Origin of the sequence: Mesomycoplasma ovipneumoniae (assembly GCF_038095975.1) — a bacterium.
Lineage (GTDB): Bacteria > Bacillota_I > Bacilli_A > Mycoplasmatales > Metamycoplasmataceae > Mesomycoplasma > Mesomycoplasma ovipneumoniae_C.
This window is the reverse complement of the sequence record NZ_CP146003.1, coordinates 519,044-576,714: the sequence shown is the minus strand read 5'-3', so window position 1 is coordinate 576,714 and position 57,671 is coordinate 519,044. Positions and strand designations below refer to the sequence as shown.

At 28.9% G+C, this 57,671-nt stretch carries 42 protein-coding genes and 1 riboswitch (1 of these 43 cut by a window edge); of the genes, 24 read left to right on the top strand and 18 right to left on the bottom strand.

Translation table 4 applies throughout. From position 1 onward, the window contains the following. Positions 1-22 precede the first annotated feature (22 nt). Both proS and V3255_RS02080 read left to right on the top strand, forming a co-directional pair. Positions 23-1,462, top strand: a complete 1,440-nt coding sequence (proS, locus tag V3255_RS02085; RefSeq protein WP_333503854.1) for a proline--tRNA ligase — start codon at positions 23-25, stop codon at positions 1,460-1,462. A 67-nt stretch (positions 1,463-1,529) separates the two neighbouring features. Next, positions 1,530-1,859 carry a thioredoxin family protein gene (locus tag V3255_RS02080; RefSeq protein WP_044284236.1) on the top strand — a complete coding sequence of 110 codons (330 nt, stop codon included), beginning with the start codon at positions 1,530-1,532 and terminating at the stop codon, positions 1,857-1,859. Between the two features lie 96 nt (positions 1,860-1,955). Here V3255_RS02080 and V3255_RS02075 read toward each other — a convergent pair whose 3' ends face one another. The 6 genes from V3255_RS02075 to V3255_RS02050 form a co-directional block, all read right to left on the bottom strand. Then, on the bottom strand, positions 1,956-2,690 hold the full coding sequence (locus V3255_RS02075) for a hypothetical protein (RefSeq protein ID WP_337898923.1): 735 nt from the start codon (positions 2,688-2,690) through the stop codon (positions 1,956-1,958). A gap of 708 nt (positions 2,691-3,398) precedes the next feature. Then, positions 3,399-4,910 carry a 2,3-bisphosphoglycerate-independent phosphoglycerate mutase gene (gpmI, locus tag V3255_RS02070; RefSeq protein ID WP_333503834.1) on the bottom strand — a complete coding sequence of 504 codons (1,512 nt, stop codon included), beginning with the start codon at positions 4,908-4,910 and terminating at the stop codon, positions 3,399-3,401. Between the two features lie 6 nt (positions 4,911-4,916). Beyond that, complete coding sequence (locus V3255_RS02065; RefSeq protein ID WP_080684852.1) at positions 4,917-5,219, bottom strand: YneF family protein; 303 nt, start codon at positions 5,217-5,219, stop codon at positions 4,917-4,919. Next, on the bottom strand, positions 5,203-5,943 hold the full coding sequence (locus V3255_RS02060; RefSeq protein ID WP_333503833.1) for a ribonuclease HIII: 741 nt from the start codon (positions 5,941-5,943) through the stop codon (positions 5,203-5,205). Before V3255_RS02060 ends, V3255_RS02065 begins: the two co-directional genes overlap by 17 nt. Next, positions 5,930-9,124, bottom strand: coding sequence for an ATP-binding protein (locus V3255_RS02055; protein ID WP_333503832.1), 3,195 nt, complete (start codon positions 9,122-9,124; stop codon positions 5,930-5,932). Before V3255_RS02055 ends, V3255_RS02060 begins: the two co-directional genes overlap by 14 nt. A 44-nt stretch (positions 9,125-9,168) precedes the next feature. Next, positions 9,169-9,525: a PTS transporter subunit EIIB gene (locus V3255_RS02050; protein ID WP_044284230.1), complete on the bottom strand. Its 357-nt coding sequence runs from the start codon at positions 9,523-9,525 to the stop codon at positions 9,169-9,171. Positions 9,526-9,591: 66 nt separating this feature from the next. On the opposite strand from V3255_RS02050, the gene trpS reads away from it, so the two are divergent. The 6 genes from trpS (at position 9,592) to V3255_RS02020 (ending at position 15,287) form a co-directional block, all read left to right on the top strand. Next, positions 9,592-10,575: a tryptophan--tRNA ligase gene (trpS, locus tag V3255_RS02045; RefSeq protein ID WP_333503831.1), complete on the top strand. Its 984-nt coding sequence runs from the start codon at positions 9,592-9,594 to the stop codon at positions 10,573-10,575. A 3-nt stretch (positions 10,576-10,578) separates the two neighbouring features. Next, positions 10,579-12,318, top strand: coding sequence for a threonine--tRNA ligase (gene thrS, locus V3255_RS02040; protein WP_333503830.1), 1,740 nt, complete (start codon positions 10,579-10,581; stop codon positions 12,316-12,318). After that, complete coding sequence (locus V3255_RS02035; protein WP_252262641.1) at positions 12,311-12,724, top strand: MAG3450 family membrane protein; 414 nt, start codon at positions 12,311-12,313, stop codon at positions 12,722-12,724. Before thrS ends, V3255_RS02035 begins: the two co-directional genes overlap by 8 nt. A gap of 53 nt (positions 12,725-12,777) precedes the next feature. Next, a complete protein-coding gene (glpO, locus tag V3255_RS02030; RefSeq protein WP_333503829.1) occupies positions 12,778-13,911 on the top strand; it encodes a type 2 glycerol-3-phosphate oxidase in 1,134 nt (377 codons plus the stop codon). Between the two features lie 194 nt (positions 13,912-14,105). Continuing rightward, on the top strand, positions 14,106-14,723 hold the full coding sequence (locus V3255_RS02025) for a hypothetical protein (RefSeq protein ID WP_333503828.1): 618 nt from the start codon (positions 14,106-14,108) through the stop codon (positions 14,721-14,723). Between the two features lie 147 nt (positions 14,724-14,870). Continuing rightward, positions 14,871-15,287: an IS3 family transposase gene (locus tag V3255_RS02020; protein ID WP_337903076.1), complete on the top strand. Its 417-nt coding sequence runs from the start codon at positions 14,871-14,873 to the stop codon at positions 15,285-15,287. Positions 15,288-15,823: 536 nt separating this feature from the next. On the opposite strand, the gene V3255_RS02015 is transcribed toward V3255_RS02020, so the two are convergent. From V3255_RS02015 to glpK, 4 genes are all read right to left on the bottom strand, one after another. Further along, the gene (locus tag V3255_RS02015; RefSeq protein WP_333503503.1) at positions 15,824-17,071 is read right to left on the bottom strand and encodes an IS3 family transposase; all 1,248 of its coding nucleotides are present in this window, start codon (positions 17,069-17,071) and stop codon (positions 15,824-15,826) included. A gap of 287 nt (positions 17,072-17,358) precedes the next feature. Then, positions 17,359-19,395: a leucine-rich repeat protein gene (locus V3255_RS02010; protein ID WP_337898735.1), complete on the bottom strand. Its 2,037-nt coding sequence runs from the start codon at positions 19,393-19,395 to the stop codon at positions 17,359-17,361. 91 nt (positions 19,396-19,486) lie between these two features. Next, positions 19,487-20,224 carry an MIP/aquaporin family protein gene (locus V3255_RS02005; RefSeq protein WP_337904832.1) on the bottom strand — a complete coding sequence of 246 codons (738 nt, stop codon included), beginning with the start codon at positions 20,222-20,224 and terminating at the stop codon, positions 19,487-19,489. Between the two features lie 13 nt (positions 20,225-20,237). After that, complete coding sequence (glpK, locus tag V3255_RS02000) at positions 20,238-21,770, bottom strand: glycerol kinase GlpK (protein ID WP_333503856.1); 1,533 nt, start codon at positions 21,768-21,770, stop codon at positions 20,238-20,240. A gap of 313 nt (positions 21,771-22,083) precedes the next feature. Here glpK and V3255_RS01995 point away from each other — a divergent pair, with 313 nt between their 5' ends. The 16 genes from V3255_RS01995 (at position 22,084) to V3255_RS01920 (ending at position 44,260) form a co-directional block, all read left to right on the top strand. Beyond that, positions 22,084-22,914, top strand: coding sequence for a restriction endonuclease subunit S (locus V3255_RS01995; RefSeq protein WP_341515987.1), 831 nt, complete (start codon positions 22,084-22,086; stop codon positions 22,912-22,914). Then, a complete protein-coding gene (locus V3255_RS01990) occupies positions 22,833-23,258 on the top strand; it encodes a restriction endonuclease subunit S (RefSeq protein WP_337903120.1) in 426 nt (141 codons plus the stop codon). Before V3255_RS01995 ends, V3255_RS01990 begins: the two co-directional genes overlap by 82 nt. A 794-nt stretch (positions 23,259-24,052) precedes the next feature. Then, positions 24,053-24,144, top strand: a riboswitch (TPP riboswitch). Between the two features lie 67 nt (positions 24,145-24,211). Next, the gene (cypl, locus tag V3255_RS01985; protein WP_333503858.1) at positions 24,212-25,504 is read left to right on the top strand and encodes an ABC transporter thiamine pyrophosphate-binding lipoprotein p37/Cypl; all 1,293 of its coding nucleotides are present in this window, start codon (positions 24,212-24,214) and stop codon (positions 25,502-25,504) included. Continuing rightward, positions 25,482-26,267 (top strand): ATP-binding cassette domain-containing protein, encoded by a 786-nt coding sequence (locus tag V3255_RS01980; protein ID WP_277446959.1) that lies wholly within the window; start codon positions 25,482-25,484, stop codon positions 26,265-26,267. The genes cypl and V3255_RS01980 overlap by 23 nt, the downstream gene beginning before the upstream one ends. After that, positions 26,248-27,957: an ABC transporter permease subunit gene (locus V3255_RS01975; protein ID WP_333503859.1), complete on the top strand. Its 1,710-nt coding sequence runs from the start codon at positions 26,248-26,250 to the stop codon at positions 27,955-27,957. The genes V3255_RS01980 and V3255_RS01975 overlap by 20 nt, the downstream gene beginning before the upstream one ends. A gap of 733 nt (positions 27,958-28,690) precedes the next feature. Next, a complete protein-coding gene (locus V3255_RS01970) occupies positions 28,691-29,167 on the top strand; it encodes an MAG0490 family ComEA-like DNA-binding protein (RefSeq protein ID WP_333503860.1) in 477 nt (158 codons plus the stop codon). Positions 29,168-29,334: 167 nt separating this feature from the next. Then, positions 29,335-30,471, top strand: a complete 1,137-nt coding sequence (locus tag V3255_RS01965; RefSeq protein WP_337892310.1) for a ComEC/Rec2 family competence protein — start codon at positions 29,335-29,337, stop codon at positions 30,469-30,471. Then, on the top strand, positions 30,390-31,322 hold the full coding sequence (gene holA / locus V3255_RS01960; protein ID WP_341516205.1) for a DNA polymerase III subunit delta: 933 nt from the start codon (positions 30,390-30,392) through the stop codon (positions 31,320-31,322). The genes V3255_RS01965 and holA overlap by 82 nt, the downstream gene beginning before the upstream one ends. A gap of 853 nt (positions 31,323-32,175) precedes the next feature. After that, on the top strand, positions 32,176-34,329 hold the full coding sequence (locus V3255_RS01955) for a P68 family surface lipoprotein (protein ID WP_337898737.1): 2,154 nt from the start codon (positions 32,176-32,178) through the stop codon (positions 34,327-34,329). A 346-nt stretch (positions 34,330-34,675) separates the two neighbouring features. Further along, on the top strand, positions 34,676-36,859 hold the full coding sequence (locus V3255_RS01950) for a P68 family surface lipoprotein (protein WP_333503864.1): 2,184 nt from the start codon (positions 34,676-34,678) through the stop codon (positions 36,857-36,859). 18 nt (positions 36,860-36,877) lie between these two features. Continuing rightward, positions 36,878-39,007, top strand: coding sequence for a P68 family surface lipoprotein (locus V3255_RS01945; protein ID WP_341516204.1), 2,130 nt, complete (start codon positions 36,878-36,880; stop codon positions 39,005-39,007). Positions 39,008-39,024: 17 nt separating this feature from the next. Next, a complete protein-coding gene (locus V3255_RS01940) occupies positions 39,025-39,972 on the top strand; it encodes a hypothetical protein (RefSeq protein WP_333503866.1) in 948 nt (315 codons plus the stop codon). A 1-nt stretch (position 39,973) separates the two neighbouring features. Then, complete coding sequence (locus V3255_RS01935) at positions 39,974-42,160, top strand: ATP-binding cassette domain-containing protein (RefSeq protein WP_333503867.1); 2,187 nt, start codon at positions 39,974-39,976, stop codon at positions 42,158-42,160. Continuing rightward, entirely contained in the window at positions 42,151-43,161 is a 1,011-nt protein-coding gene (locus tag V3255_RS01930) for a sugar ABC transporter permease (protein ID WP_341516302.1), read from the top strand. Before V3255_RS01935 ends, V3255_RS01930 begins: the two co-directional genes overlap by 10 nt. Then, entirely contained in the window at positions 43,124-44,089 is a 966-nt protein-coding gene (locus V3255_RS01925; RefSeq protein ID WP_044285977.1) for a carbohydrate ABC transporter permease, read from the top strand. The genes V3255_RS01930 and V3255_RS01925 overlap by 38 nt, the downstream gene beginning before the upstream one ends. A gap of 3 nt (positions 44,090-44,092) precedes the next feature. Beyond that, positions 44,093-44,260 (top strand): hypothetical protein, encoded by a 168-nt coding sequence (locus tag V3255_RS01920; protein WP_196242502.1) that lies wholly within the window; start codon positions 44,093-44,095, stop codon positions 44,258-44,260. Positions 44,261-45,102: 842 nt separating this feature from the next. Here V3255_RS01920 and mip read toward each other — a convergent pair. From mip to V3255_RS01880, 8 genes are all read right to left on the bottom strand, one after another. Continuing rightward, positions 45,103-47,496, bottom strand: coding sequence for an Ig-specific serine endopeptidase MIP (gene mip / locus V3255_RS01915; RefSeq protein WP_252262662.1), 2,394 nt, complete (start codon positions 47,494-47,496; stop codon positions 45,103-45,105). A 1-nt stretch (position 47,497) separates the two neighbouring features. Next, positions 47,498-49,591: a putative immunoglobulin-blocking virulence protein gene (locus V3255_RS01910; RefSeq protein ID WP_333503868.1), complete on the bottom strand. Its 2,094-nt coding sequence runs from the start codon at positions 49,589-49,591 to the stop codon at positions 47,498-47,500. Between the two features lie 396 nt (positions 49,592-49,987). Next, on the bottom strand, positions 49,988-51,448 hold the full coding sequence (locus V3255_RS01905) for a hypothetical protein (RefSeq protein WP_341516301.1): 1,461 nt from the start codon (positions 51,446-51,448) through the stop codon (positions 49,988-49,990). A gap of 2 nt (positions 51,449-51,450) precedes the next feature. Then, on the bottom strand, positions 51,451-52,905 hold the full coding sequence (locus tag V3255_RS01900; RefSeq protein WP_341516300.1) for a hypothetical protein: 1,455 nt from the start codon (positions 52,903-52,905) through the stop codon (positions 51,451-51,453). 574 nt (positions 52,906-53,479) lie between these two features. Next, positions 53,480-54,139 carry a 5'-methylthioadenosine nucleosidase gene (locus tag V3255_RS01895; RefSeq protein WP_277446397.1) on the bottom strand — a complete coding sequence of 220 codons (660 nt, stop codon included), beginning with the start codon at positions 54,137-54,139 and terminating at the stop codon, positions 53,480-53,482. Beyond that, entirely contained in the window at positions 54,120-55,205 is a 1,086-nt protein-coding gene (locus V3255_RS01890; RefSeq protein ID WP_337903111.1) for a nicotinate-nucleotide adenylyltransferase, read from the bottom strand. Before V3255_RS01890 ends, V3255_RS01895 begins: the two co-directional genes overlap by 20 nt. Positions 55,206-55,208: 3 nt before the next feature. Then, positions 55,209-56,129 (bottom strand): Cof-type HAD-IIB family hydrolase, encoded by a 921-nt coding sequence (locus V3255_RS01885; RefSeq protein ID WP_129644092.1) that lies wholly within the window; start codon positions 56,127-56,129, stop codon positions 55,209-55,211. 321 nt (positions 56,130-56,450) lie between these two features. Beyond that, positions 56,451-57,671, bottom strand: partial view of an SGNH/GDSL hydrolase family protein gene (locus V3255_RS01880; RefSeq protein ID WP_341516299.1) — the final stretch only. It continues 4,722 nt past the right edge of the window; only the last 1,221 of its 5,943 coding nucleotides appear in the window; its start codon lies off the right edge, out of view; it ends in the stop codon at positions 56,451-56,453.

Below are 57,671 nucleotides of genomic sequence, written 5' to 3'. Positions count from 1 at the left end.
ACCATTTTTTTTTATTTATTTTATGAAACGACCTGAAAAGATAACGCCAAGTAGTGAAGATTTTGCAAAATGATATGTTGACGTTATAACTCAGGCGAATTTAATGAGTTACGGACCAATCAAAGGAACCCTTTACTTTAAACCTTTTGGATATTCAATTTGAACTAATATAACTAAAATAGTTGATGCATTTTTTGCTTCCCAAGGTGTAAAAAATGTTTATTTTCCGCTTCTTATACCTGAAAGTTTTATAGAAAAAGAAAAACAACATATTAAAGGTTTTGCGCCAGAATTATTAACAATAACTCATGTAGGCCAAAAAAAATTAGCCGAAAATATTTATATAAGACCAACTAGTGAGCTCCTTTTTGCTGATTATTTTAAAAATGAAATTGCTGCAAATAACATTTTACCGTTAAAATTAAATCAGTGAACTCAAGTTTTGAGATGAGAAAAAACTACTAATCCATTTTTAAGAAATACTGAATTTCTTTGGCAAGAAGGTCACACAATTCACTCAGATAAATTAGAGGCTCAAAATTTTACTAAAAAAATAGCTAAATATTATAAATTCTTTTTAGAAAATTATCTTGCTATACCAACAATATTTGGTAAAAAAACTAATCGAGAAAAGTTTGCCGGCGCTGTTACAACTTACACTATTGAATCAATGATGCAAAATTTCCGCGCGCTTCAAACAGCAACATCGCATTTTTTAGGCCAAAATTTTGCTAAAAATTTTGGAATTCAATTTAAAAATAACAAAAACGAATTTGAGACGCCATATCAAACATCTTGAGGGATTTCCACCCGTCTAATTGGCGCTCTTGTGATGGTTCACAGTGATGATAGTGGTTTAGTTTTGCCTCCAAAAATTGCCCCATATAAGGTAGACATTCTTGAGTTTTTTGCAAAAAAACATCCAGAAGTTAAAGATTTTTCAAAAAAAGTAGCTAGAATTCTTAAACAAAGAAAAATTAGCTATCAAATAGATGAATCAGATGAGCAAATTGGCTTTAAAATAAATAAGTCTGAAGTTTCTGGTTCACCAATTCGAATTGAAATTGGGCCAAATGATGTAAAGAAAAATCAAATTTGTCTTGTTCGCCGTGATAACCGCCAAAAAATTTATTTTAGCCTTGATGAATTAAAAGACAAATGCCCTAAAATTCTTGATGAAATTCAAAAAAACTTGTTTGAAAAAGCTAAAACTCGCATAATTGAAAACACAGTTTTTGTAACTTCGTATCAAGAACTTCAAACTGAAATACAAAAAGGCAAATTTGTTATTGCTCCTTTTGGTGAAAGCTCAGCAAAAGAGAAACAAATACAAGACGAAACTACCGCAACAGCTCGTTGTATTTTGCCAAAAAATTCAATATTTAATATACCACAAAGCGCTAATTCAATATTTAGCGGTAAAAAAACTACTAAATTTGTCTTATTTGCAAAATCTTATTAATTTTTTCTATTTATATATTGTAAAAAAGCAATAATGTGGTATCATTTATATAAAAAAAGGAGGTATTATGCCAATCTTTGATATTCACTCAACCGATGACATTAATCAAAAAATTTTAACAAGCAAAGCTGCAATTCTCGTATTTCACCAACCTGGATGCGGAGCCTGTGTTCTTTATGAACCTTCAATAGATCAAATGAACGATAAATATGGAGTAAATGGTCTAGTTATCATTAGAGTTAATGTGCGTGAAAATATTTTATTTGCGCGTGATAACCAAATCCATGGAACTCCAACAACATTATTTTATAAAGATCACAAACTTGTACATCGTCTTGAAGGTTATGTTCCTGCTGATGTATTAGAATCACAATTAAAACACTTTGAATTAATTTAATACTTAATTTAATACTTAATTTAATCTTCATAACTTAAAGATAAAAAAAGCAATTTCTCGAATGAAATTGCTTTTTTTATTATTTTAGAAATTATATTAAAAAGGTTTATAAGGTAAACTAATTGTTGCAAAGGAGTTATTTTTAGATTGAATTAGAATTCTATTAAATTTATAACCTTCTTGTAAGTCAGCTCGAAATTTATTTAATGAACTATTGAAATTGGTATCTACAACTTTTCTCTCGTTATTTTTGATAAATTCAGCTTTTAACTCAACATTTGCATTAGTGTTTATTCAATTTTTTAAAAGTTGGATTTGAGGATCAATTCAAAGCGCAGCATCTTGTTTAACTATCGCAATTTTTTTCTCAAACCAAAGGTCACCTTTTAAATCATCAGGGAATTGATCTTGCGAAATTTCTTCAGAGCTACCATTTTTAACAACTTTAATTTTTTTGAGCGATCACTTATAGTCGTATAGGAATTTTCCGGCTGTGTTAAAAATTGCAGTTGAATTATTTATACTTGCATTAACTTCGGCAGTCATTGGCAGAGTAATAGCTGGATCATCGCTTTTGCCTTCAAAATGGGCCACTACTTCTGTTGCACCTTTGAATTTGTCATTTTTAATAGTAAAAACATGATTACCATTTACGTCAAAGCTTAGACTTGACCCTAATTTGTCAGCGATTTTTGCGCTCATCTGTTGGAGTTTTTGACCTTCTTTTTCCCCCTCGTTTGTTTGGCTAACGCCACAACTTGTTGCTACTAAAAAAACAATAGGGGTCGAAAGGATAAATAAATTTCTTAATTTTGTTAGCTTGCGCGCCATTTACACCTCTTATTTTGTTTAATATTTTAATATTACAAATTATACCATTTTTCTTAATATTTTCTAGGAATCTGACAAAAATATTAAAAATTTACAAAAAATTATAAATTTTAATTTTTTAAAAAAAATCACCTGAGTTTGACAATTTGATGGCAAAAATTCACTTTTTAGTAAATACAAATATGCAAAATACCGCTAAATCCGGGTTTTTTGACCTAAAATTTTAATTTTTATAATTTCAAAATCAAGCTTTTGCAAAAAAAAAAAAAAAATGTTTGGTCAAGAATAAAGTTATGTTATAATAATTCTCACTTAAGAATAATTAATAAATTTGAATTTTAGAATTAAGGGGGAATTAGTTATGTTTTTGTCATAAAAAAATCACAAAATGCGAATTATCCATTATATTTTTAAATATGATGGAATGCCTTAAATTTAACCGTTTAGAAATCTATAAATTTAGGACTTTTGGTTATTGTTCTTTCAAAACTTCATATGTTTTTTTAGGCTCGCTACAAATAAAAACGAGTTTTCTATTTGCATTGAGTTTAAATAGTAGTTGTATTTTTTTATGGTTTTTGTTATTTTATCTATAAATTGATTTTTGCCAGTGTTTTAAAATAGGTAATTAACTTTTAAAAAAAACCAAAATCAAAAGGAAAATGATTTTGGTTTTAAAGAAGAAAAATTAGTCTGTAAAGTTTAGTTTTACTTAATTATTAAGGATTCATGATCCATGTCAGGATGTTTTTTGATATTTAAATAATCAAGAACTGTTGGGGCAATATTTGCCAATCTTCCGTTTTTTAATTTCAAACTTTTATCACTTGAAATTAACATAACGGGAAATACGGTATGTTTTGTTGAGGGTTTATTATTTTCATCCTCAGTAAGTTCGGCATTACCATGGTCGGCTGTAATGAAAAAATGAAAATTATTTTCTTTTGCTCAGCTGTGAATTCGACCAATTTGTGAATCTAAAATTTCAACCGCTTTTATAGTTGCTTTTAAGTTTCCTGTATGTCCGACCATATCTGGATTTGCAAAGTTGACGATAATAAGGTCATAATTTTGCCCAACTTGAATTAATTTATCAGTAATTTCGACAGCCGACATTTGCGGATAATCAGCATAAGACTCAACTTTTAATGAATCGACAAGAATTCGGTCAGAATTTTTTAATTCAAGTTCTACGCCACCGTCAACAAAGAAAGTTACATGGGCATATTTTTGCGTTTCAGCGAGTCGAAGTTGTTTTAATCCTGCCTCATCTGCTACTTTTCCAAGTGGATTTTTGACTTTCATTTCCTCAAAAGCAATATCGCAATTTATCCCTTCATATTTCATCATTGACACAAAAGTGTCGATTTTTACAGGATATTTTGGTTTAAAAGTATATAAATCTGTTTGCAAAATTAAATGTGAAAGTTGTCTTGCGCGATCAGGTCGAAAATTGAAAAAAATAACACCATGATTGTCGTTAAGAAAATCATTTTTATTAACCTGCAAATTTATTGCCGGTTGTAAAAATTCGTCGCTAATTCCTTTTTCATATTGAGAATCAACATAATCAATTGGATTTGTGAAGGTATTTTCGGCTTTTCCGCGAATAGAATTGTATCCTAATTCAACACGGTCAAACATTTTATCACGATCCATTGAATAAAAACGACCAGAAATTGAAGCAATTTTGTAATTTTCAAAATTTTTTAATTTCTTTATTAATAAATTAAGATTTGGCTTAATTGATTCAGGTGCAACATCTCTTCCATCACCAAAAAGGTGCAAATTAAGTTTTTTGACACCAAATTCGGCCGCAAAATCAATTAGGGCAAAAAGGTGATCTTGATGTGAGTGAACGCCTCCTGGAGAAAAAAGTCCCATAATTTGCACTGGCGTATCAGTTTTGATACTATGCTCAAAAACCTTAATAAATTTTTCATTTTTGAAAAACTCACCGGTTTTTAAAGCATTATTTATAATTGAAATTCCTGTATAGACAATAAATCCAGCCCCGATATTTAAATGGCCAACTTCTGAATTTCCCATTTGTCCTTCAGGTAGTCCAACTTCTTGACCCGATGCGGCGATCAAACTATTTGGATAATTGTCAAAAAGGTGGTCAAAAACCGGTGTTTTTGCAAGTGCAAAACCGTTTCCTTGACTTTCTGGACGCAATCCAAGGCCGTCAATAATAATTAAAATAACTCTTTTTTTCATTATTTCCTACTTTTTAGCGTTTTTTACTGATCGCATAACCGCTCTAATTTGTGCCTCAGATGGTTTTCGACCCATTTGCATGTACATTGCGCGAATCATGCCTTCTGTTATTGGTGGATTTTCACGAATTTGTTTTTCAAACATTTTTTTTGAGACTATTAAGGCAATCACGCCGCCAATAATAAATAAAATAATTCCAACACCAATAGTTATGCCAATTCAACCACCAAGACCTACTCCGCCAGCTGTGCCGACATTTGAGATAATTTGTTCTGAATTTTCTTGAAATAATTTAGCTATTTTTTCCATTTTTTTCCTTTAGTTTCGTATAGACTTTATCAGTAATGCTAAAATGTAATTTTACATTTTCTTCAAGGAAAATTGTCCCGTATTTCTGAATTTGCCCGAGACAAAAATTAACAATTTTTTCAATTTGATTTGAACCAGCCGGAAAAATTGCTTTTCATTTTTCTTGCCGTTTGTTGAATTTTTGACTTAAGGCATGTTTTGCAATTATTGAAGCAGCTCCAACTTGTTTAATTTTTGTGTCGGCTTTTTTTTCCAAAATTAAGGGATATTTTTCAAAATTTCATGGCTCAATGTTGAAAAATTTACTTATTTTAGCAAGATATTGACTAAATTTTTGTGCCGAGACAAAACCATCAATAAAAATTTTATCAATTGGAACATCTTTAAAAATTAAAGTCAGTTCTCTAAGCACTTTAAAATATAAAAAAGCTTTGATTTCATGCGAGTTTAGTCCTTTTTGGATTAGATCATTATAGTCTTTCATCTCTAAAGAGATAAATTTATAAGTAATTTTTTGGTCCAAAATTTCAAAAAGTTCACTAATTTTTTTTTCATTTAAAAGTTTTGAATCAACAATTTCTTCAATAAGTTGCCCTTCAATTTCTGACTGGCGAAAAACAGCGCAGCAAACAGTTAAATTTGTAAAATACTCGCCAACGCCAACCTCATCACAGCCAATTACTAAATCATCAACCTGATATAATTCCGGTTTAAACAAGATCATCTTCCTTCAAATTGATAATTTCTTTTTTGAGTTTTTCGGTTACTTTATTTCTATTGAGTTTTCATTCAACAAAATTAATAATGATAATTGGATATTTTTTTTGTTGAATGAATTTGATTGCATCAAAATATTCAATATACTCTTTAGGTTTGCGATATTCTAGTGAGTCTAAATAAATTCCAAGTAAAAATTTGCCTTGATCAAAAATAGCAACATCAATTTGCTCGGTTCCGACAACATAGTTGGTTTTTAGCTCTAAACTTGGAAAAAGTCCTAAAAATTCTTCGGCAAATTCTTGCTGAAAATCAGCAAAAAAGCTTGATTTTGCAACATTTTTTAACTCTGAAAGTGAAAGTTGTACTTTATTTTTACGTGAATAATTTATTTGTGACTGAACATCAAGATCCAAGAAATTAATTCAAGATTTAAAAATTTCTAGATCGTCAGAGTTAGAAGTATTTTGAATTTCATCAGCATTTATTGACTTGCAAATTATCATTTTTTGACGCGCACGAGAGGTAGCAACATTTAGGGCGTTTTTTCCACCTTTTCGCGCTATATAAGTTGAACCAAATTTTGCACTTTGATCGTAGGCGACTGAGACAATTACTAAATCAGCCTCATCTCCTTGAATATTTTCAAGACTATTTACAATAATTTTATCAGTATAAATTAATTTTTCAATTTCTGGATAGGATTCAAAAATTATTTTCTCAATTGCATTTTGCTGATTTTTATTAAAGGCCAAAATTATCATTGTCGAAAACTTGTTGATATTTTTTTGGGCAATATCAACAACTGCTTTTGCCTCAACAATATTTTGCTGACCGTCTCACTGACCATTAACATTATGAACTTCAATTACATCATTGCCTTCAAAATTATGATTATTGGCAATTTTAAGCTCTGAATCATAAAAATGACGGGAGTTAAAAGACATTAAGGAAGCATGATGTGAACGGTAATTTTTGTCTAACATAATGTTAAAAACACCTTTGGAATGGGCATATTCGAGAATTGATTCAATATTTGCAAAGGCATCATCTTCTGATTCATCATTCATTTTTGAAGCAAACCAACGAATTGGTTGCATTTGTTGGTGGTCACCAACAAGAACTTTAATTTTTCCGTAAAATAAAAGTGGGAGCGCTTCTTCTAAAAACATTTGTGAAGCTTCATCAATAATAATATAATCAAAATAACGTTTTTCAAACATTACAAGTTCAATGTCAGGAGTTGTAATAATAACTGGGAACAAAATCTTAATAATTTCAGCATGTTTTAGTAAGAATTTGTAAGGCGACATTTTCTTTTTTTGTTTAACGCTAAGTCTGAAGCGAGTATAGAGCTGTTGAAATTCAGGGTCATTATTTAATTTTGCTAAAACTTCAAAGACTTTTTTTGCATGGTAAATAAATAAAGCCTTATCATCAAGAACTTCAACTTTTGGTTTTTTTACAAATTTGAGAAAATTTTCGAGATTTTCAAAATTAGAAATTTCTAATTTTGAAATTTTGTTATAAATGTTTTCCAAATTATCATCATAATTAGTTAGGTTTTCAAGAATTAAGTCAATGTCTTGGCGAAGTTCATTAGAAGCCATATGCATTGCTTTTTCATAAATTTTTAATTTACGTTTGAGTTTGGACTCAATAATGTGTAATTTTAGACTAGTTTTTGAATGTGGTGATCTTTTTGGATTGATATTAATCGATTTATTTAGTTTAAAAAGAGTTTCAGCAATATTTAGTGCAAAGAAATTGTTAGCTTTTTCAATTGTTTTATAGGCATCAAGTGTATTTGTTAAAGTTTCAATTTTAGGGAAAATTTTTTCTAAAAGTTGTAAATATTGGCGATCATCATCGGAAAAAACTTTAATTTCTTTAAGCTTTGATTCCATATTGAAATTTTCAATATTTTCAATATACTCTTCAATTGGCTTGTAAAAATCTTTATAATTTTCCAATTTTTCATTAATAACAAAAAGACAGAAAAATGACATCATTTTTAGTCTTTTTCTTAAAACAACAAGGGCAATTTTTTTCTGCGAGCTAACAAGTGCGGTTCGATTTAGGGCAATAACATTTGAAATAATGTTTGCAATTGTCTGAGATTTTCCAGTTCCAGGAGGTCCTCAAATAATTGTGTTTTGTAAAATTGCCGAAATATGGGCGCAATCTTGGGTAAAGTTAGTTGGCTGAATTTTAAAAAATCCTGTAAATTTAGGTGAAAAAATTGATTTTTCAACATTGTTTCTGTATGTTGTTTTATTAATATCAACTTCAATTAAGTTGTGAATTTCACCAGTTTTGATCATTTTTTCCATGATTTGACGCTGATGTGATCCACCGATGTTGAAAAATCCTAGAACAACTCCAGGGTGAAAATGTATTGTATCTTCCGGAGTTGAGACATCTTTTGCAATTTTTCCTTCAATATTAGGAATTTCAAACTTATCATTATAAAATTTTTTAACATTTTCAATTACTTCTTCAATTGAAAATTCTGAAAAATCAAAGTCAAAATTAAAATCAATGTCAAGTTTCTTTAAAAATGCAAGAAGTTTATTATTTAGTTTTATATGTCCATCAGCATTAAGTCTTGGCACTGAATTTACAATTGTAACTTCACATTCTTTAACAAATAAAGGTCCAAAAAAACTTCGATCTTCAATTGACAAAGAAATATAACAAAATCCAATGTGCAAAGGTCAAACATTTCGATCTCTAAGAATATCATAAGCTTTTTTGATCAAACGTTTTCATTTTGCCAGACTTGTTTGTTTTTTATATGATATTTTATTTAATATGTCTTTTTTTGCTGACTGAAAATCAGAATTAAGCGCTCTTTGGGCAAGTGGGTTTAGTTTGTAGTCTGAATTTTTTAAGTATTCAATTAATTCATCTTTGTCATTAATTGATTCTATTTTTTCAATAAAATCATCAAATTCACTTGTTGTTAATGACACAGAAGAAATTGGCGAAGAGATTAATTTTCTAAGATCGCTAGTTTTTAGGGCAGAAAATAAATCAATATAATTTTCGTTGTCGATTCTTGTAAAAAGTGCTGAATCTGCACGTTCAATTGTGATTAAATTTGCTAGTAAACGCTCGTAGCTTAAATTTTGATTTGTACCAGTTGAATTTTGGGTTTCACGGGTATGGGTTCCAAATTTTTGCATTTTTTTATGTAATTTCCTTAGGATTTTTTAAACTGTTTTTAAACTTATTCAAAATTATTTATAGCTTTTCAAATAGCCTTAGATTTATTGCCAACTATTAAATTAATCTCGTTTAAACCAACAACAACGCCTGAAATCCCTTTTAATTTTCCAATTTCTTCAACATTGATGCCTTCAGTTGATTTTAATTTAATCTTTAATCTAGAAACTGTAAAATCACATGAGTCAATATTTTTAGTCCCGCCTAAAAACTTAACTAGATCATCAACTTTGAAACCGATTTTGTCATCAAAGGTGATTTCAGACTTTGTTTTATTATGTTTTTCTTTAATACGTTTAGCAAACAAACCAAAGCTAAAAATTTGCAAAAGAAAATAAATGATTTTGGAAATTAGCTTCATAATATCTTTTTAAATTATACTCATTTTCTAAAAAATTCATTATAATTATGCTAAAATTTTTTTGCTATGAAAAAAAGATTAGTAAGTGGAATAACTGCAACTGGAAACTTGACGATTGGTAATTTTCTCGGTTCGATAAAACCGAGTCTTTCGTTTCAAGATCAATATGAAAATTTTATTTTTGTCGCCGATCTTCATGCCCTTACTTTACCAATCGACCCAGAAAAATTAACCCAAAATCGGGCTAGTATTTTTGCATTTTATCTTGCATGTGGTTTTGATCCTGAAAAAACAGTATTATTTTTTCAATCTGATGTTAGTGCTCACAGTGAACTTTTTTGACTTTTACAATCCCAAACAACAATCGGCGAACTCTCAAGAATGACGCAATTTAAAGATAAATCTCGCCAAAAACAGGAAAATAATACCGAAAAAGTTCCAACAGGTTTACTAACTTATCCAATTTTAATGGCTGCAGATATTCTTTTATATAATCCTGATTTTGTAACCGTTGGCGCTGATCAATTACAGCATTTAGAACTTACACGAAAAATTGCTCATCGTTTTAACAAAATTTATAAGACAGATTTTGTCATTCCTAAGGCAATAATTTCCCAAAATGCCCAAAAAATAATGTCACTTACTGATCCAACCAAAAAAATGTCTAAATCAACAAGTCAAAAAAACTCGGCAATTTTTTTAAGTGATTCGCCTCAAGAAGCCTATAATAAAATTCAAAAAGCAAAAACTGATTCTGAAAATAAAATTTATTTTAGTCAAGAAAAGCCTGGGATCAATAATCTTTTGAATATTTATATGGGCTTTACTGATAAAACTCAAGAAGAAACTCTTAATTTTTTTCAAGATCAATCCTATAAGTTTTTGAAGGAAACAGTCGGAACAATCGTTGCTAATTTTCTCGAAGGTTTACAAAAAAAACACCAAAAAATGTTACAATTTGTTGATAATTTTGCAAAAAATGGGGCGAAAAAAGCAAATCAAATAGCAAATTCAAATTTAAAAACAATAAAACAAAAAATGGGGCTTTAACTCATGGAATTAAAAATTGATTATGAACTCAATCATTCTACCTCTCATCTTTTAGCGCTTGCAATAAAAACGCTTTTCCCAAATGTAAAATTAGGAATTGGTCCTGTTTATGATGATGGTTTTTATTATGATTTTGATCTAGAAACTCCACTTTCTGAGTCAGATTTTGGAAAAATTGAAAAATTAATGAAAAAATTAGTTTCAAAAAATTTAAGAATTGTTCAAACAGAAGGTAACAATCTTGATTTTCAAAGTCAAATTTACAAACAAGAGCTAAAATCTGATCTTGAAAACAAATCGGAAAAAGTGACCTATTTTTCAATTGTTGACCAACAAAACAATATACTTTTTGAGGATCTTTGTGCTGGAAGACATCTTGAGAGTCTGAATCAAATAAAAAATTTTAAACTCCTAAAAATTGCAGGTGCCTATTGACGTGGAAATTCAAAAAATAAGCAGCTCACAAGAATTTATGGTACAAGTTGAGATTCAAAGGAAAATCTTGAAAAATTTGTTCAAATTTTACAAGAAAGACAAGAAAGAGATCACCGCCGGATTGGTTCAAAGCTAAAACTTTTTAGTTTTAGCCATTATTTTGGACTTGGTTTCCCAGTTTGACTTGAAAACGGGATGAAAATTCATAACAAAATTAGGCAAAAAATACTAGAATTTGACCGAAATTACGGTTTTAGAGAAGTTTTAACCCCTCATTTTGGTCACCAAAGCCTTTATGAAATTTCAGGGCACTTACAACATTATAAAGATGACATGTTTTCGCCAATTAAAGTTGAAGATGAAGCACTTATTCCGCGACCAATGACTTGTCCACACCATATAATTTTATTTTCTGAGCAACATTTTAGTTATCGGAATTTGCCTTTTAGAGTTTCAGAGCAATCTAGATTATATCGTTATGAAAAATCAGGCGCACTTTCAGGTTTAGAGCGAGTTCGAGCAATGGATTTAACTGAAGGGCATATTTTTGTCACAAAAAAGCAAATTTTTAGCGAAATTAGCCACCTTTTTAAGATGATTCAAGAAGTGCTTGATTTTTTCAAAATAAAAGTTTTTTATATTTCTTTTTCAAAAAGAGACCCACAAAACAAAGAAAAATTTTTCCAAGATGATTTAATGTGGAATCAAGCCGAGAATGATTTAAAGCAATTTCTTGATCAAAACAACGTAGAATATGTTGAAAAAATCGGTGAAGCTGCTTTTTATGGCCCAAAAATCGACTTTCAAATTAAGACAGCATTAAATAAAGAGGTCACAATTTCGACTTTACAGCTAGATTTTCTCTTGCCACAAAAATTTGGAATTAGTTTTACTAACGAATTTAATCAAAAAGAAACTCCAATATTGATTCACCGTGGCCTGATTGGAACTTATGAGCGATTTATTGCAATTTTATTAGAACAAACTAAGGGAAAATTGCCATTTTGACTCTCACCAAAGCAAATTATCGTGATTCCCGTTGGTGAAAAACATTATGAATATAGTAAAAAAATCCATGAAATACTTTTTAATTTAGGGTATAATTCTGAAATTGATTTAAGATCTGAACGAATTACACGTAAAATTCGTGAAGCAAATTTACAAAAAACTGCTTTTCAGATAATTATAGGTGATGAAGAAATAGCAAAAAACGAAATTACTTATCGCGAATTTGGTTCACAAGAATCTTTTAAAATTTCATTAGTTGACTTTATTGAATTGCTAAAAAACCGCGAAAAAAATGTATAAAAAAATAACAAAAATTCCGGATTTTGTTTTTGCATTAATTGTAATTTTTATTCCAATTAGCTTAATTTATATATTTTTTTCGCCTGATTTTTGGCAAAAAGAGATAATTTCATATTGAATTTTAGCCATTATTGGGATTTTAAATTTTTTTGTCTGTTTTTTTGCGTCATTAATTTTAACTAGGCTAAAAGTGGTTGATTTTTCTTTTATTTTTTATTATACTGTTATTTTATTTTCATTAACTTTTTTACTGCTTACCTATCCACTTAATTCAACAAGAGCTTTGCTAATTTTACGTGTTATTTTAGTTTTAATTTCAATTTTTTTAATTATTCCGTCTTTGATTATCAAAAAGAAAATTGCTAACCGTTTATATAAAAACAAACTAAAATCAACCAATAAATAGCGATTATTTTGATATAATTAAGTTATAAAATTATCAAAAGGAATTAGTGACATATGGAAACTAAAAAATTGCAAAAATACGATGTAATTATTATTGGTGCTGGGATAATCGGCACAAATATTGCTTATGAATTGAGTAAATTTAAACTAAAAATTGCAATACTTGAGGCAAAAAAATACGTTGCATCAGAAACAACAACAGGAAATTCAGGAATAATTCACTGTGGTTTTGACCCAAAACCGCATAAATTAAAAGCAAAATTAAATGTTTTAGGACATAAATTGTGAATTGAAAACATATTTCCAAAAGTAAATTTTCCTCGTCAACAAGCAAAAAGCATTGTTCTTGCCTTTGATTCAGAAGAAGAAAAAATTATTCATGATCTTTATGAGCGCGGAATTATCAACGGACTTAGTCAATCACATTTAAGAGTTTTATCAAAAAAAGAGCTGGAAACTCAACATCCTTTAGTTTCAAAACAAGCATCTTTAGCCCTTGAGTGTGATAATTCTTGAGTTATTGATCCGGTCAAATCTAGTCTTGCTTTTTTAGAAATTGCCCTTAAAAATGGTGTTGATTCTTATACTAATACAAAAGTTGTTTCAATTTCAAAAAATGACCAACAGTTATTTGAAATTGAAACAAATAATGATGAAAATAAAATTTTTCAAACTAAAATTATTATTAACGCCGCCGGTCATTATGCTGATGAAATTGGAAAATTAGCCGGATTTTCCGAATTTAGTCAAAAACAAAGAAGAGGTCAATATTTAATTCTTAAAAATCACCCTGATGTAAAAGATGTTTATTTTCTAGTGCCTCAAAAATATGGAAAAGGTGTGATTGTCGCGCCTCGTCCTGATGGTAATATTTTAGTTGGACCAACAGCCGAAGAAAACATCGATAAATCAAAGGTAAATTGTCTTGACTTTAGTCTTGTTGAGCAAATTCAAAAAATTGGTCATAAAATTATTCCAACCTTAGATTATCAGGAAACAATTTTTGCACTTGCAGGCTCAAGACCGATTGAAATTCAGGATAGTGATTTTGTTATTCGACCTTCTTATAAAGATCCTAATTTTATTTTTGCCGCCGGAATGCAGTCGCCAGGTTTATCAGCAGCCCCTGCAATTGCTTTAGAAATTGTAAAATTAGTTGAAAATCAAATAAACTTAATAAAAAAGTAATTTTAGATCAATCTAGCGAATATTTATCACGAGTTTCCCAATTTGATAGATAATCTTAAAAAAGTGTCCGGTTTAAACTAGGCAAAAAAATTAACACTAAGGTGTTGGCTTTTTTGTCCGAGTTTAAGGAGAAAGCTAGCAATCAAAGTGTTAGCTTTTTTAAATTTTCAAATGCAACAAAAAGGAGAATACTAATGTCAAGACACTTTAAAAAAGACGAGTTTGATATGATTTATAAAATTTACAATGAATTTGGATTAAAACAAACAATAAATTATATTAATGATATTTCGCCAGATACAAATTTTATAACCAGAAGTCAACTACTTCGAAGAATCAAAAAAATTATTAGATATTATAATAATGGTATGCAAGATCAATTATTAGATAAAAAAGGTGCAAACAGAAAGCCAGGGAGTGGCAGACCTAAAAAATCAATTGAACCTGATTCAAACGAATTTACAAAAGAAGAATTAATAGAAATAGCTAAGAAATATTACGAAATCAATAAAGATAAAGCAAAATCAGCAAAACTTAGTGAAGCCAAAACACTAAATATTCCCTACAGCAAATCTGCAAAAATTTTTAATGTATGCAGACAAGCAGTGGCAAAATCTAAAACTAGAGTTATAAAAGTAAAGGAGCACAAAAATGACGCAATAATTAAAAAATCCTTTCTTGATAACGAAGGTAGATATGGTCGCTTAAGGTTGAGTGCTTATATTTCTATGAAATATAATATTTACATTCACCCTCGAACTCTTGGAAGACATTTAAAAAGATTGAATTTAGTATGTAAAATTAGAAAATAATGAAGAAAGAGCGAAATTAAGAACACAAAATTCGCACTGCCGGATATTATTAAGCGCGACTACAATGATAAATTAAATAGAAATATTTTTGCTACTGATGTTACATATATAAAAGCTCCCAGAGATGTTAAGGATAGCCATGTATTTTTGCCTGTAATAATTGAGCATAAAACTAAAAACATCAGAGATTTTAAATTATCTGTAAACAATGATCTTCATTTAGTTATGGATAATATAAAGACATTTAGGTCTATTGATAAAGATTTTGTTATTCATTCAGACCATGGATTTCAATACACTTCAAAAATCTATATTGACAAAATAAATAAAATGGGAGGAACTGTTTCGTTGTCTCGTGCAGGAAATTCATTAGATAATAGGGAGCCTGAATACTGATTTTCAATTATAAAAAGCGAATGCTTAAACGAGTTAGACTACAGTAAAATAACTTTAGAAGATCTGAAAAAAATAATTGCAGATTATATATTTTGATACAAGAACTATAGAATTCAATCAATTTTAAATTGAAAAATACCACAGCAATATGCTATGATGTTAAAATAATATTAGACTGTTTTTTTTTTTTTTTGTCCTAGTTTAGTTTTGGGCAGTTTTTTAACTTTTTTAGCAAAAGTTAATTACCTATTTTAAAACACTGGCAAAAATCAATTTATGGATAAAACAACAAAAATCATAAAAAAATACAACTACTATTTAAACTCAATGTAAATAGAGAACTCATTTTTACTTACATTGAGCCTAAAAAAATATATGAAGTTTTGAAAGAACAATAAACAAAAGCCATAAATTTATAGATTTCTAAACGGTTAAATTTAAGGCATTCCATCATATTTAAAAATATAATGGAAAATTCGCGCTATCAGAGCACATTAGACAAAAAACATAATTAACTCCTCCTTAATTCAATATCAAAATTTATCAATTCTTCTTAGTGACTATATTATAACTTATTTTTATTTTTGACCAAGCATAAATTGGTAGAAAAATCTCAGACAATTAGTTTTTTACCTATGATTTTGATTACACCACTTTTGTTAATTTTTTCTAGCATGTTCATTTTAAAAATTTGGGCAAATAATTTACCTCATATAATAGCTTGGAGTTTTATATGATAAACAACTTTGAGGCCTTTGATCGTTATACCAATCAATAAATTCACTTATTTTTTGATAAGCAATAGCCACATTTTCAAAATTTTGGCCCTCAATATTAATCAATTCGCGTTGAAAAACGGCATAAAAATATTCAATAGGTCGGTTTGCAAGAGCATTTCCTTTTGGTGACATTGATTGTTGGATATTGTTTTGTCTTAAAAAATTAGCAAATTTGTAGTTCGCATATTCCACGCCATGATCTGAATGGAAAAATTTTGGTTTAATATTATACTTTTTGATTGTTTCTTTTACTAAGTTTATAGTTTCTTCTGAAAATCTTGTTTTAGAAATCGAAAAATTGAGCAAGTAATTGGATTTTGTTTCAATAATTGAGTGTAGGTAAAATCATTCGTTGTTAATTTTGATAAATTTAATATCAGCAAACCATTTTTCACCAAAATTTTCTGAGCTAAATTCACCTTTGATATGATCTTCAGTCCAAATTCGCGTAAACTTTTTCTCTTTTGGCGCTGGTTTTCCTTGCCTTTTATAAGCAATTGATTTTAATCCTAAAAATTCGTAGTGTTTTTGAAACATGTACGTGCTTACATAATTTCCCTGATTTATGTAAATATTATATAGGATGTCTCGGCCTTTTACCTTTCGATTCAAATTGAAATTTTCACGAATTCACTCAAGTAACTTTTCATCATAAATCATTTTCTTTGGTGGTTTTTTCACCCTTATTTTCTCATAAATCGAACTGCGATTAACGTTAAAAACACTACAAATTCTAGTGGAATTTTCGATTTTGTTTTTATCTTTTTCTTGCTCTTGTTTTCGTTTTTTGACTTCCTCAAGAACAATTGCGGGGTCAATCCCGTATCTTCTAAGAACATTCTCCATTATTTCTTGATAAATTTCACGATCATTTTCAGAAAGATCATTAATTGTATATTTCTTTTTTGGTTTACGCGGAGATTTGATTTTTCCACGAGTGCTTATTAGACTTTTCATATCATTATTATAAAACTTTTTTTGCCAATTTCTTATCAAATTATTAGCATATATATGCAACATTCATTCTTTATGTGCTTTTTTACTTTTTGATTTGCTTTTGTAAATTTCTCTAAATTCTTCAGCAAAATGCAAAATTGCATTTTTTAACCCTTTAGATTCGGCAATTTTGATATATTTAAATTTGTCTTCAATTGTGAATTTGTATTGTTTCATTTTGACACACCTTTTTTTGAATGTGCCTGAAATTAATATACTAATTTAATTTTTGACCAAGCATTTTTTTTTTTTTTTTGCAAAAGCTTATTCAAAATAATAAAAATTAAGATTTCTGCCTCAAAAACACGGATTTACCGGTATTTTTGCACATTTATATTAACGGTGAATCTTTGCCATCAAACTGGCAAACTCAAGAAAATCAAATAAACTTGATAAAAAAGTAATTTTAAAGCAACCCACCTAATATTTATAATACTTTTCTAAATTAAAAAAGATGCAATAAATTACTGCATCTTTTTTAATTTTTTCAGAACATTGGCAACATTTTTGTCAATGTTTGGCGGGTAAATTATTTTCACTTTTCTTAGATCAATTCCTACAAAAGCATTTTCAGAAAATTTTTCAAGACTCTGTGGTATTTGAATAATTGAAAGCGAACTTAGAGAATTAAATGTAAAATCAGGAATTTCTTTTGTGCCTTGGCTAATTTCAATTTCAGTGATTTTTGGATTATTTGCAAATGTATGTGGATCTAATTTAACGTTTTTAGCAGTAATAATTTTGCCTTTATAATTTTTAGGTATAAAAATAATTTTGCTTAAATCGTTGTTGTATAAAATTCCGCCATAGTCTCTAAAATAGTAATTTCCTGGTTCAACAGTGATTTTTTCTAAATTTTTTGCATTTAAAGAAAATTTGTAATCCTCGATTTCTTGGACTGTTTTTGGCAAAACAAATGAAGAAAAGTCGTATTTTTCAGGCATTATAATTAATTTTGTCAAGTTTTTATTATATAAAACGCCGTTTTTTGATGCAAAATAAGGGTTTTGGGGATCAACTTCAATACTTTTAACACTAAAAGTTCCACTTTGATAATCGATCCGCGAAACATTTGGACCAATGTATAATTTACTTGCTTTTTTTAGAAAATCATTAGAAATTCCGACTACTTTAGACTTATTTTTAATTTGAAAGGCAGGCTTAGCATCGCTAGTATTAGCAGAAACAAGCGAAACACCTAAATTATACTCATAAGTCTGACCATTTTCTGAATAAAATGAGTCAAGAATTTTGAAGGTTTTATGATCTTTTGCAAATTCAGCATCATTTCTTCTGAATTGTCCTCAAGTTGGGTCTGAGTGAAAAAATTCTTTGGCTTTTGTATCAAAAACTAAATTTCACTGGTGTGGACCAAATTTTGATCAACCAATGACAATTGAATTTTTAATGCCAATTGAATCAAGCATCGCCTTATATAAATTAGAATAACCACCACAAACAGCGTATAATTCTTCTAAAACAGCAGAAGGTTCAACTGCGGGAATCCGACTTAGATTTCAAGCATATTTTACATTTTTAACTATTCAGTCAAAAATAATTTTTATTTTTTCTTCATCAGTTTTTGCCTTAGATTCATCGATTAATTTTTTAGTAAAATCAGCAACTTTTTTGCGATTTTGTTCGTTATAGCCTTGATATTCAAAATTTCTTACATCTTTTGGATCAATTAAATTCATAAAACTTTTGGCAGAATTATTGGAATTTAAATTACCTTGATAATCTTGGTATTTTTCAATCCCTAAAGGATAAGAATTTTCGTCTTTTTCTTTTGGTTTTTCATCTTGAATTTTTGGCTCAATTATTTCTGAAAAATCAGTTGAATTTTTATAATTAGTTTTAACTTCATCAAAAATTTTTGTTAGTTTTTCGATGCTATTTTTGAAAAAGGATTGATTTTGATTTTTTTGGTCACGGATTTTTTCATATTCAACCTCGTCAATTACTTGATTTAATTTATCCCTGAAAAATTCGTGTTTTAGCTCTTTTAATTCAATGTTAATAAAATTCTTGACATCATTTTCTAATTGCAAATATTTTTGCGAATAATTTACAAAAACAGCCACTTCTGGCTGCTTTTTAGTGATAATTTCAGTTTTATTATTATTTTTTAGACTTAAAAGTTGCTGTTGTTGCTGGTTTTGGTTTTTGTTTAGGTTAAAATTTTTTAAAATTTGTTTTTTGACTGTTTTTGTTTTTATATTAGGTTTTGGAATTGAAACTAGATTTGACTTTTGATCAATTTTTTGTTCAAAATTGTTTTCTTGGCTAATTTGGGTTTCTGAATTATTTACCAAATCGTCGGTTTTTTCAGTTGTTAGAGTTTCTTTTTGAATAAACTTATTCTCTTGATGTTGAGTTTTGGCACTTTCATCTTTTTTGTTTTGCAACTCAATTCGTGATGTTGCAAGCCCACAAGAAGTTAAAAACAAACTCCCTGAACTTATTAACAGTAAAAACAACGATTTTCTAAGTTTTTTCATAATGACCCTAACTAAAATATTAACTATAAATTATAGCAAATTGGCTAAAAATTTCCAAGAAAGAAATCAAAAACTTAGTAAAACAGGCAAATTAAATCGCAAAACCTAGTAAAACTGCGGCTAAACTAGGAGCAATAATTGGATTTCATGAATAATCAAATCCGTAAATTTCTTTTCAATTATTAACATTTAAGAAATTATTATGTTTTTTTAAGACAAATGAAGTAAGGAAAAAGATAAATCTTGGACCAAAATCACGCGCGGGATTTATAGCATAACCAGTTGAAGAACCAAGTGATAGTCCAATTGAAAGCACGATTAGCGCAACAATTACTGGTCCCATTGTTTGAAATGACTTATCCAAAAAGGCAATTGTGGCAAGTAAGACAATAGTTCCGATAAATTCGTATAAAAAGTTGCTTACATAAGATTTTTTAAATGCCGGTCCGGTGTGGTGACAAGAGGCAATAACTTCTGCTTTTGTTTCTTTAATATGACTTCAGTTAATCGTATTTAGAATTATCTGGCCAAAAATTGCCCCTAATATTTGCAAAGGAATAAGTGCTAAAAGTTTGGCATTTTTTGTGCTGATAGCAGAAAAAATTGAGACTGCAGGATTTAAATGGGCAACAGAAATATTACCGGCTATTCCGTTAGCAACCATAATTCCTAAAAGCACACCAAGAGCTCAACCAAGGGCAATAACAATCCATTTTCCTGATTGATTTGCAAACATTTTTGTTGCACTTACAGAATAATTAACGCCATTTCCTAGCAAAATTAGCGTTGCCGTTCCCAGAAATTCAGATAAATAAATGATATTTTCCATGTAAAATTTCCTTTTATTTTATGTCTTTTACTCAGTTTAGAGTTTTTTTAACAGCAAGATCTCAGTTTGCAACTAGTTTTTGAACCTGATTTTGGTCAAGTTGTGGCTTAAATGTTTTGTCAATTTGTGAAATTTGTTTTAATTCGTCAATTGATTTTCAGAATTTTGCATGTAATCCCGCAAGAAAAGCCGCTCCCATTGCTGTTGTTTCGGTGTTTTTTGGCCTTGAGATCTCAAGCTCAGAAATTGAAGATTGGAATTGCATTAAAAAGTCACTTTTAGAAACACCACCATCAACTTTCATTAGTGTAATTTCTTGACCTAAGTCAGATTTCATCGCTTTAATTAAATCATTTGACTGAAAAGCAATTGACTCAAGGGCAGCTTTAATAATATGTTCTTTTCTTGTTCCTCTTTCAAGACCAAAAATTGCGCCCCGAGAATAAGAATCTCAATAAGGAGCTCCAAGTCCGGTAAAAGATGGAACTAAAATTGTCCGGTGGTCATCTTTATCAGTTTTAGAAATAAAATAATCAGTATCAGCGGCATTTTCGATTATTCCAAGTCCATCACGAAGTCACTGAATTGTTGCACCAGCAATAAAAACTGAACCCTCAAGGGCATATTCAACAGGACTATCGCCAATTTGTCAGGCAATTGTTGTTAAAAGATTGTTTTTTGATTTTACAATTTTTTGGCCTGTATTTGCTAAGGTAAAACATCCTGTTCCATAGGTATTTTTTACCATTCCAACTTCAGTGCAAAGCTGACCAAATAAAGCAGATTGTTGGTCACCAATAACTCCATAAATTGGCACTTTTCCTTTCGCATTAATTGATCAAAAACTTGGTTCAACGATTCCATAATCGGCCGCAGAAGGTAAAACTTTTGGCAAAATTTCGACTGGTATTTCTAATAAATCAAGTATTTTTTGGTCTCATTTTTTCTCTTTGATATCAAACATCATTGTTCTTGATGCATTTGAGACATCGGTAGCATGAGTTTTTCCTTGAGTTAATTTCCAAACAAGTCAAGTGTCAATTGTTCCGGCAAGAAGATTTCCTTGTGCCAAAACATCTTTGGCTTTTTGGACATTTTTTAAAATTCAACGTATTTTAGTTGCACTAAAATACGGATTAATTAAAAGTCCAGTTTTTTCTTTAATATAATCTTGGTGTCCTTGTGAAATTAGTTCATCACAAAAGTCACTTGTGCGGCGATCTTGCCAAACGATTGCATTATAAACCGGCTCACCGGTTGTTTTGTCTCACAAAACCACAGTTTCACGTTGATTTGTGACTCCAAGGGCGATAAAATCATTTGATTTTAAATTTGCACGCGTTTTAGCGGTTTGCATTGTGTAAAGTTGAGTGTTCCAAATTTCATTTGCATCATGTTCAACTCAACCTGATTGTGGATAATATTGCTGAAATTCCTTTTGAGAAAGCGAAATTACATCGCCATTTTTATCAAAAACCAAGCTTCGACATGAAGTTGTTCCTGAATCAAGTGTCATTATATATTTTTGATTGATGGTGTTGTCCATTTTTTAGCCCCCTTTTTGGTATTTTTTTAATTTAATTATACCATTTAGATAAGATTTTTTTATTTATAAAAATGTAAAATCTTATAATAAATTTTAATTTTGTCTAAGTTTTGGAAAAAATTAAAAATTAGATAACAAAATTACATTTTTTGCAAAAATTTTTTCTTGACAGTGTTTTTAAATTCAAGGTAATTTTTTAATTAAGACATTAACTTTTATTTAAAAATAGTTAAATTTATATTGTTTAAACTAGATTTGATGAATTTGTAGTAAAATATTTAAATTATTTTTTCTTTTAATTTAAGGATATACAATGTTAAAAAAAATATGTTCCCCACAAATTAGATTTAAACAATTTGACTCAGCATGACTAACAAAAAAAGTAGGGGACTTATTTTTAATAAATCGAAGCGGTAATTTAACCAAAAAATATTTTCGCCCGTTTGTTTCAACAAAATATATCTATCCAGTTTATTCTTCACAAATAGAAAATAACGGAATTTTGGGCTACTATAAAGATTTTTTGACTGAAAATGCAATAACATGGACAGCAAGTGGTAATGCTGGAATTGTCAATTTTCGAAAAGAAAAATTTTTTGCAACCGCTGACTGCGGAATTTTAATTTCAAAAAAGTACAAAGCAAATGAATTTTTTGCAATTGCAATCGGCAACAACACTCGCGATCATATTACCCAAGGGCCAATTCCACATTTAATTAGTTCAGAAATGGCCAAAGTTGAGCTAAAATTTACCCCTGATATCAGCGAGCAGAGAAAAATTTCACAACTTTTTGAAACTTTTGAAAATTTAGCTAATAAACTTGAAGAAAAAATCCACTTCCTGAAAAATCTTAAAAATGATTTCAGTAATAAAATGTTTGCTAATTTAAATTCAGATTTTCCTTCAATTAGATTCAAAGGTTTCAAATCAGCCTGAATTACTGATCAAGTTAAAAATTTATTCGAGATTTCCCGAGGGCAAACACTAAGCAAAAACCAAATAAAAACTAGACCTGTAGAGAGAGAGAGAGAGAGAGAGAGAGAGAGAGAGAGAGAGGCTACATCTACCCGGTTTATTCATCACAAACAAAAAATCAAGGAATATTTGGGTATTACAACGAATATTTGGCGCAAAAAAGAATAATTTTTTCAACTCACGGAAATCCTGGATCGGCTAAATTTATTGAAGAAAAATTTTTTGCAACCTCTAATTGTGGAATCTTGACTTCAAAAAAATATCCTGAAAGTACACTTTTTGCAATTCAGTTCGAAAAAAATTCCAAAAAATTTATTTCTCAAAGCACAATCCCGCATTTAATTAGCTCAAATGTACTCAAAATTGAGCTAAAATTCACCCCAGATGTTGCTGAACAACAAAAAATTTCGCAACTTTTTGAGACTTTTGACTCACTAATTCTCGCTTATGAGCAAAAAGTTAAATATTTAAAAAATTTAAAAAATAGTTTTATAACTAAAATGTTTATATAAAAAAAATGCTTTCTGTTAAAAATGCTTAAATTTCCCGAGTTTCCCGGTTTAATAAGATAATCTTAAAAAAGTATCCTGGTTTAGTTTTGGTCACTTTTTAAGATTTTTGACAAAAGTTAATTACCTATTTTAAAACACACTGGAAAAAATCAATTTAGGACAAAACAACAAAAATCATAAAAAAATACAACTACTATTTAAACTCAATGCAAATAGAAAACTCGTTTTTATTTAAATTGAGCCTAAAAAAACATATGAAGTTTTGAAAGAACAATAACTAAAAGCCCTAAATTTATAGATTTCTAAACGGTTAAATTTAAGGCATTCCATCATATTTAAAAATACAATGGATAATTCGCACTAACTGATTTTTTTATACAAAAAACATCCTTGATTCCTCCCTAATTCAATATCAAAATTTATTAATTTATTCTTAGTACAGTTAATTATAGCATAATTTTATTTTAGACCAAACATTTTTTTTTTTTTTTTGTAAAAGGTTAAATTTACAATAATAAAAATTAAGATTTTATCGTCAAAAACACGGATTTACCGGCATTTTTGCGTATTTATATTCGCTAAAAATTGAATTTTACCATCAAGCTGGGAAACTGGGGAGTTGAATATTTAAAAAATTTAAAAACAAGTTTTATCACTAAAATGTTTATATAAAAAAATTTTGCTTTTTGTTAAAAATCCTTAAATTTAATTAGAAAATGAATTTTTTGAAAAAAATTTTGTTTTTTCATGCTATTTTTTGTTAAATTTTTTAAATGATTATGCTATAATTTAGATTAGGTAAACAGAGGTGTCCGTTTTGGGCTGAGAAAAACTCTTAAAAGTTGATCTAGGTAATACTAGCGTAACGAGTTTGTCCTTTTTCTTTAAAAGCAAATGCTAAAATCGTCATAAAACACCTTGTTTACTAAAACACAAAAGGAAAATTGTTTATAATGACGAAAAAAAATAAATTTCACTCTAAAAAAAGAAATTTTTTAAAAAAATTATCTTTTCTTTCTTCTTTTTTAACAGTACCATTAGTGATTTCTGCATGTACCCATGGTGCAGATCAAAATCCTGAGCAACTAGCTCAAACAAATCCAGAGCAAATAGCTCAAACATGAGATACAAAAGTCAACCTTGGTTTAAGTCAAAGTTGATTTCAACTTAAAACTAAAGAAGAACCTGATCGTGTTAATAATTTTCTTACCAATTTAACAGAAGAATTTAAGAAACTAAAAGAGGCAAATCCACTAACTAAAGACTTGCCTGATGTAACTTTTCATTTTGTTGGAAATGATGATGCAAAAGCAAAACTTTCGCTATTAAAATCATCAAATAACTCAGAAAATGCGCTTGATTTTGCAATTGCAGATGCAACTACAACTATCGAGGATGACCAAGACAAACAACTTTATAATGGTCTACAAACTTTAACATGAGCATTTAAAAATAGCCCTGAATCGGCGGTTTTTTACACCAATGGAACAGAAAATGACCCATTATATAAAGGTGCAAAAGAATTAAATGAACTATTTAATAAAACCCCTTATAATGAATGGTCAAGTGACCCAAATGATGCGCAAAAATGAGACAAAATTGCCTATCGATTTTTATATGATGATTCAAACCCACGAAAAATAATTTCATATTACCGTGGTATGATTATGATTTATGGCGATGAAAAAACAAGAGCTGAAATTAAAAAAAGTTGACATGATAAAGACTGACCTAAATTCAGAAATTATGGAATAATTCATGGAAAACTAACTTCTGCTGGAAAATTTAAAATGCAGAATTTTATTCTAAAAAAACATTTTGGTTCAAGTTTTAGTTCAGCTAGTTTAAATGAAGATCGGCTAGGACATTCAGATAGATATATTCAAGGACGCGGCTATACAATTGGGCAAGATCCAAAGTTTAGAATCGCTTTTGATGATGAGGCTTCTTTTGCTTGAACTGAAAATAAAAAAGATTCAAAACAATATACTTCAAGCGAAACAGACTCTAAACCAGACTCTAAAGTTGAAATTTTTATGCTAACAAACCCTGCTTCATACGACATTGGTTCATACCGCCCAACTTTTAATAAACTTCAAGCTGATTTAATTTCTCAAGCTTTTGTTAACATGGCAAAAAACGGAAAAGATGAATATGGTCCAAACGTTGGGTACAATGGTTATCGAAAAATAAATCAACAGGACCCTGAATTCCGTAAGATTTATGACCAATCAAAATCAAACTAAAAATTGTCTAATTTTTGAAAATTTTTCATTTAGACATGACAAAAACGGAAAAAATTTAATAAATCCCCTTAATTTTAAGTTATGTAATACAGAACTTTTATTTGTAATTGGTCCAAGTGGGCAAGGTAAGTCTTCATTTTTTTTGTCAATTTTACAAAATATTTTTGTTTCAGGCAAGCTAATTTGGCAAGAACAAAATTTATTAGAACAAAACAAAAAAAATAAAAAAAATTTTTTAAAAACAGTTGGATATCTTACCCAAACACCAACTTCAATAAATTTTCAAAGTGTTTATTTAAATTTAGCAAAAAATTTACCTAAGTATAAAAATATTTTTTATAGTTTATTTGCGATTCCAACCAAAAGCCAACGAGAACAAATAATTAAAATTATGAGTCAACTTGGTTTGGAAGAAAAAATTTACTCTATTTTTCAGGACTTATCTGGAGGTCAGCAACAGCGAGTTGAAATTGCAAAGCTCATGTTACACCACCCAAAAATAATTCTTGCTGATGAGCCAACTTCGGCTCTTGATCCAAAAACAGCTGCAAAAATTATTGATTTAATTATTAATTTTGGAAAATTAAATAATTCAATCACAATTATTATTTCTCATAATATTAATTTAGTGAAAAAATATGATGGCAGAATTTTACTAATAAACAATGGAAACGCTAACTTTTATAATTCATTTTCAGATATTGACCAAGAACAAATAGATTCAATATTTGGTAAGGATGACAATGAAGATGACAATCATTAGCGCATTTAAAAACAAGCCTTACCAAAGATTTAAAAAAACAAAAGTTTTTTTCACATTTGTTTTTTTAGTTTTGTTTATTGTATCTTTTTACTCAATTTTTTCCGAAATTAATTTTAATGGTTGGAACCTTTTTAAAAAAAATTTAACTGACTTGTTTGCTTTTTCAAACAAACACCCTTATTATAGTGATTCAGTTTTTTCTTTAAGTATGAGATTTTTATGAATCACAATTAAATACACATTTCTTGGCACTTTTATTGGTGCAACTCTTGCTTTTTTTTCAGCGCTTTTTAGCTCGCAATTTATTAAAAATAAATATTTAAAAAGCATAATTTGATGAATTATTATAATTCTTAAATCCTTTCCAATTCCGTTTATAATTGATCCTTTACAACTTATTTTTGCTCCAAAATTAGCGGCAATTTTAATTGTGACTTGATTTTCTTGAATTTGGTTACATCGGTATTTTTATTCTTTTTTAAATTCGCTTGATTTAAGTGGGTATCAAAAAGCGATAATTAAAGGGAAAAATCGCTTTTTTGCATTTAAAAATGAAATTTTACCTTTTGTAATTAATAAATTTTTTGGCCTATTTTTATTCAGTTTTGAAGCAAATATTCGCTGAACAACGATTATTTCAGCAACTGGTGTTATTGGGATTGGAATTTTAATTAATGATGGAGTTCAAAATCCTGCATTAGGTTGAAAAATTGTTGGAATTCCTCTTGCAGTTTTATTAGTTTTTGCTACTTTTTTGGAATTTTTAATAATTTTCTTTAATAAATTTATATTACACAAAAAATCTGTTAATGTAAACCAAAAAAATAAATATATTTTATGGTTAAAAGTAAATTACAATTGAATTTTACGGATTTTTTTTGGATTTATTATATTGGCCTTATTCATTATTAGCATTTTAGATATCGAATCATGAAATGTTAATCGCCATCAAATTAATCGTTTTTTTGGATCACTTTTTGTTATTGACTGAAGTGTTTTTCTGCAAGGAAAATTAGACAATCCAATTTACATGGTTTGAAATCTTTTAGCTCAAGTTATTGTCTGTCTTGCAATTATTGCCGTAGTTTCAATTTTATGACTACTGGCTGCAAATGAAAAATTAAACCATTGAATTAAATGATCATTCTTTAAATTCTTGCTTAATTTTTTTAGAATAATCCCGTCAATTGTTATTTTTTATCTTTTCCTTAGCTTCGCTGTTCAACCAATTTTATGAGTGACATTTCTTGTTGGAATTAAAAACGGACTTGGAATGGCAAAAAAACTAAACGAAACTCTTAATTCAATCGACTGGCAAAAATACAAATTGCTAAGACTTCGGCAATGAAGTAAATTTAAGACAATAACTCACTATATTTTCCCGTTAATTTATAAGGAATATTTTAAATATTTATCGGTTCAAATTTCAGATTCAATTCATGATTTGCTTCTTTATGGAATTTTTGGCGGATCCTTATTGGGGCAAAAGCTCTCAACCCTTTCCCAGACAGGTATTGCCGGTGATAGAACTGCATTTTTTACTTTTTCATGAGTAGCATGGTTTTTAATTTTATCTATCGAAATTGTTATTATATCTATTCAAAACAATTATTTTAAAAAAATACTCGCGATTATGGTCAAATTGAAAAATATGATTTTTAATGTTACCGCAAAAAAATATTTATTATAACTTTTATCCTTGAAGTTAAATTTCTCCCGAGTTTCCCAGTTTGATGAGCTAATCTTAAAAAGTGTCCGTTTTGGGCGCTTTTAACTTTTTTGGCAAAAGTTAATTACCTATTTTAAGACACTGGCAAAAATCAATTTATGATTAAAATTAGAAACCATAAAAAAAATACAACTACTATTTAAACTCAATGCAAAAAGAAAACTCGTTTTTATTTGCACCGAGCCTAAAAAAAACATATGAAGTTTTGAAAGAACAATAACCAAAAGCCCTAAATTTATATAGATTTCTAAACGGTTAAATTTAAGGCATTCCATCATATTTACAAATATAATGGAAAATTCGCATTTTCTGATTTTTTATGACAAAAGCATAACTCATTCCCCTTAATTCAATATCAAAATTTATTAATCATTCTTAAGTGAAATTTATTATAACATATTTTTTTTCTTAGACCAAGCATTTTTTTTTTTTTTTTTTGCAAAAGGTTAATTTCAAAATAATAAAGATTAAGATTTTAGGTCAAAAAACACGGATTTACCGGTATTTTCAGTATTTATATTCACTAAAAAGTGAATTTTTGCCATCAAACTGGAAAATCAGGATATTTATTATAACCTTTATCCTTAAAATTAAATTTCTTTTAGCAATATAAATGCAAACATGAAAAACAAATATTTTTTCATGTTTTTTTTCTTTTTTAGGCAAAAACTAGATAAAAAATTAAACTAAGTACATGAAAAAAATACAGGTTATCAGTTTAATTGTTTTGGCTGGATCTCTTGCTGGATTCTCATTTTTGGCATACAAACTTCAATCTCATGCCATGCCAAAGAAACAGATTTCTGTAACAATTTTACATGGAGTTCGCAATCCTGGTACAAAATTTTTCAATTATGGAACAAAATGAGGACAAATTTTTGCCGATTTTGATGTAATTCGCGGATATGACACTAGCCAATATGAGTCCGAACTAGAAGTTACAAGTGACCAAAAAATTTCCTTAAAACCTGCAGAAAAAAAATCAACATTAAACAAAATCACCCTAAAAGCATTAGAAAAAATTATCACTAACAAAAAAATAGCAACAAAATTACATGCTTTTTTAAAAGAATCAAAAAATAAACAAACAACTTGAAAAGAAATTGAATGAGCTTTGCATCTTGATTCGGCAACTTTAAAAATTCTTCAAGAAAATTTTATTCTTGACTAGCCATTTTTTTAAGTTGTATTTTTACAATTTTATTAGTGGATAATTTTAGAATTGCCTGAGTTGTGTTATTATTTTTATCAGTTTCATTTTTAATTTTTGTTGGTGAATTTAAAAAAATTATTTTTTTGCTGTTATTATTGTTATTTTTTTTAGTATCTTATTGACTAATGTTTCCAAAAATCGCAAATTCAAGCGTTAGTTTTGAAAGTAAAGTTGTTGATAAAGTTAGTTTTGGAAATTTTGTAAAATTTGAGAGTGACAAAATTTTTATCCGGGGCAATCAATACGAAATTGGAACACTATTAAAACTGAGCGGAAAACTTGTCAGACCTAAAAACACATCAGATTTTGACTTTGTTTCGTACTTGAAGTCTAAAGGTTCGTTTTTAGTTTTAGAAGATGCAAAAATTACTTTTTTAGAAGAAAGCAATACTATTTTTGCAAAAGTTAGAAAATTTTTCTCAATTCAAGAAAATTATTCCAAAAAGTTAATTCCGATGATTTTTATTGCTGAAGCTCCGGCAGATGCTAGTGAATTTCGAAAAATATTAGTAAATCTTGGAGTCTACCAAATTTTTGTCATTTCAGGATTTCATATTAACCTTTTTAAACAATTATTTTTTTGATTTTCCAAAACGTTGAAAATACGGCAATTTATATACAAACCTTTGTTTTTCTGTTTTTTGATTTTTCAACTATTTTTGTTCAATTTTTCAATTTCATTCTTAAGAGGACTTTTATTCTGAGGTCTGATTGAAATTAATAAGTTATTTTTGAATAAAAAATTTAATAAAATAGAACTTCTATCAATAAGCGGAATTTTAATTTTATCTATAAATCCTTTAATTTTTTACTCATTAGGATTTGTTTTGACATTTGCAATCAGTTTTATAATAACAATAATAAATCAAATAAATTTTCCAAAAAATTGGCACAAAGTTGTTATTAATTTCTTATTTATAAATTTTTTTAGCAGTATTTTTTCAACTTTTTTAAATTCGTATTACAACTTTATGGCTCCACTAAATACGATTGTTTTTACCGGTTTTTTTACTTTTTTATACGCAATTTTGCTTATATTCATTTTTAATCCGCAAATTATTGAGTGAATTAGCAAGTTTTTTATCCAAACTGTTGGCTATATCCAGGAATTTCAAATTTTAACTTTAAATATTCAATCCAGTTTAGCTTTTTTAATTATTTCATGTATAATTTCATTAGTATGTTTTTCATCATTGGAAGCGACAATTTCCTTGTCCAAGAAAAAATTTCTAGACTCCCAGAAATTAAAAACTCATTATTAATAAATTTTTTTGTAAATGATTCAGTAGATTTTATACAGGAAAACCTTGAAGGTTCATCACTTTTTGACGAAAAAAAAGTATTAATTTTTAATAATTTTTTGCTTTTTTCAAAAAATGAAAAATTAAACAACCTATTAGCTTCTAAAATTATAAAGACAAAACACACAATCATATTTAAATATGTTTTTGATGAAAATTTAACCAATTTTGCTCTCAAAAATTCATGAATTTATAAGCATTTTACTCCTCAGGCCACTAAAATAATTGAAGTCCAGCAAATTACAAAACAAAACGTTGGTCAATTTATTGCTCAAATGGTCAAAAAATTTAATGTTGAATTAGAAACAACCAAAATTTTTCAGCTTGAATCAGTCTTGCCTCTAAATGGTTGAATTATTTATAATGAAATTGCAAAGCTAAAAACTCTAAATAAACCTATAAATTCAGCAATAATTCGCCAATATATAAGCGATTATTCATCATATTCTACTTGAGGCTTTATTGAATCTTTTGTTGATTTTGATTTAGTAAAAGTTCTAAAATTTTACCGGCAAAAATTATTAGAAGGGCACACAATTGGCTTGTTATTAGGACAAATTAACTCAAAATTATTGCTTAGTTTTATAGTTTTTTTACATAAAAAAGCAGGTAAAAAAGATTCTTACATCACTAAGAGTCTTAATATTTCTGATTTCCAACTTAAAAAAGCAGTCGAACTATATAATAAAAATGGAATTAAAAAAATTGAAAAATTAATAATTAATCTTGCAAAATTAGATACAGAAATCAAAACTTCGCAAATTAATAACAAAATAGCCTTTGAATTATACTTGCTCCAAGCCTTAAGATAGTCGATTTAATAGCCAAAATTGCAAAAAAGGTGGGTTTTTAAATAAATTGTTAGTTAAGAAAGCATTAAAAATAAATTTTAAAAATCCAGAGTTCCCCAGTTTGATGAGATAATCTTAAAAAAAGCGTCTTTTTGGGCGCTTTTTGAACTTTTTTGGCAAAAATTAATTACCTATTTTAAAACACAGCAAAAATCAATTTATCGATAAAACAACAAAAATCATAAAAAAATACAACTGCTATTTAAACTCAATGCAAATAAAAGACTCGTTTTTACTTACATTGAGCCTAAAAAAATATATGAAGTTTTGAAAGAACAATAACCAAAAGCCTTAAATTTGTAGATTTCTAAACGGTTAAATTCAAGGCATACCATCATATTTAAAAATATAATGGATAATTCGCGCTATCTAATTTTATTAGACAAAAAACATAATTAATTCCCCCTTAATTCTAAAATCCAAATTTATTAATTATTCTTAAGTGAGATTTATTATAACATAATTTTTTCTTAGACCAAACATTTTTTTTTTTTTTTTGCAAAGGGTTAAATTTACATCAATAAAAATTAAGAGTTTAGGTCAAAAAGCACCGATTTACAGGTATTTTTGAATATTTTATATTCGCTAAAAAGTGAATTTTTGTAATCAAACTGACAAACTCAGGCCATTAAAAATAAATTTTAAAATTTTTTTCTTTTTGAAAACTTTGTGCTATAATAATGGCAAATTTAAAATCATCTCAAAAAATTTACCGTTTGTTTTTATTAACATGTTTTAATTCAAACAATTTATTTTTTGAGGTGATTTTTTATTTTTAAAAACAAAAAACAAAAAAAAGATGGATCAAAAAACTATGAAAAAACTAGCAAAACCAATTTTATTCTCACCGGTTCTTATCTCGGGATTGGCCTTAGTATCCTGTACATTAGGCACTACGAATGCTAAGGAATTTAAATTTGACGGAAATAATGACGGGCAGCTTCAATTTGTAACAAGTTGAAATGAAAAACAGCCAAGATTTCAAGCCTTAGAACAAGTTGTTAAACTTTGAAATGAAAAACCTGAAGTTAAAGATCAAAATAATCGCGAGTATTTGCCAATTAAATTAACTCCAAATTATGACAAAGATTACACCGTAATGGCTGCTAAATTCGAGCAAATTTTTTCTGCCAATGATAAAAATCAAACCCTAAATCTTGTAATAAATTATCCAGCTGTTGCGGCAAGTGCGGCTAAACATAAAATGCTTTTAGATCTAAACAAATTCCCAGATTTAGCCCAGGCTATAAAAGATACTTATCATCCAAAATTTCTCGAATCTAATACTCAAATAGCAACTCTTGATGAAAAAGGAATTTATACAATTCCATTTGTTAAATCTTCGCAGACTTTAGTTATAGACGGACCTGTTATGGCCTGAATTATTGAAAATGCAAAGAAAAATGGTGCTAAAATTGCAGATTCTCCGGAAGATAAACGTTTTTTTGAGCAGTTTTCTTTGCCAGACTCAGACATGGAACATATTAAAAAGCTCTGAGCACCGCGAAGTTTTGACGATAAAAATCCTAATCCTTGACAGAATTTTGAACTTTCCCACGAGACATTCAAATATTATGATAAAGTTTTTGATTTTTCCAAAAGAATTAAACAAGGATTTGTATTAAAACCAGCTGACATTAGCACAGGAGATTTTCCTTTTGGGACTGATGACATTGAAAATTTAGCTTTTGCCAAAATTTTTGGCTCCGCTGGCGGGGATTATTCTAAGTTTATGTTTGAGGTAACAAGGGAAAAATCAAAAGAATTAGAACGAGTTAGTTTTGATAAATTATTTAACAAAAATTCGCAAAGTTATCAAAATACAAAGAAAAATTATGAACAAATTTTAGATCTTTTTAAATCAGATGCGATTTTTTATCCAGGAAGGTTTTCCCAAGAAAGTTTTGCCAACAATTTGATGAATAATCACCAACTTGCCATGGCAATTTCCTCAACAAGTAATTATCAACGCCGGTTTGTAAAGTCAAATTCTAATTTTGTTTTCCAAGTAAATGGCAAAACTGAAAAAATTCCATTTTCTTCAAAAATCCAAGCATACCAAATTCGTGAGCTAGGTACAGGCCAAAAAGATTCCCAAAAAGCAATTTATGAACTAAAAAATGTCTTAACAAGTCAAATTAGCCAGTTAATAAATGAGACTAAAAGTTCAACTTATGCTGATTCAAATGTTTATTTAGATCCTAAAGACACTAGTCAAGCTAAAAAAGTAAAGGAATTTGTTGATGCTAATGCAAAAGATTCTCGTCAATCTTACTTAGTTTTTGGTGAAGATTTTTCTAAGTTTTACCAAGAAAAAATTAAAAATACTGACTCAGAAATAATTAATCTTACAAATAAAAATGATAAAAACGACATTTTTTTACTAAAAAATGCCAGTGTTGAAAATCCAGGTGGGGATAAACACTTAAACCAAAATGAAGTTGTTTTCCTCCAAGAGCCAATTAAAAATTCAAGCAGTGATTCAAAAAGCATTTATACTTACCAAGGTCCAGATTTAATCGCTTTTCACTCAAATGCCGAAGAAGATATTGCAACAAAAAATTTCCTAAAATGAATGCTAACTCACAAACAAGACTTTACATACCAAGGCCAATCTGGAGAGGCAAAATATCATGGTAGTCCGAGTGAATATGTTGCATTTCGTGGAAATTATCTAGCACCGACAAAACAAGTTTTTGGCCAAAATTTGTCTAATACTGAACAATTTCAGCAAAATAATTCTTTTAGAGCCGCATTTAAAAATTTTAAAACCGTTAATGATGACCCGCAGCACAACTCATTTTATATGGACCCAGTTGACTCAAGAAGTGCGCTAATCCGTCTTGAGGTAAAATCAACCCTAAACCAAATGGGTCGTCTTGTTGCTGATGGATCCCAAGATCAGGCAAGTTTTGAGAAATTTTTAACAGCGCTGAAGACAAAATTAAATTCAGCAAGCGTGAGTTAATTTTGGGTAAAAGCTTAACTTTTTTAAATTAAAGTTTAATTAATTTGAAAAAAATTCAACAAATTTAAGAAAAAAACGTAATTTTTGTTAATTTTTTCTAAAAAGTTATATAATAATCTCAAATGTTAAGCACAACTGGAAATTATTTATTGTTAGTTGGTCTAAATTGTTAAAGTTTTGACTAAGTAAATTAAGATAATTTATTGTTGTGCTTTTTTATTTTAAAAACTAACAGGAGAACAATTTGGAACAATAAAATTAAAAAATTAAAGTCACTTTTAAAAAATAAATAAACACTAATTACAGATACTGCAAATCTTCTTATTAAAAAAGAAATTTAACAACAATGGAAAAAATCAACAAATTTAAGTCAATATTTTTAAAAACAGCAATTAGCTTAGGGCCGGTTTCTTCTTTGGCTATTTTGACATCCTGTTTTTCAAATGCAAATCACACTGAATTAAAATCACAAAAAGACAATCCACTTCATTTTGAAACCGAAAATGACAATACAATCGATTTTCGCGTAATTTTTGGACTTACAGATCCCCGAACTCAAGCTCTAAAAGCAATTTTTGAAAAATGAAACCAAAAATCCGAAGTTAAAGACAAACAGGCAGGATTTTTACCGGCAAAATTAGAAAATATCGCGGCAAATTACATCGATGATCAAACTAATTTAACAACATTTTTACAAGTTAAAGATACAAAAAAACTGCCAAATTTAACACTAAATTACCCAGCTCTGGCAGCTAGTTTGAACAAACACGGTATGATTTTGGATCTAAATTCCCAAAGCGATTTAGCCCAGACTATTAAAAATAGTTATGATGAAAGATTTCTGGTAGAAACAAAAAATGTACCTGGAATTGACCAAAATACACTAGCTTTTTTACCAATACTAAAAACTTCAAAGGCGCTTTTGCTCGACAAACCAGTTTTATCATACATACTAGAATCAGCAAAAACAAGTCCTAATTTTAAAATTAGCGAATCTGACAAAACACGAGTTGAAAATCTAGATCCAAAAAAAACTGATCTTGAATACATCAAAAAAGTCTGAGGAGAGTACAAAAGTTTTCCTTTAGATCAAGGCGGTTTTGATGGCTATACTTTTAGTTTTGAAAAATTCAATAATTACAAAGACCTTATTGATTTTTTAAGTCGAGTTAGAAAATCGTTCCCTGATGCCGAAAAAGGTAGTCAAACTGAAAAAGTTAACTTTTTACTCGGACTAAATGACACAGCCGCACTGTTCTTTTTTGTAGCATTTGCCCAGGCAGATGGTGAGTATGAAAAGTCAAGTTATTTTAAAAATCTTGATGGTGCCTCGCTCAACTATACAAATCTTTTTGACGAATCAAGCACAAATCACCAAAATACAAAAAAAGCCTATGAAATATTGTCAGATTTAGTAAAAAATAAATTACTAGGTCCAACAAGCGGCAGAACTAAAGCTAGCGAATTTTTAAAAAATCACCAATTAGTTTTTGCAATTACTTCAACAAGTGATTATTCGCGTAACTTTGAAAAACAAGGACAAAATTTTTTACGTCTAAAAGTTAATAAAAAAACTTTTGACTACCCGGTTGGCTCAAAATCTAAAATTTGAAAAATAGTAAGTGAAGAAAATATGCCTTCAAATGCAATTGCAAAAGTTCACCAAATTTTAGATAATTCGACCGGTTATGTTTATGAATCAGATGCATTTTCTGTCAAAGAAAATGAAATTTCTTTAAGCAAAACTGATGACAAAGATTTAATTGAAAAAATAAAAAATGCTATAAAATCAAAGACTAATTTAAACAGTTTTAATTTTTTAGCAATTGATTCTGATTTTGACAAGTGAGTTGCTGATAAAACAAAAGAAGATTCAAACACCTCTTCACTTTATGTTGAATCAACAAAAAACAAAGTTAAACTCTTTAATCAACCTGAAAATGCCTTTATTTTTTCAAAATCACACCAAAAACTTAATGAAGACGAGTTAGAATTTCTCAACGAACCTTCAAAAACACAGGAATCAAATAAATTTAATATCGTTACGTCCCAAGGCCCATCTTTGATCGGATTTTACAATAATGAAGTTGAAAATGAAGCCACACTTAACTTTGTTAAATGATTTATTTCGGAAAAAATTGAATTTGACGGGCCAAATAACAAAAAAATGACTGTAACTCCGAGCGATTTTTTAGCATTTTCAGCTTCAAACATAAATCCAACTAAGGCAAATTTGGAATCAAATTTTGATCAAAATCCAGCTTTTGCAAAAAATAATGCTTTCAAAGTTGCTTATGAACAATTCCAAAATCAGCTGAAAAACCCTGAAAAATATAGAGTTTTTACCGAACCTGCCGGGATTGACTCAAATACTTTCCGAAAAGCAACTCTAGGAAGTGTTTCTCAACTTTACAATCAGTTTTTAGCCAACCCGAATTTAAATCTTGAGTTTAATACTTTTCTTAGAATTCTAAAGGAGAATATTGGGGCATCAGTTAAATTAAAAACAGAAAAAAATACACAAAAATAAAATACTAAGGAGAAAAAAATGAACACACATAGTAAAAAAGGTACAAAATTAAGGCATAAAAATAACATAGCAAAGAAAATTAGTCGGATTTTCTTATCTTCTTTATCAGTTTTAACACCAATTGGAATTATGGCTTCTTGTGGTGTTGTGTCCGGTTCAAATGGAGTTAGAGGATTTACATTCGACACTCCTGAAGATGGTAAGTTAGTTTTTGGTCACAATTTTTCTTCAAGTGGAAATGAAATTAAAGCATTAAATAAAATTATCGAACTTTGAAATACAACCCAAAAAGATAAACCTGATTTTGTAGAAATGAAAGAGCAATCCTTTCAAGGGGGGTATTCAGGGGCATCTAATTCAATTGACACTTTTTTAAACACAAAAGATCGACTTAAATTACCTAATATTGTTACAAATTATTCATCTTTATTGGCAATTGTAAATAAATATTCAATGACATTTCCGATTGTTACTGATTTAAAATCAGATCAAGATCCAACTGATGAAAATGAAAAAATTACTAAAAAATTCCTAAAAGAGCAAGGAATTGAGGACTTTTTGCAAATTAACTCAGAAATTCCGTTTCTTGACGAAAAAGGAGTCTACACTCTTCCATTTGGAAAATCTTCTGAAGGTTTATATGTAAATAAAGTTTTATTTGGCTGAATTATTGACCAAGCCACAAAAGACTCAACTAATCCAGCAAAAATTAAACCTGAAGACAAAGCTTTTTTTGAAGAATTTACTAAATTAGCTGCTGAAAAAACTAAAGATGTTGCTGAAATTCAAAAACTTTGAAAAGAATATGCGTCAACCCCAGATGGACTTTCTGGTTATGAGTTTAAAAAATCTGACATTGAAAACTTTAGTGATTTACAGAAATTATCTTCAAGAATTGTCAAAGCTTTTCCAAAAGCACTTGAAGGCTCAAGTCTAACCGCGGCAAAATCAGTTTTAGGGATTGACAATGCAGCTACTTTAATTTATGGGCTTTCACGTTCTTTGTCAGAAAATGATAAATCTAAAGAAGTTACCGTTTTAAATCGAAAAGAAAATCTTATTAGTTATACATCATTTTTCAAAAAACCTGAATCAGATAGATACAAAAATTTAAAACAAGTTTATGACCTGATTACCAAAGGAATGGCTGATAAGTCAATTTATTTTACAACTCCTGGTGAATATAATTCAACTTATTTCCGTAATCATCAACAACTTTTTTCAATTGGATCAACAGCTGGATTTCACCATAATTATATAAGAGCAAACGACAAAAATTACAAAGTAAGTTTTACTCACGAAAATGTTGAACATATTTACAGCCCAAATGCAAGATTTTCAGCAGTAATTAAGGAATCAGATTTAGCAGACATCTCAAAAGAAATTAAGGTTAAGGCGCTTAATGGTAAAGACACCGTTAAAATTAAGCAATCAATTTTAGCTGAAATTAAAAGTCTTCTAGAAAAAAACCCGAAAAAAGAGTTGTTTTATTTTACTGACCGAGATGAGGTTCCTTCTGGAATCATTGAAGGATCATACAAAGTTCTTGATAAAGAAGAAAAATTTAAGCCAATTGTAATTACCGGGTACAATGGCGTTGAAATAACAGAAGCCTCAAGTTCGCTTAACGAAGATGAAATGGATATTTTAGCAGCACCGCACAAATTTGACAATAATTCAAAAATTACTGCCGTTGCTGCCCAAGGCCCTGATTTAATTTTTATTCACGCAAATGAAAAAGAAGACCGTGCTGTTAAGGCTTTTGTAAATTGAATCCTAACTGAAAAAGTTGACTTTGGGGACAAATTCGGAAAAATAACTCCTGTTGAGTATTTTTCAAAAGCAACTTCATATTTATTAACGCTAAAATCAACGCTAAGTCCAGATGTTTCTAAACCAAAAAACAAAGGTCAAAAGTTAGCGCTCGAGCAATTTAGTCGCTTTAATAACGAACAAGCTAAAGCTAAATATTCACTTGTTTATGATAATGCTGATGCTAGATCCTCTAAATTTCGTTCAAATTTAGACTCAACCGTTGCGCAAATGCAATCACTTAAGGCATCCAATGGTACTGTTCCTAATTTTGAAAGTTTTTTAAACTCTTTGAGCCAAAATTTAGGACCTGAATTTGGAAGAGAAAAAAATTAATCTAATAAATTTGTCTTATGAAAAGAAACTTTTTAAAGCTGTTTTTTGCTAGTATAAATTTTACTTTTATCCCTTTTTTTATTGCTTCTTGTACAACAGACCACGCTGCTCAAGGTTACTTTCAGGCTCAAAAATACTATAAAATAGAGGATTTTGGGCTAAATCCTGAGCTAGATTTGCACGATAAAGAAAGTCAATATGCCAAAGACATTGCAAAATTTCTTAATCCAAATTATTCTTGAACTGAAGAAGATAAGCTCAAATTTAAAGATGATATTTTGCCTGATTCAAAATTTTTTAACCACCAAAAAGTTACAATTCAAAAATGGACTGATGGCGATACAGCTACCTTAAAATCTGTTGGCGAAACTAAAATTGAACCTGTTTTTAATGTCAGAATTGAAAGCATTGACACTCCTGAGGTAGGTACGACCATATCAGGAACTTATAAAGAAACCGAAGGACTTGAGGCTGAATATGCCAAGCGAGCAACTCGATTTGCCGAAAAAATGTTGCCAGTAGGCACAGAAGTTTTTTTTGTCTACCCAAAAACAGGTCCAGCGCGTTCTTTTAACCGTTATGTTGGTAGTTTATTTTTTGGTCATAATGGATTTTATAAATCTTATGGCGTTGAAATAACAAAAGCAGGACTTGCGGTTCCAACTTTGCAATCAGGATTTTCGGGAATAACTAACCAGACTACAATTTATTATTATAATTCAATCAAACAAGCAGCAGCAGTTGAGAATTCCATTAATAAAAAGTTCGGAATTTATGAAAAATTAAAAGATTCAAGCATATCTTCACTTAATGAAAATCTTGAATCTATCTATAAAACACGTGGTCTTGCAAAAATTTCTGACTTTTTAGTTCTAGGTGAAAAAAATAAAGATAACAATGTTGTTGACTGGTATGAATTTAGGTTAGAAAATTCAAAAGATACAAAAAGTGGAAATAATAAATAATATGAAAAAAGCAGATGATAATAAAAAAATCGAAAAAAATAACTTTGAATCCGAGTTAAAAAAAATTCGGCAGGCCTCAAATAGTCGTTATAAATCGAAATTTTCAATCCCTGCAATTGAAATTAAAGACTTAACAATTGACTTTGGTGAAACACTTGCTGTTGATAGTGCAAATATTAAAATTTACAAAGGTGAACTTGTTACACTTTTAGGACCTTCAGGTTCAGGAAAAACTACAATTTTAAATGCAATTGCTGGTCTTTTAAATCCAACTTCAGGTCAAATTATTTTTAATGGTGATGATGTAACCCGAAAGTCACCTCAGCAACGTAAAATTGGTCTTGTTTTCCAAAATTATGCGCTCTATCCGCATTTAAATGTTTTTGGAAACATTGCTTTTTCTTTGCATAATGACCCAAGATGGAAGCAAAAAGCACTTGAAAAATCGATGCTTGCACGTGTAAATGCTAATTCAATTGTTCTTGCCAAAAACGGTGCTTCACTCGAAGATCTAGAAATTTACAAAAATAAACTATTTGATTATTTTGATATTTACCGCCAATTAGAACATGATTATAACGAACTTAAAACACAAATTTATCATAATTTAAATCAACTTCAGACCGATTATTTTTTAATTGAAGCTCACAAACAGGCTGAAATAAAAAATTTAACGATTGATTTCTTAAAATTAGGCAAGTCTGCATCAATTTTCTGAGCTTTTTGGAAAAAAATTTTTGGCAAAAAAGAAGGGGAAATTTGCCCAATCCAACAGGCAATTACTTTTCGAAAAGCTTATAAATTAAAAGTTGACAAAATTAAAAAACAAGCAAAACTCGACAAAAAAGCTCATAAAAACAAAATTCAGGAAGAAAAATACGCAATAAAAAATGCTCCTGAACTAGTTCGCGCCAGGCAAAACTTTTTAGAACAAAAAGCACTTTTATATGAAAAATTAGAAAAACTTGAGAAATTGCAAGCACAATTTCTTAGTAATTCAAAAATTGAACTGGCTAAAATTCAACAAGGTTTTAAAAATTTTTCTAATAAAACAAGTCTAAAAGATGCTGAATCACTCAAATTAGATTATCAAGAACAAATTGAGGCTTTCAATCAACGAAAAAAAGAAAAAGAGCTTTGATTTAAAACTGAAATTGAAAACGAAAAAAATCAAATTAAAAATTCAGGAAAACTAGCAAATCTTGAGCATACTTACCGTGAAACTACAAAGAAATTTCTTGAAACAAATACTCGTCATTCACCGAATTTGTTGCTTTTAAAATCGCTTAAGACTAAATCAAAAACTTACAAAAAGGAAACTTTAAAACTATTTTTAGACTATGAAAGAAACTTAATTAATAAGTTTTCCCTTAATACTTCAAAACTAAACGAGCAAGAATTAAAGCAATATCAAGAGTATCAAAATGATAATATTTCAATAAAAGAAGCAATAAATCGTGCTGTTTTACGTACAGCCGAAAAGGTTGAAATAACTAAAAATTTAGCTAAAAAACCAACAAAACTCTCTGGTGGACAACAGCAAAGAGTAGCAATTGCCCGTGGAATTGTTCGACATCCTGATATTTTACTAATGGACGAGCCACTTTCAAACTTAGATGCCAAACTAAGAGTTCAGACTCGTCAGTGAATTCGAAAAATTCAAACTGAAATCGGAATAACAACAGTTTTTGTTACCCACGACCAAGAAGAGGCAATGTCAATTTCGGACCGAATTATTTGTATGTCAACTGGATATGTTCAGCAAATTGGAACTTCAACTGAGTTGTATCATAATCCTAAAAATGAATTTGTTGCCTCATTTTTAGGTGTTCCTGAGATGAATATTTTTGATGCTTTTTATGACAAAGAAACAAAAAGTGTCATTGTTGATAATCAAATAATTTTTGAACTGCTAAAAGATTATCAGCATGAAAAAATAAGAGTCGGAATTAGAGCTGAAGATTTAGTCGAAAATGAAGCTGGTAATTTTCAAGGAAAAATTAGCGTGATTGAATATCTCGGAAAAGATATTCTTGCCAAAATTGATGTTGAAAATATCGGTCAAATTTCAATAATCTTGCGTAAAAAACCGGCCTATGAGATTGACGAAATTGTCAAATTCAGTATTAAATCAGGAAAATTACATCTATTTGATTATCAAACAAGGGAGCGAATCCAATGAACTTAATTAGTAGATATTTCCTAAAACAGCGAATTAAAAAAACTAATCTTGAACTGGGAATTCTAGACCAAAAACAACCATTTTGAAAGCCTTTTTTAATACTTTTGCCTTCAATTTTAGTTATTTTTATTTTTACTTTTTTGCCATTTTTATACTCAATTTCTAAGTCTTTAAGTATCGAAATTAACCCTAATATTGCCGGAAATACTCGATTTGGTTTTGATAATTTTGTTGATTTAATTACTCTTGATACTAATTTTCATATTGCAATTCGAAATTCTGTCATTTATTCAATAGCAGCACTACCACTTGGCCTAATAATTAGTTTAATTATTGCCTCAACAATTGCCTCGCTGCACCGCAAATATGCCCGTGGATTTTGACAGACAGTGTTTTTTTTACCTTATGTAACCTCAGGAATTGCCGTTTCAGTTGCTTTTGCCTATATTTTTGATAGTGAAACTGGCTTTATTAACCGTCTTTTTGGGATTTCAACAAGATGACTAAATTCCGGAAATCCTTCATCTTTTAATGCACTTTTAGTTGTTTTAATGTCAGGAGTCTGAAGAAGTCTTGCTTTTGAAGTTCTAATTTTGACCACCGCAATGCTTTCAGTTAATCCAACACTTTATAAAGCAGCGGCAATTGATGGAGCTAGTCCAGTTCGTCAATTTTTCAAAATTACACTGCCTTCAGTTTCAAAAACAATTAACTTTTTAATTACAATCGGAATTATCGGCGGAATTAAGGTCTTTCCAATTGGTATTTTTGCCAACGAAACTGAAGCAATTAGTAACGGAGGTGCAACTTTACTGATCTATATTTACAAAAATGTGCGCGGAACACCTAACTTTGCCCAGGCAGGAGCGCTAACTATTTATCTTTTTGTTTTTGGAATTGCCCTTTCAGTTGTTGTCAAAAAGTTTTTAAGCACAATATTTTTAGTAGCTGACAAAATTACGGAGAAAAATGTTCATTATAAAATTAAAAATTCTAAAATATATTAGCGACAAAAAAACCGCTAAATTAACAGAGTCAATTAATTCGCAAGTTCGCAACAAGAATATCACAAGTGCAATTTCAAGCTTTTTACTCAAATTTATCGTGCTTTTCTTTTTTGGAATACTAATTGTTTTTCCTTTTTATTTTATGTTGGTCTATTCCCTCTCACCTGAAGAGCAAATTCTTGACACGCGAATTCCAGTTTATTGGCCTAACCATTTTGCCTGGGATAATTTTGTCAAAGCTGCCCAGTCAGGTTATTTTGCCGCTCTTGGAATCACGATATTAGTTACTTTAATTTCTGTGGTTGCAAAAGTTTTTTTCTCAATGACTTTTGGCTATGCTTTTTCGCTAAGAAAGTGAAAATTTAAACAAGCTTCTTGGGTAGTTTTCCTTTCAATTTTAGTTCTTCCTGAGACTGCCCTTTTAATTGGCCAATACCGAATTATGGTAATGCTCGGGTGAAATGACGGTTTCCAGTCAATTTTTGCCTTGACTAGTCCATTTGTTGCCTCTGTTTTTTCTGGTTTTATGTTTCGAAATGCCTTTGAAGAAATTCCTGATCGAATTAAAGAAGCCTCAATGGTCGATGGTTGTTCTGGGATTAGATATTTTTTTAAGGTAGCCACCCCGATGATATCGCCAACAATTTGAACTGTCGGAATTCTAACTGCTTTTTCAGCCTGAAATTCAACACTTTGGCCACTTTTAATACTACAGTCTAATTCAGCTGACCTAACTACGCTAAATACTTGACTCTTACAAAAAGTCGGAGTCGCTGATGAGACCGCCCAAATTCCCGGAGGCTACTTTAAAAACATCAGAATGGCCGGTGCAATTTTAACAATTCTGCCAATGTTTATTGCTTATTTTGTCTTTCGTAAGAGAATAATGAGTGCAGTCTCACGTCAAGGATCAACTGTAAAAGGATAAAATATGACTAGATTGAAAAGTTTTTTTAAAAAAAATAAGGAAAAAATCGGCCTTAAATTACAATCATCATTTATTTGAGTATCAGTCATTGTCGGTCTTGGCTTTACTGCCCTAACTTTTTGAGCAATTATTTATTTTTTCCAGCAAGCATTTATAGACGGCTTTTTATAAAATAAGTACAAATTCAGACAAAAATCCAAACATTTAATTGTTTGGATTTTTTTTATCTTTGGGGCTGTTAAATATTAAAAATTTAGGCTTGTTAGTTCTGAGTTTGCCAGTTTGATGCAAAAATTCACCGCTAATATAAATATGCAAAAATACCGGTAAATCCGTGTTTCTTTGAGGCTAAAATCTTAATTTTTATTGTTTTAAAATTAAGCCTTTGTAAAAAAAAAAAAAAATGTTTGGTTAAAAATTAAAATTCTGTTATAATAGAGTCACTAAGAATAAATTAATAAATTTTAATATTGAATTAAGGGGGAATTAGTTATGTTTTTTGTCTAAAAAAATCAGACAGTGCGAATTTTCCATTATATTTTTAAATATGATGGTATGCCTTAAATTTGACCGTTTAGAAATCTATAAATTTAGGGCTTTTGGTTATTGTTCTTTCAAAACTTCATATGTTTTTTTTAGGCTCGATGTAAATAAAAACGAGTTTTCTATTTGCATTGAGTTTAAATAGTAGTTGTATTTTTTTATGGTTTTTGTTATTTTACCCATAAATTGATTTTTGCCAGTGTTTCAGGCTAAAAAAGCAGTTTAGATATTTTATAATTTTGCTTCTTAAGCTAAAATTTTACCTTTTTTAGTTTGAATAGTAGAAAAAAATTCAGACAATTAGTCTTTTATTTATGATTTTAATTGTACACTTTTGGTTTAATTTTTTTTAAATATAACCAAAATACTTAAGCAAAATTGTTAAAACTAAAATAATTAAGATGACTAATTTGCTAAATTTTGACTTGCGGTTTTTTGCCTGTAATCAAAAAAAACAGCCTATTTTAAAGCTATTTTTTTGCAAAAACATCTTTTTGTTTGGCAAGACCTTCTGGAAATAAATTAGTTTTAAAATTGGTTTGATTTTTATAAAGTTCAGATAGTGCTTTTCAATAAGATTTTTGCTGTTGAGCATCACTAGAAGAATCGCCATAAATTAAATCATATTTAGGAAGATTATATTTGCCATAATAACCTTTATAATCATAGCCATAAGAACGTAAATTTAATGTTAAATTTGCTGAAGCTTGCGAATCTGAGGCATAAACAACAGAATAAAGTTGGCCGTCTTTAAAAAAGACAGGACTACCAGACAAACCACCGCTTGCAGTATAATTATCAATAACAGTTCCAAGGCCGCCGTTTAAATATTTTTTGGATTTACGTTGTTTGTCTTTTTGGTCAAAATAATCAAGTTTTGTATAAGATTTAGCTAACACTGGTGCAGTTATGAAATAATCGCTAATTCCAGGAAGATTTACAAAACTGCGATAGGATCTTGATCAAGCAAATTCAGAACCGCCATTAATTAAAGGATCTTTTTCCTTTCTAGAATTAAAAAGACGGAAATTTTTATTAATCCAAGGCGAAACACTGTAGTTTCTTTGGGCAAAATCGGCTGGATAATCGTTTTGAGAAATAGTAGGGTCGCCTTTTGAGCCAGGGTAACCTAAGCTATAGAAAGGCGTTTTTTCTAGTTTTGAATATTGATCTGAATTAAACGGATTAAATTCAGAAATTTTTAACGATTTTGACTTGTGATTATTATAAAATTCTTCGGTAATTTTTTTAGCTTCTGCTTCATTATTGAAATTAATTTCAATAATTGCAAAATCAAGAAATTCATCAACATTCTGGAGATCTTGTTGATCACTAAAATCGCTAGGTTTGAATTTAAAAACGTCTGAACCCATTAAAATAGTTCTAACATTCATACTTTGGGTTGGTTTTTGGCGGGGTTTTGTTTGGTTGGCAACGCCAGCTAAATCTGGAGATTCCGAACCGTTATTGTAAATTTTGCCATTGTTTTCTTTGATATCAAGTTTGACTGTGTTATAAAATTCATCCTCAGCGATTGCTCCTCTAGTGGTTGGCAGAATTGTATTCAAAGGAACGGTTTGTTTTAATTTTGTAAGAGTTATACTTTGTGTATTTAAACGAAAATCAGAATCATTATAATTTGAAAAATCACGGCCATAATGTTTACCTTCATGAAAATCATTGGCGATTTGCAAATTATTTGCCACGTGAGCGTTAGTTAAAAAGAATCATTTTAGTGGATAGGATGAATTTTGCGGAATTTGGTAATCTAAAATTCCTAAGGTTCCAAATGAAAAATTTGTGCGCGTAATTGGATTGTTGTTGTCATTTTGGTAGGCATCATCAACGACTAAATTTTCGATTTTTATTGAAACAACATTTGGAATTAGTTTTCTGTAATCCTCAGAAACAATTTTTCTTGGCAAACCAAGTCGATTTGGGCCACCAAAAGTATAGTCGGAATTTTCGCTAGATTTTCATCAAGCCGGAGTTTTAAATCCTGCCTCGTAAGTATTGAATTTTATTTTATTTATATTTCCATTATCGTCAAAAACCGGTAAGGAAAAAAGGCGAAATTGTGCTTTTTCAAATAAAGGTTGGTCTGATTCTTTTGCTTTTTGATTTAATTTTGCAATAGTTTCGGGCTTTTCTTTTGGGAAATTTTCCGGCTTTTTTTCAAGTTCACTTGTAGATCCGAAACCAATACCACTGCCGCTAAAATTAGAATTTATACGATACCAATCTCATTCTTTTTCGGGAAAATCATTTTCGTATTGATCAAGAATTATCCGCTTACCATCATTGGAAAAACGACTAAAATTTTGACCAGAAGGACGAGAATTATTAGTTAATTCAGCAATTTTTTTATCATGTTCTTCTGATAATTGAGGATTTTGGGGACTTTGAGGCGGCTGCGGTTGGGTTGGTTTTTCTTCTTTAAAAATATCTTTAAGTGCACCTAAGGTTAGTGTTGCTGTCGATCTTTGAGCTTCAAGATCGTATTGAGTTTGCTGTGCAATTTTTTCTAGAGCACTAAAAATATTGTTAATTTGGGTAATTTTTTCCTGTTTTTTACTTAAATCTTTAACATTATTATCAAGAAGTTGAAAAACTGACTTTTGTGATTCGGAAATGAATTTTTTGAATTCATTTTCTGATTTTTGACCAAAAATTGATTCAAAATTTGAATCAATTTTTTGAAAAACTAGGTCAATTTGGGGTGAATTTGAAATATTCCCTTCAGTTGAAGGGGTTTTTTGACTTTGTTGATTTTGTTCTGAAGGCAGTTTTTGCTGTTGGTTATTGCCACAAGCTATCGCAAAAAATGGAACAGATAAAAGTGGAAATAAAAATTTAATTTTCATTTTATACATCTCCTGAAAATCCGTCTTGAACGCTGTTTTGTTCAGCCTTTTTAACTGAAACTTGAACAGAACCAATTCGTGAACCAACCTGTTTTAAAACTGATTCATTTTCGACATAAAGGCGATTTACTGATAAACTTCGTGAATTTGCCGCTCTAATAAAAGCGCTAATTTCCGCAATCGCATCACCACTAGGTGTTCCAGATAAAAAGATTGCTATTGGACTTGAAGTTTGAGTACCGGTATTGTCGCGAAACTCAATTTGGGCTCCACCTGGTTCGTCAAAAGTTAGCCGTGAACTTAATTGCCCACCGTTAAAATCGTCTCATTTTGCAACAAAATTGTTGGCTTCATCAAGGCCAAAAATTAATTTTCTAAATTTTATCGGACGAAATCCGGTAAAATCTTCGTTAGAATATTTGTCATCTTTTCAATTTTTAACATGATCATTTCAGATTTTATCTAATTTTTCAAGACTTAAGCCTTTAAGTGATTTGATGTTTTTTGCCCGTGAAAAATCAAGATTAACCGGACGCCCGCCTTTGCCACCGTGAGATCCTTGGAAAATTCGCTGATAAACTTTTGAGTCAAAAACAATTGAAAGACCCTCATCAACAGTTTGGATTGTATCATGAGCATCTCAAGCTAAAGTGCTAAAAACAATTGATCCAGGTATTTTTTCACTAGGATGATTTTTATGAAAAGTTGCGGCATTATTATAATCAAAACTAATGTAGTCAATGTTTTTTAGTGCGTTTGGATTAATTGACCAGTTATCTGATAATGCATCAATATTTGAATAGAGTTCAAGTTCATCAAGTTTAATTTTTTCTAAAGGACGTAAATTAGCCGTTGCATTGTAATTATCAAGGAAAAGCGTTAATTTTTTAATTGAAGGTGGAATTGAACTTAAAATTTTTTCAACATTTTGGTTTGAATTTTTATCACCGACATTTTTTAGAACAACAGCTTGAATTTTATTATCTTTTTGGAGTACTTTTGTTAAAATTTCCTGAAATTTTTTAAATGCATCATTGTCATTAGCATCAAGAACAATAACTTTGAGCGGTTGACGATTAGCTCTGTCCTCATTTTTATCATTAGGGGTATAATTATAAACTTTTACTGAATTTCCAATTGAATTATCAATTCCGTTAAATTCACTTGAGACATCTTGACGGTCTCATCCCTCATAAGTTAGGTCAGAAATTGTTCCTGGAGTTCGTGAATATCATGAAGGAATATTTATAAGACGACGATTATTTGCTGCTTTTAATTGATTTAGCACAGGATTATCAGATTCATTTTCATAACCCCAAACATAGGGTGAATCAGTTGAAGGCAACATTCCACGCAAAAGCATTTTAATTTCTTCTTGATTAAATGATTTTTTGGTTTGTTTTAACTCCTCAAGTATTTTTAGATCACTTTTAACTCTTTCAAGTTGGTATTCAGGAGCATTTGAACCATCGAAAGTTCGTAATTTTTGAATCCGAAAATTTTCTCAGATTAATTTTGTAACTTTATTGGGATTATAAAAGGGATCATCAAAATGGTTGTCATAAATACGGTTAATTTCGTCAATTTCTTGTTGAAATCCGACAATTTTTGCTTTTGCCTCTTTAATTGAATTATCGATTGCTTGACTGTATCGTGCTAGTGCTTTTACTTTTAGTGCTTCAAGATTAGAATTAACATTTGTTTGTGATTGACTAACAACTTTTGTCTCAGTACGCGGAATCGTTTGAGGTTGGGTCCTAGGCGGATTTATCGGTACTATTATTGCTTTTTCAGGAGTTGTTATGACTGGTTTTGGCTTTGGTGTTTCTACTTTTACTGGCTCAACTGGTTTGGGAACATCTATTTTAGTAACTTCGGGTTTTGAGGTTTCAGTTTGTGCTGGTTTTTCTGGTTCTTTGAGAATTTCATTTCTCTCTTGGGGAGAAAAAACTATTTGAGGCCTAGGAATTAGACCTGTATAAGGATTTAATTGTTGGGTGAATCCAATGGTTAAAGTCGCAATTATTGCAGGAGTTGTTGCTAATAAAATTGTTTGTTTTCGTTTTGAAACTCTAGGTAAAATGCTCAATCTCATAATCGTTCTACCCTTCCTAAATGTTTATGAGATAAATTTTACTATAAAAAATAAGACTATACGAAAAAATGTAAAATTAGATAAGCTATAAATTGGTATGTTAATTTTAACTGATTCAAAAAGGGTGGTAATTGAAAAAATTCAAATTGACTGTTGAAGACAAAATTAGATACAGCAAAATTGCTGAATTTAAAACTTTTAAAAGCAAAAGTTTACATTTTACAGAAGAATTTAAGGCAAATTTATAAAAAAGAAAAATGCAAAACTAACACAAAGAGTCAATTTTGCATATATGTACTAATAAATTAATACAAAATTAGTAAAAAAACTTGATAAGTCTATGAAAAATAAGTCGCGCTAACCCAAAAAAGAAATAGAAAATTAAGGTTTTTAATATTATTTCTTGGCTATTATTTGATTATATAAATCATTGAATTGTTCTAGTGTTTCAATTTTAGAAAATTCAACTTGTGTTATTGTTGTATTTCCGATATCAATTTTTTCAAGTTTTTCTAAATTTTCAATTTTAAAATTTTGAGGTTCTGTTGCAAAATTAGGGAATAAATCCTTATAATTAAAGGTGTAAATTTTTATTTTTTTAGCTTGCTCATCAACATTTCAATACAAAATTTCATCATCAAAAATTTTTTTTGCATCTTGTTTTTTTAAAATAAATTTATTAAAAACTTCGGAATTATCTTCTGTTGGAATAAAAAGTTTTGAAGGAACAAATGCACCACCTCATTCTGAATTTATTGAATCTTGCATTGATACAATTAGGTTTTTTGTTTCTTCTAGGGTTGAAAAAAATTTTAGGTTTTCTAGTTGATTTTTATTTGTTCTTGCATATAATCTTGTGCTTTTTAGGTTATTTTTATCTAAAATTTCCTGTTTTTTTAAAAGAAATTCTTTGAATTTTGAAGAATCATTATCACGAACAATGTTATTATAAAGAACAAGATCTTCGATTTTGCTAATATGAATATCAAATTTAGGATTAAAGTTATTTTCAATAGATTTCTCTATAATTTTGTAATAAATATTAAATTTTTCATTATAAAAATCTGAATCAATAATCGAAACAACCGGATTATTAACTATTAAAGGATCAATAATTTCGTTATATTTAAGGCCGAGAGTAAAAAATTTTTCGAATTTTGAGTCAAACGACATAATCCCAACATTATCGGGATTATTTGGATTAAAAAAAGTATGATTTGGATTAAAAAATGGTTTTTTAGCTTTTGATGTAAAGGTTAAATCTTGATAATTTCAGATCGGTCGAACATAAGCAATAATTGACTTTTTTTGAAAAAAATCAGGTGTTTGTAGTACTCTTTTGTAAAAATTATCGTTTTTTATCCTTGAAAAAAATGAGAAAAAGTCATTATAGTTTTTTAAAATCACAAAATTATTAATAATTTTTTTATCTTTTCATACACCTTGATCAGTTATTTGGTCAAATTCTAATGTGTCATTATTTTTCTTAAATTCAGAGCGAAAAAAGCTACTTAATTTAATAAGGGGTGAATTGTTATCGGAGTTTTTGAACAAGTTATTTTCAAAAGATGGATATTTTTGCCGTAATTGATTAGCTCTTTCTGGATTTTTTTGAAGCCGATCTGATCAATATTGCGAAGTAAATCAATGATTGTCTGCCGGATTAGAAAAACCCTCAGGCTTAGTGTTGCTAATAAAAAATTTATTTTCATCATCGGACACATCCTGAAAACTAAGTGTTTCTGATTTTTTAGGACTTATATAATTAATGATGAAAATTGTAGAAACAACCCCAGCAGCTACAAAGTTTGCTAATAACAAAGAACTATAAAAAATTTTTTTTGCCTTTTGTTTCATACTTACACCACTGTTTTATTGTATAAATTATTGAAATCTTCGATGGAATTTAATTTTTTTATTTCAATTTCTTGAACATCAATATCACCAATATCAATTTTTTCAAATTGCAACAAGTTATCAAAATTAAAGTTTTCAGGTTGTTTTCCAATTCCATGGAAAATGTCTTTGTAATTTAAAGTATAAATTAAAACTTTTTTGGAATTTTTATCAAATTCTCAATAAATAATTTCATCTTGGAAAATCTCTTTTAATTGTTGTTTTTGCAAGATGAAGCTATTAAATTTATGTGTTTTGTCCTGTGTTTTTATGGGGATAAATAAATTTGATAGGTGAAATGTGCTTTTTCAGTGCTCATTTTTCAATAAATTTTTGTTATTTATCAAGTCTTTTACTTCGCTAAAGTTTGAAAATATTTTATTTTCACTTAAATTAGATATGTTTTTATCAATTTGTGATGCATAAAATCTATTCTTTTTCAAATTTTTTCTTGACAAAATTGTGTTTTTTTTATTAATAAAATCCAAGAAATTACTAAACTCTGCTGATGTTTTGTCTAGTGAATTATACAAAACTAAATCTTCTATATCAGTAATTTTTATTGAAGATAGCGGATATGATTTATTATAAGAATTTTTAGGAACTGATTTATAGAAAATTCGGAACCTTTCGCGTGTTCTACTAGTAGAAGAAGAAGAAGAAGAAGAAGAAGAAGAATTTTCTTTTAAATAATTTGAAAATTTTTGATCTATTGAAATAATTAAGTTCTGATTTTTATAGGTAATTAGATCTATTGGTGATAAATTAGTTTCTAGGCTTGTTTTATTAAAAATAGGAACAACATTTGACTCATCTTTTACATAAACTAGAAATAGGTTATTATCAAAGAAATCTTTATTTAAATTCTTTCTTTCAAATTCTTGCTTGTCTTCAAATTCTTTGAAAAAATCCAAATAATCGTCAAAATCTTCAATGATTAAAAAATTATTAGAAAATAAATTGTTAAATCTATCAGAAAACTCTCCTAATTTTAATTCTTTAAAACTAAATTCGTGCTTTTTATTATTATATTGATTAGCAAAAAAAGTTACTAAATTTTTAGTTGTTTTATCATTTAAATTATTGACAAAATTTTGTTCTTGAAAATATAAATATTTTTTTACTATTTCTTGAATTTCTTCAGGATTTTGTAGAAAAGTCTTTTTCCATTTAGAGTTTTGAATTCAAGGTCTTTTTTTGCTATCAATATTTAGTAAATGATTATATGAAAAAATATTTGATTTAATTAGATCATTACTATCATCGACTCAAATAATAGGTTTTTGTGGATGTTGACTAGAGAAATTTGCTTTATGGCCAAAAGAAAAATTTTGAACTGCAAGAATAATTATAGGAAGTAGCCAAGGAGTTGCTAACATAGTTACTATAAAAAATATTTTATTTTTGTTGAAAAACATATAAAACCACCTAATTATCATCTACCAATTTCAAAAAGCAAGGACTTATATTTCTTTACTAGGATTCGGTATATTCCCAATTCTTCTACTAAATACCCTATTAATTCAAGTTTGAAGATGCTAAAGAACCAAAAATTTAAATTGATGTTTTTCAATAATTTCCTCCTTATTTCACAATATGAGGTCAAATCACTAAATAATCTTTTGTTTTATTTATTAAAGAGAGTTTTTCTATTTAATCTCCATATGATATTTAGACTGATATTGTTCTTCAAATTTTAACTATAAATTTTTATTATGTCCTAATTCTGCGACTTTATCAACTAAATATAATAAACCTTATTTTATATTTTTATTATAACATAAATTAGTATAAAAAATTCAGATAATAAATTTTTTATTTACGATTTTCTTGAAAAATTTTTAGAAATTTTTACTAACTTTTTTAAAAAAGTTAGTATGAAAACGGGAATAATTGTTAGTTTTTAGCCACTTTAGAAAAAAACAGTTTGAAAACTTATAATTTAATTTTCAAACTGTTTTTTACGAATTTATAATAGTGGACAAATATTTTTTAGATTTTCTCAAGAAGACCTAAGGCATATTTGGCGGCATTTTGAGCGCCTTGTTTTATGTTAAAATTAACTTCGGAAATGTCAAGATTTTGGCCAATTTTATCACTCAAATATTTAATGCAATAAAAATTCAACTTATTTTTGGCACTTATTTGAGCAAAAGAAAATGCTTCCATATCAAAAAAATCAACAAATTGAAAATCTTTTACTTGATTTTCTTCAAAAATAAAACTATTTGATGAACCTAAATTAAAATTTTGAGCAGCAATTAAATTATTATCGTAAAATTTAGGTTCAAATGGTAGTTGGCCTGGCTCATATCAAGGTGTTTTTGCATCAATTAAATAAAAACGTTTAGGAAATATCAATTGATTTTTCATTTTTGAAAAATTAATTGATGAACTTCCACCACAACCACCATAATTTATTATATTAGTAATTAAAAATTTTACTGCAACTGTCTGAGCAAAAATAGCTGAATTAATTAAGCCAATTTGCGAATGAATATAAAAAAAATAAATATTTTTATATTCATAAACAGGAAAATTTAGGTTTAAAACGCTAACATTTTTTATAAATTTTGCACCAAGTAATTCTAAATTTACTTGTTCTTGCTTATCAGCATAAAAAATAGCAGTTTTAATTTTGATGTTTTTCATATAGTTTCATTTGATTGGCTGAGTTTTTCATATTTTCATGCTCAATTTTGGACATTCTTACAAGTTGGCTAAAAGCTTTATTTAAATCTTGTTTTGCTAAGTCGCGTAATTTTTGAATACCTGAAAAGCGACGCCCGCGAGCTAATTTATCGGCAACATAAATTGCTTTGTCAAATAATGACATTTCAAAACAAAGGGTTGTATGACAAGAAATAGCACGAATTATTTGTTCAAAAGGCAATAAATAAACATTTTTTAATCAAATTGAAGCTGAAAGTTGGTGAAGTTCATAGTCTTGAAGATCGCTAGCATCAATTTTTTGGGAGCTAAGAAAATCAATGTGTTCTTGCCTGCTTCATTTTTTGGTCAAATCATGAAATAAGCCAGCATAATAAGCCTGTTTTGAATCTAGGCCATAAATTTTAGCATACTCGCTTGAGAGTTCAGCGGTATTTTTTGAATGGATAAATCGGTCAGAATTGCCAAGAAAACCTTTAAGAATTGAATTAGCATATAAAAAATTAGCGCCAATAAAAGCATTTACTTTTGGATCAAGACCAAAAAGGTTTCCATTTCTTATTTCTGAGGAACTAAAATTAGGCAACTGGGTTGGCAAAATTAAGGCATTATAACGCTTAACATTTCCTAAATCAGGATAATTTTTACGCCTAAAAACAACAAGTTGGACTTTTTCAAGAATTTGTTTGTAATTTTTCCACATTTTAAAACTGGCAAGATTATCAGATCCTATTATTAAAAAAAGTTTGGCATTAGGATATTTTTGCCTAAAGTAATTTACTGTTTCAATTGTGTAGCTAATTTTTTTGGCTTTAATTTCATAATCACAAACTTGTGTTTTTTCAATTTGCACTAATTTTAGCATTTCAAAACGAAATGCGGGATCAACGTTGTTTTCTTTATTGTTTTTTAAGGGATTTATATAATTTGGCACAAAAAAAAGCATATCTAAATTTAAAAAATCGATTGCTTTTTTTGCAATTTGTATATGAGCTTTATGAACGGGATTAAATGAACCGCCATAAATTGCAATTTTTTCTAATTTCATTTTTTAATACTCGGTTGCTTCAATTGGAGCTGTTGAAAGTTTCATTTTAACTTTTTTTGATTTTTCGATTTCTTTTGTAGGATTTTTTAAAAAACGGTTAATATAATCACCAACGCCACCTTCTTTATTTGTTTTTTTAAGAATAACGGTTGCATTCTTTTTTACTTGCAAAGGCGAATTTGCCATTGCAACAGAAATTGTTGAAATTTCAAACATACCAATATCATTGTAACTATCGCCAATTGAAATTATATTTTCTAAGTCAATTTTATAATAACGCGAAAGCATTGAAACAGCCTTAGATTTATTAACCCCAATTGCGGTCATATCAAAAACGTATGTGTGATTTTCTCCCTTTGATCAAGCTGAAAATTCACCTAGATCGCCATAGCGTCGCTCTAAATATGATTTAAAATCGTTGATATTTGTACTTGGCTTTGTATCAAGAATTAAACAAGTCGGTTTTAAAGGTATTTTATGGAAATTTAGACCAGGCTTTAGATTTTTAATATGGTCAAATCCAAAAACTTGCTCTAATTGTTTATCGCGTTTTTTGATTTTAGCTCATCCAGGTCCTTCAATTGCAACATTTGAGGTTTCAGCCTTTACCCGTTTGTCACCCATTATATATAAAATATCATTTAAATTTATGTAATTAATTGTTGGAATAAATTCAGAATCTGTTGGGTTATGAATATAAGCGCCGTTAAAATTAGCAACAATTGTTTTTAGACCTAATTTTTCGTATATTGGTTTTGTCGATCTTCATGGTCTTCCTGTTAGAATGCAAACAACATGTCCTAGTTCAACAGCGCGCTTAATTCCTGATTCAGTATCGGGATGAATTTCAGAATTTGCACTATCAGAAAGAACTGTGCCATCAAGATCAAGAACAAAAAGATAGCGATTTTTTAAGATTTTCATTTTGTGAAATTATACCATAAATTTACTCGATATTATTATTTTATACCGATACAATTTTTAAAATATTAAAATTATGTTTTTCGGAATATTAAATATTTTGATTTCAAAATTAAATTTTTTCCAAAAAATTATAAACTTAGTGAGAAAAGCAATCAATTTTGGGAGGATTCTTCTAATTTTTGCAAGATTTTGATGAAAAAATTCAAGTAATAAATTTCCTCATGATTACAGTAAAAACGACTTGAAGATACAAAAATATCCTAAACTTTTGATAGAAAAAACTTTGTTAATAAAAGTTTTACTCAAGTAGTATATTAATTTTTAGGGCTTTTCATAATCATTAGGATAAGTTCCATCGTGGATTTGCTGCAAAATTTGGTCTTTTAATCTAGGTTGCTTTGTGCGGCTGGAAAACCGATTACTGTCAGAATTATAATAAATCATTGTAATCATGTCATTCAGCTTTACGTTGGAAGGCGTATATCAATTCGTTCACCCTCATCGAGTTTTGGATTTGACAGGATTCCCTATTATGTCATCAATAAATTTCTTGTATTCTCTATCATTCGAATTGCTTACTTTAGATTGGCTTCCATTGTGCAATGAGGCACGTATTATTTCAGAAGCTTTCCAAGAGGATAAAAAACTACCATAAAATAATTGGGATCTAAATCAATAATTTTGAGAAATCCTAGATTCATAAGTATAAAAAAGAAGGATTAGCGCTAGTCTATAAAGAAGTCTTCCTTTTGATGAATCTTTAAAATTCTTGATTGATATTCTGTTAGAATCTTTGCCCTCAGAGTATCAAATTCTATGAAATAATTTTGAAATTGCTTCAAGTTGAGGATCTTTTTTATTTGATGTAAAAAGATCCTGAAAAGAAATTCCGGTGTATTTTATATGATTTAATTCTTTTAAAATTGGCGAAGCTTTATTTTCATTTTTATTATTTCAGTCCGGTGAGGCTAAAAATATTAAATCAAAAAAGTCAGCGAGTGTTTTGGTTGATATTTTTTGTCCAGTTGGTGCGTTTAATGTTAAATTTTCTTCATTAATTAAATCTTTTTGTTCGGTTGAAGCTTTACCTGTTGAATCATCTACACTAATTTTTGGTTCAATTTTAACGACTAAATCAAGATTAATTAATTTTGCAAAATCTAATTTACTAAAAATGGCACTGAAAAAACTAGATGCTTCTTTACTTGAATCTAAAGTTTTAACTGCTGCTAACATTTGATCTAAAATATCAGAAATTAAAGGATTGTCAAAACCTAGACCAATAAATTCTTTTAAAAAAGTTTTAGGAATCTCTCTTGGTTTTTGAACTTTATTAGTTAAATTTGAGTTGTTGTCTAAATTTAAATTCAAATATGAGGCAATTACATCAACTGCTATATCTAAAAATCCTTCATGTTTTACTAAAAAATTAAGCACATGTCACAAATAGTTCTTCAGAAATTGGGTATTTGTTTGCTTTTGTGAATTCTGGGTTTGGTCGGTGTTTTTATCGCTTAAAAATTTAGTTAAGATTCCTGAAAA